This is a genomic window from Brevibacillus sp. BD137 (assembly GCF_041644655.1).
Taxonomy (GTDB): domain Bacteria; phylum Bacillota; class Bacilli; order Brevibacillales; family Brevibacillaceae; genus Brevibacillus; species Brevibacillus brevis_D.
Map to the genome: position 1 here is coordinate 1 of NZ_JAOTNO010000003.1, position 57,671 is coordinate 57,671.

Genomic DNA, 57,671 nt, shown 5'->3' on the forward strand with positions numbered 1-57,671 from the left:
TTTTACATCTTATCACGTTCATTATTAGCGAGTCAAGAAGTTTTTTATCGAATCTCGTTTTCTTTTCTCGTATTTTGTCGTCGTTCTTGGCGACAAGGAATAATCTATCACATATAAAATTCTAAATCAAGAGTAATTTTAAAAGTTTTTTTATCAAAAAACGAGAAACAGCTAAAATATCGCGATACGAAAGGAAAAAGAGCGAGAAAAACATCCCGCTCTTTCTATCAAATATCTCTACTATATTCATGCTTAGGCTATCTTTTAACGACGCCTCTGAAGCTCCGTCAGTACATCTTCCAGTGGCAGCTTTTGCTCGCGTAACAAAACCATCAAGTGGAAGATCAGATCAGATGCCTCGTACCGCAGTTCCTCACGACTTCGATTTTTTGCTGCAATAATGACCTCGGCAGCCTCTTCCCCGACCTTTTTCAGGATTTTATCTACGCCTTTTTCGAACAAGTAGGTGGTGTAAGAGCCTTCCGGGCGCTCTGCCTCCCGCGCGGCAATTAGTTCCTCCAGCTCACTTAAGATGGCAAACGGATCTACTTGTACTGGCTCTTCATCTGTATCGCTGAGAACCTCCTGCGAGAAACAGCTATACGCTCCCGTATGACATGCAGGCCCATTCGGTTCGACCATCACAACCAGTGCATCTCCGTCGCAATCATACCGCATAGAGACGATCCGCTGTGTATGACCCGAGGTCTCGCCCTTGTGCCACAATTGTTGTCGGGAACGGCTCCAAAACCATGTTTCTTTGGTCGCCAATGACTTTTGTAACGATTCTTCATTCATATAGGCAAGCGTCAAGACCGTCTTGCTTCCGGCATCCTGCACGATGACAGGGATCAAACCCTTTTCGTCAAAACGCAATTTTTCCACGGCAAACGCTTCTGCTCCTGTCATGGTCGTACGACAACTCCTTTGGTTTGCAAATACTCTTTGACTGATTGAATCGAGGTCTCGTCATAGTGAAAAATGGAAGCGGCGAGGGCGGCATCTGCCTTTCCTTGCGTCAGCACATCGTAAAAATGCTCCCTCGAGCCCGCTCCACCAGAAGCAATGACCGGAATCCCGACCGCTGCTGATACCCGCTTGGTCAATTCGAGTCCAAAGCCTTTCTTTTCCCCATCGTCATCCATGCTGGTCAAAAGGATTTCGCCCGCTCCCAGCGCTTCTGCCTCCTGCGCCCAACGGATGACATCCCTACCCGTCGCATTCCGTCCACCGTGGGTATACACTTCCCAGCGATCTTCCCCGACACTTCTCGCATCAATCGCCACGACGATACATTGTGAGCCAAAGACTGTCGCTCCCTCGCGGATCAATTCTGGACGCAAAACAGCCGCTGTATTCAACGAGATTTTGTCCGCACCAGCACGCAAAATCCTTTTCATATCGTCGACGCTGTTAATGCCACCGCCAACCGTGAAAGGAATCGTAATGTTTGCGGCTGTTTTTTCGATGACATCCACCATCGTCTTGCGTCCTTCATGGGACGCAGAAATATCGAGAAAGATGAGCTCGTCTGCTCTTTCCTCGCTATACTTTTTTGCCAGTTCAACCGGGTCTCCTGCATCGCGTAGTCCGACGAACTGCACGCCTTTTACCACCCGTCCGTCTTTTACATCGAGACACGGGATGATTCGTTTAGCCAGCATGTGATTCACGCCCCTCCATACGCTGGAGCGCTTCTTCCAATGTAAAAGCGTCCGTGTAGAGTGCTTTGCCAACAATGGCACCAGAGACTCCGTCCGAAGCATGGGCAGCCAGCGTCAACAAGTCGTCCAGTTGGCTGACACCTCCCGAAGCTATCACCGATTTTCCTGTAGCCATCGCCAAGGCTGCAATTTCTTCTACATTCGGTCCTGTCATCGTGCCATCACGGGCGATATCGGTATAAATAAACGTCTCCGCGCCATACGTAACCAACCGCTTGGCAAGCTCTGTCGCTTGCACATCTGTCGTGGTCAACCAACCTCTGGTAGCCACCAGCCCATTCCGGCAGTCCAGACCAATCGCAATCTTGTCTCCATCGTTTTGAAGAATTCGCTTCGTAAAAGGCTCGTCTTCGATAGCTGCAGTCCCGACAATCACTCGCGAAACACCCGCTTCCAAATAGTCCGCGATCTGCTCTTCTGTTCGAATGCCGCCTCCAACCTGCACGGGTACAGGGATCGAGCGCGCTATCTCCTTGATGAGCGCTGCATTTGCAGGCTTGCCTTCCTTTGCTCCGTCCAAATCTACGAGATGAACCCAGGACGCACCTTGCTCTACCCAGCGTTTCGCCATCGTGAGCGGTGAATCGGCGTACACTGTCTCTTGCCCGTAATCTCCTTGGAAAAGTCGAACACACTTGCCCCCGCGAATATCGATCGCCGGATAAACAATAAAGCTCATGTCAAAACCCCCTCGCATTGAACGGCAAAGTTGCGCAGCAGCAGCATTCCTGTCTCTCCGCTCTTTTCCGGGTGAAACTGCATACCGTATACGTTGTCACGATTTACAATGGCTGTGACCTCCTGGTGATAGTCACTCGTCGTGAGCAAGACATCAGGCTCGCACAAGACATGATACGAGTGGACAAAATAGACGTAATCGTCATCCTGCACACCGTTTAGTAACGGTTGCCTTTGCTTTATTATCAGTTGGTTCCAGCCCATGTGCGGTACCTTGTAATCCCCGCGAAAACGAACGACCTCTCCACCGAGCAGTCCCAAACCCGTATGCTCGCCATGCTCCGCACTTTTCTCGAATAAAAGCTGCATACCGAGACAAATGCCCAAGATCGGACGACCTGTTGCTGCGTATCCTTTGATTGCTTGCTCTAATCCGAGCTCACGTATGTTCGCGATAGCATCTCCGAACGCCCCCACTCCCGGCAAAATCAACCCGCTATATTCTTGCAGACGCTCTGCTTGAGAGACGAACTCATACGAATAGCCCAGCCTTTCCAACGCCTTGCTCAAGCTATACAGATTTCCCATGCCGTAATCGATGATGCCGATCATGTTACAAAACCCCTTTTGTTGACGGGACCCCTTTTACACGCGGATCGATCGTCGTCGCTTCATCCAGTGCACGGCCCAGCGCTTTAAAAATCGCCTCGATCATGTGGTGCGTATTGTGACCGTAGTGCAGGATCACATGCAGATTGATCCGCGCCTCCAGTGCGAGTTTCCATAAAAATTCGTGCACCAGCTCCGTCGGAAACTGACCAACCATATTCGTAGGGTAAATAGCGCGATATTCCAGATGAGGACGGTTGCTGATATCAATGACGACCTGCGCGAGCGCGTCATCCATCGGGACAAACGCATTTCCATAACGCTTGATGCCTTTCTTGTCTCCCAACGCTTCCCGCAGAGCATGCCCAAGACAAATCCCGATATCCTCTACCGTGTGGTGATAGTCGATTTCGATATCTCCCTTTGCCTTGACAGTCAGGTCAAAATGTCCGTGTCGGGTAAACAGGTCTAGCATATGATCCAGAAATGGAACACCCGAATTTTGCTTGCTTTCACCCGCACCGTCTACAGCAAAGGAAAGCGCGATTTGCGTCTCATTCGTATTGCGTTCGATCTGTGCTGCACGTTGTTTCCCTTCACTCATCTCTTTTCACTCTCCTGCTCTTCGGTCTCAAAATCTCGCAAACGCGCAAGGATCGCTCGACCGTGCCCAGACAATCCTTCCTGCTCTGCCAGCGCCACAATTTTATGTCCATTTTCCCGCAAATCTCGCTTGCTGTAGGAAACAACACTCGACTTCTTGATAAAATCATCGACGGATAATGGCGAGGAAAAACGCGCCGTTCCATTCGTAGGAATCACATGATTGGTACCAGCAAAATAATCGCCAACTGGCTCTGAGCTGTATGGGCCGAGGAAAATCGCACCTGCATTTTCCACTTTTCCGAGATGCTCAACCGGCTCCGCTATCATGACTTCCAAATGCTCGGGTGCGATGCGGTTAATGATAGCAAAACCTTCTTCCAAATCGGCGACGAGTAAAATAGCCCCGTAGTCGCGTATCGCCGCTTCTGCAATCGATTTGCGCGGAAGATCGGCAAGCTGTCGCTCTACTTCCTGTGACACCTGCTCCGCCAACGCTTGCGATGTCGTAACCAATATAGCGGCTGACATCGGATCATGCTCGGCTTGAGACAGCAGGTCTGCCGCGACGTAACGCGGGTTGGCTGTCTCATCTGCGATCACCGCAATTTCGCTAGGCCCTGCCACCATGTCGATACTGACCAATCCGAATACTTCTCGCTTTGCCAGTGCTACGAAAATATTACCGGGGCCAACGATTTTATCGACTGACTTGATTTGTTCCGTCCCGTAGGTCAATGCTGCAATCGCCTGAGCCCCGCCTACCTTGTATATCTCAGTCACACCTGCAATTTGAGCTGCAACGAGTATCGCCGGATTGATTTTCCCATCCGCTCCTGGGGGCGTCGTAATAACGACTTCTGGAACACCTGCAATTTTGGCAGGGATGGCATTCATCAATACGCTGGATGGATAAGCTGCCGTTCCGCCTGGAACATACAACCCTACGCGCTGCAATGGACGTATTAGTTGGCCCAGCAATGTGCCGCTTTCTTTGGTAGTAAACCAGGACTGGCGCACTTGTCGCTCATGGAACGTCCGAATGTTTTCGGCTGCTTCTTCCAATGCCGCTTTGACTTGTGAAGAAACGAGCTCACTTGCTTCTGCAAATTCTCCTTCGCTCACACGGAAGTTTTGTAGAAGCACACGATCAAATCGCTCTGTGTAATAGCGCAACGCCTCGTCGCCTTGCTGGCGAACAGAGGTGAGGATCGCCTTCACTGCTTCTTGCTGTTCTCTCGTCCCAGCGTCTACCGATCGTTTCCCGTCATACTGGCTGGCTGACATGATACGCATAGCTGTCTCCCCTTCTTCTTTAGTTCCCACAAGGAATGACCTCTAAAAATTTTGCGGCGATCTCATCCACCGCTTCACTTTTCATCCGATAGCTGGCTCGATTGGCAATGAGCCTCGTCGTAATTTCACAAATGCTCTCCAGCTCGACCAAGCCATTCTCCCGCAATGTCCTCCCTGTCGAAACAATATCCACTATACGATCAGCCAGCCCAATCATTGGTGCAAGCTCCACTGAACCATTCAGCTTGATGACCTCAACCTGCTGTCCCTGCTCACGAAAATAACGTGACGCAATCTTCGGATATTTCGTCGCAACGCGCAGGGCTTCCGTCGGTTTCCAGTCTGGCAGACCCGCTACCATCATGCGACAATAGCCAATATGCAAATCCAACAGCTCGTAAACATCTCGTTCTTCTTCCAATAAAACATCCTTGCCGACCACGCCAACGTCAGCCACCCCATACTCGACATAAGTAGGAACATCGGTAGGCTTCGCCATAATGAATTCGAGCTTGGCATTTTCCACAGGGATGATCAGTTTGCGCGAATCTTGTAGATCCGCAGTGACCTGCAATCCAGCCTGTTGGAGAAAGTGGACGGCCTCTTCAAAAATCCGCCCTTTTGGCATGGCGATCGTCAGTTTTTGGTCGTTTTTCGTGAGTGCCATCTCCTACTCCTCCTGTTGTGTCATGCAAATGACCTTGGTAAATCCCGCTTCTTGTCCAACCTGTTTCTCATCTATCTTGGAGACGAGACGTGTCACTACTACGAGCCCGTCTTCACGTAATAGCTGTGCCTCTGCCAAAGCGGCGCTGCGGCAATCCTCCGTGTAAACAAGCAAAACGCGCGCAGGTGCTTGCCTTTTTACCGAAGGAGTGACCTGAAGCAGCCGATCCATTTTGATCGCAAAGCCTGTAGCGGATGCAGCTCGCCCAAATTGGGAGAGCAATTGATCGTAGCGTCCTCCGCCCAATAGCGGGGAGCCCAAGTCAGCAGCGTATCCTTCAAAAACGACGCCTGTATAGTAGTTCAAATTAATGATCAGATTGAAATCGATCAACAAATCTTCTGTCACCCCGTAGGCTTCTAACGACTCCCACAAGGAAGCAATCGTCTCGACTGCCCTCCCTGCCTTTCCGTTGCCTGCCAGTTTGCGGGCGACCTCGATTTTTCCTTTTCCCCCTTGCAACCGTAGCAAGGCTTCCAATCGGCTTTTTGCCTCTGTCGAAATGTCTACTGTCGCGAGTAGCTGCCGGAAGCCAACGAAGTCCCGCTCGTACAAAAACTGGCGGAATTGATTGCGAATAGGCTCATCCTCAATCTCTTCCTCCAAAAGACCGTCTACAAAATCGACATGCCCAATGGCAATCCGAAACGTTTCCACACCAGCTGCCCGCAAGCAAACCACCGCAAGCGCAATGGCTTCCGCATCCGCATCGACAGACGCATCTCCGATCAGCTCGATCCCGGTTTGAGAAAACTCCGCATTCCGTCCCGCTTCCTTTTCTTGTGCCCGAAACACATTTGCCTGATAATACAACCGAATCGGCATTGGAACATCTTTATAAAGGGAGGAAACAACCCGTGCAATCGGCGTCGTCATGTCCGGCCGCAGGACTACGGTGTGACCTTGTTTATCCAGGAGGCGAAACATCCGATCTGTCAGCGTCGCACTTGCGGCTCCTACCGTATCGAAATATTCCAGAGAGGGTGTGGATATTTCGTCATAGCCCCATCTCTCGATACACTGCCGCAGTTCCCGCTCCAAGTGCCGTTGCTTCGCCAGCGATTCCGGCAGTATGTCCCGCATCCCGAGCGGCTTTTCAAATCCCAACGGCTTTGCCATCTTTGTTCCCTCCATCACATTCGCTTTACTCTGCTAATATGGTAACAAACTAAAGTGTTATGAAGAAGATTACCACGTCGAGAATCATAGGTCAACCAAGATAAGAATAGTCGGAAAATTTAACACAAAACAAAAAACCGCCAGGATAAGCACCTGACGGCTGATCATAATGGAAGTGACACTACAAGACTTCTTCCTCTGAAGCTTTCATTCGAATGAGCTGCATGGGATTCCCACCTACAAAGGCACCAGGCGGGACATCTTTATGAACAACCGTTCCCGCTGCGACAATGGCCCCTTTTCCAATCGTTACCCCAGGCAAAATGGTAGTGTTGGCCCCCACCAGGACAGCATCCTCAATAATCACTTCTCCCAAACGGTATTCATCTATTAAATATTCATGGGCAAGTATGGTCGTATTGTAACCGATCACGCAATTACGACCGATCTTGATTTTCTCGGGAAACATGATATCCATCATCACCATCAACGCAACCGCACTATGCTTCCCTACTTCCATACGCAAAAATGTGCGAAACATCCAGTTCTTCCATGAAACAATCGGCGTATATCTGGAAAGTTGGATGACGATAAAATTTTTCATGACTTTCCAGAAGCTTACCGTTCGATACATGTGCCAAAGCGGGTTTACCCCATTTACGGGATAACGTGTTGTCTTCCTCATATGCGTCTCTTTCTCCTACAAGTCAGAATCGGCATCCTCTAAAATGGCATTCGACTGTTTCCGTGTGAAGTGCATCGCTGCGTTGTAACCCATCCGTTTCAAACGGAAGTTCATCGCTGCAACCTCAATGATGACTGCCAAGTTTCGTCCTGGTCGAACAGGAACGGTAATAATCGGAATTTCCGTATCCATGATCTTCAATGTTTCCTCATCGAGCCCCAACCGCTCGTACATTTTATGTGGCTCCCACAGCTCTAGCTGGACAACCATCTCGATGTTTTTCACATTGCGCACAGCACCTGCACCAAACATCGTCATAATGTTGATAATCCCTACACCACGGATTTCCAAGAGATGCTGAATCAGCTCAGGAGCGCTACCGCTTAGCTGCCCCCCCTGTGTCTGCTTAATCTCCACTGCGTCATCAGCTACGAGTCGATGTCCGCGCTTTACAAGCTCAAGTGCAGCTTCACTCTTCCCGATTCCGCTCGATCCCATAATCAAAACTCCGACGCCGTAAATGTCTGTCAGTACCCCATGAATCGTCGTCGTTGGTGCAAGACGATTCTCCAGAAAGTTGGTTACTTTCCCGACCAACGTCGTCGTTGCCAGAGGGGACTGAAGTACAGGTACCCCCAACCGATTGGAAACGTCAATCATCTCTTCGGGCACCATCTGATTACGGGTCACACAGAAACAAGGAACCTGACTCTGCATGAGAAAATTCATCCGTTCCAGCCGTTCCTCTGGAGTCAGCGTTTGAAAAAAGTTGATTTCCGTCAAACCGAACAATTGAATTCGCTCTTCCGCAAAGTACGAATAGTAACCGGCTAACTGCAGTCCCGGACGACTCAAATCCGTTACGGTAATCTCACGACCCAAGCCCTCTTCCCCGCTCAAGATCGTCATATTGAAATGATCCACTAAATGGCTCACATTCGTCTTACGCATGAAGCTTCCCCCTCACATGGGATTTTCCGTCCCTATGGTTGTGTCTCTATTGTATCGAAACCTTTGGGCTTACGACAACCTAATAAGGCCAAGCATCCTGATTAGCCAAAAACCCCGCTACTCGTTTGAGAGAATACGGGGCTTTTTCGAACATACTACCTCTTTTCTTTTCTCGTCCCTACCACAACTTCAATGAGGTAGCCAAAAATACTCATCAGTGCTGCTGCCACGATGACCGTGCCAATGTTATCAGGCCATGGTCCCACTTCAAATCCATCAATAAAGTAGGCAGTCAATGCAAACGTCACGGCATTAATGACAAACCAGAACAAACCGATCGTCAATACTTGCAAGGGAAAAGTAAAAAACAGCAGAATCGGCCGAATCACTGTGTTGACCATCCCCAGAATCAATATAGCCCATAGTGCTACTGTGAAATTCGCGACATAAATGGAATGGAACCAATTGCTGATCAAAAGCAGCGCGGCCCCATTTAAAAGCATTTTGATTATCCAGCGGCTCATGGTGTATTCCCCCTATACAGTCTGGCCTTCGCGCAACAATTAGCGAATCCCTTTTACTTCCCATTCCCATTGTTCAAAAAACGTTGTCATGAATCGATGTCTGTCTTCGGCGATTTTCTGGGCAGTCTTGGTGAAAAGCATGTCTTTGATGCGCTGCAGCTTCCACGTGTATTCCTTATAAGGCGTATGCTGATTGGGGTCATACGATTGTATGGGTTGCCCAATAACCCCAGTATAAGCAAAAACCCGCGCTACTCCAATAGCCCCAATCGAATCCAGCTTATCGGCATCAAACAAGACCTTTTCTTCCAGGGTATGTGGAGGTCGTTCTTTGCGAAAACGATGGGCGAGAATCGCAGACTGCACACGTGAGATGAAGGCCTCCGTCATACTGCGTTCGGCGAGCCATTCCCCTGCTAGTCTTGCGCTGATTTCGGCATGGCACTCTCCTGTTTGCCGTTCTTCTGCTCTCCCAATGTCATGCAGCAAAGCAGCGAGGCGCAGCACTTCCATATCTGCCCCTTCCTCTCGGCCAATCCGCTCACACATTGCCATCACCCGCAAATTATGCTGCCAATCGTGTGCAGGATCTTGTCCATCAAAACGCTTCTGTGCTTCTGCCACCAGCTCGGCAGGTAGTGCGGCAATAGAATCCTTCACGTAATCCATCTTTTCTCCCCCTTTGCGCTCACGTAGAAAAGATGCCCCCCTGAATCAGGGAGGCAGTCTCTCGATTACTTTGAAACGAATTGCTCTAGCTTGGCATTCGTCCGTTCTTTATCACGTTCCAAAATTGGCTTCAAATAGATACCCGTGTAGGAGCCGTCCATTTTTGCCACTTCCTCTGGTGTACCCGTTCCGACAATTTCTCCGCCACGGGTACCACCCTCTGGTCCCAAATCCACGATGTAATCCACCGTTTTGATGACATCCAGATTGTGCTCGATGACCAGCACCGTGTCTCCGTTTTCCACCAATCGCTGCAGTACTTTTAGCAAACGATCGATATCGTCTGTATGCAGACCGGTTGTCGGCTCATCCAAAATGTACAGAGTACGTCCTGTGCTGCGTCGATACAGCTCAGAGGCTAGCTTGACGCGTTGTGCTTCCCCGCCAGAGAGGGTGGTAGCAGGCTGCCCCAGCTTCATATATCCCAATCCTACGTCTACGATGGTCTGCAGCTTGCGCTCAATCTTCGGCAGATTGCGGAAAAACTCTACACCATCCTCGATCGTCATTTCCAAAACATCAGCAATGCTCTTGCCTTTGTACTTCACATCGAGCGTCTCGCGGTTGTAGCGCTTGCCATGGCAAACTTCGCAAGGCACGTACACATCCGGTAAAAAGTGCATCTCAATTTTAATGATCCCGTCACCACTGCACGCTTCACAACGGCCACCCTTGACGTTAAAGCTAAAGCGACCTTTTTTATAGCCGCGCACTTTGGCTTCGTTGGTGGAAGCAAACAGGTCGCGAATATCATCAAAGACACCTGTATATGTCGCAGGATTGGAACGTGGTGTACGTCCAATTGGAGATTGGTCGATGTTGATCACCTTGTCCAAATGCTCCAGTCCCAGGATACGACGATGCTCACCTGGCTTCACCTTTGCCTTATTCAAATCGCGAGCCAGTGTCTTTTGCAAAATTTCATTGATCAGTGTACTTTTTCCTGAGCCAGATACACCTGTTACGGCAACAAAAACGCCTAAAGGAAGCTTCGCAGTGACGTTTTTCAGGTTGTTTTCCTTCGCGCCCTCAATCTTGATCCATTTGTCTGAAGGCTTGCGACGCTCCATCGGAACAGGGATGAATTTGCGCCCACTCAAATAGGCACCCGTCAAGGAGTTAGGGTCCTCCATGACTTCATTCGGAGTTCCTGCCGCTACGATTTGACCGCCATGTATGCCAGCGCCCGGGCCAATATCGATAATGTAATCGCAGGCCATCATCGTATCTTCGTCATGCTCTACGACGATCAATGTATTCCCCAGCTTGGTCATATGCTCCAACGTCTTGATCAGACGCGCGTTATCCCGCTGATGCAGTCCGATACTCGGCTCATCCAAAATGTAGAGAACACCCATCAGACTAGAACCGATCTGCGTAGCCAGTCGAATCCGCTGCGCTTCTCCCCCGGATAGTGTTCCCGCCGCACGGCTCAGCGTCAAGTAATCCAGTCCGACATCAATCAAGAAGTTTAGTCGTGCCTTGATTTCTTTTACGATCAGGTTCGCGATCTTTGTTTCCCGCTCTGTCAGTTCCAGACCATCAACAAACCGATGCGCATCGAGAATCGACAGCGTAGTCAGCTCGGATATGCTACGCTCCCCGACCTTAACCGCCAAGCTCTCCTGTCGCAAACGTTGGCCTTTACAGACCGGACACGCCTTTTGGCTCATAAATCCTTCGATTTGCTCGCGGATGTAATCCGAGCTGGTCTCCAGATGACGTCGTTGCAGGTTAATGACGACACCTTCAAAAGGTACGACTGCCTCGCGTACTTGTCCAAACTCGTTCTCATAGCGGAAGTGAATTTTTTCGCCTTCACTACCGTACATCAAGATTTGTCGGTGCGCTGCCGTAAGCTCCTCATATGGCACATCCATTCGAATGTTAAAGTGGCGGCAAGCTGATTCCAACAATTGTTGATAGTACGTCGAAGTCTTCGGCTCCCATGCGCCAATCGCCCCGTCATCGAGCGTCTTCGTCGCATCCGGAACGACCATATCCGGGTCGACCTCCAGTTTGACACCTAATCCGTCGCACTCTGAGCAAGCACCAAATGGGCTATTAAAGGAGAAAATCCGCGGCTCCAGGTCTCCAATGGAGAATCCGCATACCGGACAAGCATGCTTTTCACTGAACAGCAGCTCTTCTTGCTCCATCACATCAACGATGACCTTGCCGTCTGCTAAACGAAGTGCCGTTTCCAAGGAATCTGCGAGACGCGCCTGTACATCCGGCTTCACGACGATCCGGTCAACGACAACCTCAATGTTATGCTTCTTGTTCTTTTCCAGCTTGATGTCTTCGGACAAATCGGTAATTTCACCATTGACCCGCACACGGACGAAGCCTTGCTTGCGGATGTCCTCCAGTAGCTTGACATGCTCTCCCTTGCGTCCTTGCACCATAGGAGCTAGAATCTGCATTTTCGTGCGCTCAGGATACTCCAATAGTCGATCGACCATTTGTTCAATAGTTTGGGATTGGATCTCGATGCCATGCTCCGGGCAAACCGCTCTACCGACACGCGCATACAAAAGGCGCAAATAGTCGTAGATTTCCGTAACCGTTCCTACTGTAGAGCGAGGGTTGCGGCTCGTCGTTTTCTGGTCAATCGAGATTGCAGGGGAAAGTCCCTCAATCGAATCCACATCCGGCTTGTCCATTTGCCCGAGAAATTGACGGGCGTATGCAGACAGAGACTCGACATAGCGTCGTTGTCCCTCTGCGTAAATTGTGTCAAAAGCAAGCGATGATTTACCCGAGCCGGACAAACCCGTCAAAACGACGAATTTGTCCCTCGGAATGACTACATCAACATTTTTCAAATTGTGGGCACGTGCACCCTTTACGACAATATGTTCTAATGGCATGAAAAAAACCTCTCCTTAGAGTTCCGCCTTCAGCTCAAGAATCAAATCACGCAATTCGGCCGCACGCTCGAACATGAGGTTGCGTGCCGCTTCTTTCATTTCTTCTTCCATACGTTCTATGACAGCCACGCGATCCTTCTTCGGCATTTTTTTGAAGTCCGCATGTGGCAAGTAATCCGCTTTTTCCTCCGCTACCTTAGTAGCCTCGATTACTTCGCGGACGGACTTTTTCACGGTTTGCGGCGTGATGCCGTGCTCCTCATTGTAAGCCATCTGAATGGAACGACGACGTTCTGTCTCTCGAATCGCAGAGGCCATCGAATCTGTCATTTTGTCCGCGTACATGATAACGCGTCCCTCAGCGTTCCGCGCAGCCCGACCGATTGTCTGAATCAACGAGCGCTCATTGCGAAGGAAGCCTTCCTTGTCTGCATCCAAAATCGCCACGAGTGATACTTCCGGCAAGTCCAGACCTTCCCGCAAGAGGTTGATTCCGACCAGCACATCAAACTCACCTAAACGCAATGAGCGTAAAATCTGCATCCGCTCAATCGTTTTAATATCCGAGTGAAGATAGCGGACCTTGATTCCGATTTCTTTCAGATAGTCCGTCAAATCCTCAGACATTTTCTTCGTCAGAGTCGTGACGAGAACTCGCTCATTTTTCGCAATCGTGGCTTGAATTTCGCCAATCAAATCGTCAATCTGTCCTTTGATCGGACGTACCGTAACCGTTGGATCAATCAAGCCTGTCGGACGAATCACCTGTTGCACCATTTCCGGGCAGTGTTCCAGCTCATAAAGACCAGGTGTAGCCGAAATGTATATCGCTTGTTTTAGCTTTGCTTCAAACTCCTCGAACTTGAGTGGGCGGTTATCGCGTGCAGAGGGCAGACGGAATCCGTGTTCGACCAGTACATCCTTCCGTGCGCGGTCACCGTTATACATCCCTCGCACCTGTGGCAAGGTCATATGCGACTCATCCATCATGACGATAAAATCTTCTGGGAAGTAATCCAGCAAGGTATACGGAGCATGCCCGGCAGGCAGTCCCGTCAGATGGCGCGAGTAGTTTTCGATCCCGGAGCAAAAGCCCATCTCCATCATCATCTCAATATCGTACCGTGTGCGTTGCTCTAGTCGCTGTGCTTCCAGGAGCTTGCCCGCATCACGGAATTCTTTCAGTCTTTCTTCCAGCTCGGCCTCAATGCTTTGGACAGCTAGCTTCATTTTCTCCTCGCGCGTCACATAGTGAGATTTAGGGAAGATGGCAATGTGATCACGCTGTCCCAAAATTTCGCCGGTCAGCACGTCAATCGAAGTAATCCGCTCAATTTCATCTCCAAAAAACTCAACGCGAATCGCCTGCTCACTCTCTGAGGCAGGGAAAATCTCCACGACGTCACCCCGCACACGGAACGTACCGCGCGTGAAGTTGATGTCGTTGCGTGTGTACTGGATATCGACCAAACGATGCAATATCTCGTCCCGTCCTGTTTCCATACCAACACGCAAAGACAAGAGCAGCTCCCGATACTCCTCGGGCGAACCCAACCCGTAAATGCAGGAGACGGAGGCAACGATGATCACATCTCGGCGTTCAAACAGCGCACTGGTAGCCGAGTGACGGAGCTTGTCGATCTCGTCGTTAATGCTCGAGTCTTTTTCAATAAACGTATCCGATTGGGGAATGTATGCTTCGGGTTGATAGTAATCGTAGTAGCTGACGAAGTATTCCACCGCGTTGTTCGGGAAAAACTCCTTAAACTCTGCACAAAGCTGCGCGGCCAGAGTTTTGTTGTGTGCCATCACGAGTGTTGGCCTGTTCACCTGAGCAATTACCTGGGCAGCCGTATAAGTCTTTCCCGTTCCCGTCGCACCCAGCAATGTCTGGTGTCGCTTGCCAGCCTGTAACCCTGCCACCAGCTCGGCAATGGCGGTTGGCTGGTCACCGGACGGTTGAAACTCCGATACCAATTCAAAACGCTCCATTCCCTCGTTCATCTCCTCATAGCATGACTGTTTCTACTTCCATTATAACACAATTTCGGCTAGTTTAAGCCCAAAATTCGAACAAACGTTTGTCTTCATCTTTCCACCGATTTTTCCGATATAAGATGAAGGAAGTACAATCATACGCAGATAGACTCGCCACCTTCAGGGAGGATTGACATGTCAGATAACGGAACAACCGTCAAAAATAACCCTTATATACAACCGCATATGAGCTATAAAGGCAAAAAGGAATTCAGCACGGAGCTCGACCAAAATGCCTTTATGAAGCTCATGCTGGAGCAGTTAAAGCATCAGGATCCTATGTCCCCCATGGACAACTCTCAATTCATCCAGCAAACAAGTATGCTGACCATGGTAGAAAAAATCACAAAAATGACCACGCTGATGGAGCAATCGAACAACAGCATGGTCACTTTGGAGAAATATGAAAAGCTGGTAGGTCGTACTGCTTCGTATTCCCTTACTACAAAAGACGAGATGACGGGAGAAACTAAGACGGAGAAGAAAGAGGGCGTACTTGATGCCGTCTACATGGATCAAGGCAAAATCTACTTCCGTATCGCAGGCGAATCGACACCGATTCCGCTGGCAGACGTCTCCGGATTGGAATCGCAAGGTCTGGCCGGCAATACGCTCGACAACAGCGTGAAGTACATGGAAATGATCGGTCGTGAGATTTCCTATAAAGTAACAAAGGAAGTCGACCGGGATGGCAATCCAGATACCAAAAACGACGTTTCCAAGGTTGATGAAATCTTGAATGGCGTCATCACTGGCTTTACCACCAAAAACGGTACCGCACAATTCCAACTGGATAATGGATCAACCGTAAAAGCCGAAGAAATCGTAGGCATGACGGTGAAACCTGAAAACAGAACAATGGGCAACTCCCTTGCCTATGCGCAAATGATCGGCTACAACATCACGTACAACCTGTCTCAGACAAACCCGGACGGCACCACTACCAATACTCCTCTTTCCGGAGTGGTCAAAGCTGTCAGCATGAAAAACGGAGTCGTCGAATTCATCCTTAAGGATGATAAGAAAGTCGCTCTCAATCAAATCACAGGATTCGAAGCAACTGCCTAGAATCCTATCCAAAAAGCCGCACATCTTCGAAATCGGAGAAGGCGGCTTTTTCTTTTACAAGTTCCTATTCGTTTACGATCACTTTTCCGGTTATCGCATCCACATAAAATGTATCATCTACTTTAGATTCTCCCCCGCAGAAGCAATGCGAGCGAGTTTGACGAAACGAAAGGTCATAGCCGAGCTTCCAGGTAATCGTGTTTTTCTTATAATCTGGCTGGTGGATATAGGTCAGCTCAAGTGGATAGGTTTGCAGTAATCGGGTCATGGCTACTTGTTCTTTAAGGGCTTGAGAACGGGCCGGGTATTTGACACTGGCCGGTTTGTTTATGCTCACCTGATCCCATGTACCCGTCCATGAATCGATCCGAATCGTATACATCCCGTTCTCCACACTCTGATTGACCCCATAAACTGGAATGCCGTTTACAAGGGGATCAGCTATGATCGAGGTGTACCTTTCATCTCCATCCTCCGTTATTTGGATCTGATTGTTTCCAGACGGAGTCAGTCTTTTCAAAAGCTTATCCGCTTCCATCCGATCCCGCTTCTTATCCGTTTTCACATTAGACCATTGCGGATTATTTACCTTTGTGGAAAATGCAAGCAGTTCACCAGTCTTTGCATCCGTCACGAGGAGATGATGCTGCTCACCGTTAGTGCTTCCCTCAGGAAAGGTAGCCATTCGAGATATCTTGTCAGCATTGGAAACCCCCTCACCAAAATTCCCCCATATGAAATAGCGAAGGGCTGGGCCATCATCGTAACTCGCTTCGTAGACGGACAGCGGCAGCTTTTCTGTTTCGAGTCTAAACAATATGCGTAACAAATCACGCGCTTGTGTCTCTGTTTGCGCTACCCACTTCTCACCTGTTCCAGTCACATTGATGGTCTGAGCCGGGTTGGTTGTCGATCGGGAATTCGCTGTTACCAATCGTTTGCCACTGAAGGCATCCAATGCACTACCTGTATGTTGTTGCGTTATGATTCCATTTTTCAGGACATAAGCGAGCTTTGCTTCTACCTGTTCGCTATGATTATGAATGGGCAATAAATATACAAGCTCTAATGGCCGGCTTTCTTGCCACTTTCGTACAGCTTGTTCGGAGGAGATGACACGCTGCGGAGATGGGAGGGAAGAGGGACTTACTTTTTCGTATAGCCTGCCATCAAACGTGGAAAACCAAACGATTCTTCCCGATGCATCAAAACTGACGAGACAATCATAATCGTCATCGAGCAACACATTATTCAGGACTCGCACCAGTCGAACCGTCAATAAATCCTTATTTTTATAAACCTCTCTCGCTTGATAGTTGTTTCCTGTGCCAGTCCCCTGCAATCCAGCGACAAAAGCCAGCGCACGTGCTTTGGCTTGCTGCTCAGTCGGGTAGGCAGGCTTTGTTGCTGCTTTCGGGGTAAAATTCAGTCTGAGCAACTCACCTGTCTGTCCGTCAAAAATCGCATCATCCATGGCCGACTCAGCCCCAGCAGCAGACTGTGCAAACGTGACCACTACCCCGCTAACACCAGGTCCATCTACATCGCCACCGTAAACGACAAAGCGCGAAGACAGCTCCGGCAAAAGCTTGACTAGCTTTTGGACACCTTTCGTCACATGCATCGGTACAGCTACAACCGATTGGGCCTGTGCTACGGTCACAGTTGTCGTTGCGCCTGCTCCTGATAAGGGGGCGGCAAAAACTGTGGCGGCAGCTAATGTACCCGACAAAAACCACGAGACCGTTCTTTTCCCTTTGAACACCGGACCCACTCCCTCTTTTTTCCTCCTACATTGAGACGCAACTGCCACCAGTAAGTTACCGAATGGACAAGCTTTTCTCGAAAAAAAGAAGGTATGCACGTTTGTCTGCATACCTTCTCCCTAACTCTCCTTATGCCCCTACATTCAGCTTCTCCAGCTTTTGCTTGATCAGCTCGACTACACTGGCGCGCTTCAAATCAACAAATGCACGGGTATTTGCATCTGGAACCACAATGATCCCCAGTTGGTGATGATTACCCGCATAGACCGCACACTGTACGAACTTCAGCTCACCTTCATGCGTGAGTACTTCCATTTTACAAAAGGCAGGATTGACTTGTAGTGCTGGATATAAATCTTCCTTTTCCCGCACCGAAATGCCATTTACTTTCACGATAATCTCACCGGGCGTAATGCCGATTTCCTCTGCTCTCGTTCCCGGAATGACACCCATTACTTTTACACCGCGCGAAGACTGGATGAAATAAGGCGTACGCTTTCTTTCTTGATACTGACTCCAGAAAAACAGCGCCTCATGACCGAATAGTGCAAAGAGCGCGGTCAGCATGATCAACAGATAAAACCATACAGTCAGAGCACACAATCCCAACAAAATGAGCGCATACAGCGTCAAATTTTTTGCAACCTGCGTTGCTTTTCTATACGGAGTCATCGTTTGCGTCATATCAGAGAATCCGGTCACTGTGGGCAGAAGCATCAGTCCGAATGAAGCGGCTTCTGGCGAAAAGAACGGCCACCCCGGATACAACGCACCACTGATAGCACCTGGCTCCATCTGTACGAACAGCACGGCTGGGGTCAGCCAAAAAGAATGAAGCAAATAGGCACCGACAATCCGACCACGCTGCCCTTCCACGAACAGTGGAGAAGCGTCCCGCCCGCCATTCCAGCGTACGAGCATCGCTTCAATTAGATGCATGATCGCAACTAACGCAAGCAATGGCAATGGTTTCGCCTGACGAATCATTTCCCAGATATAGCTCAATCCTGGAACGTCCGTAACCGGTGGAATAACCAGTGTGATCGCGTGTAAAATCGCCAAAATCCCGGCAGCATATGCGAAACAGAGAAATCGTAAACGAATCAGCGCCAAGATGAGCGCCAATCCCCATAGTATCCACAAATCCTGTGCTTGCACGACCACGCCAAGTCCTGCACTAAGAAGAGAAATCAGCAAGCCTCCCACCAAGCCCATCCCTACAGCCCGTATCGTTGAGAGCAAGGGGGACTGAATGCGTGCAGAAAAAAGCTGTCTTTCCAGATTCATCTGTCTGCGATAATGCAAATAAATAAAAACCAGAAAGAGATAGAAGACAGGATTGATAAAAAATGCGGCAAAGCCATATGCAATGGTAAGCATATCTGCCTGTATCGCCAATTGCCTCACCTCAACTAAAGGAAAGAAAAACCACGGCATTTGATTTGCCGTGGTTATCATTTCTACGGGTAGCAGGGAATTACCTGCTTCCATTTTCTTGATTATTCATTACTTGCCCGTGACTACATCCAGAGCTTTTTGCAATTGCAGATCATTCTCTGGCTTCGTCATCGTTTTACGGAGACTTTCTTCCAGCGAAGAGCGTGTCTTCGCGTCTACTTTGCCAGTTACCTCAAGTTTGCTGGAGGTTTGGAACTGCTTGATTGCTTCCTCTGTCTTTTCATCAAAATAGCCATCTTCTCGCCCTGGGGACAGATTCAAGCCTTTCAGGATGAGTTGCAGGTTTTTCACGTCAGTACCAGCCATGTCGCGCTGCAATACTTTATCTGCCGGCAGCAGAGTTGCGTTGAAATAGTCAGGTTGCTTGACTTCAAAGTCTGGCTTAATGCCTTTTTTATGGACCCAATCCCCACTCGGTGTGATCCACTTGGCAATCGTCAGCTTCAATTGGCTCTTGTCGTTCATTTCCATGGTACTCTGAACGGTTCCTTTACCAAAGGTCTTCTCACCGACCAGCTTGTAGCTGCCGCTATCGCGCAGAGCACCCGCGAGAATCTCCGATGCACTGGCGCTTCCGCCATTAATCAGTACCGAGATTGGATAAGGCTTGGCAGCTTCTGTAGTCGAGAAATACTCTTCTTTTTGCTGTCCGCCATTTCCATACTCGATTTGTACGATCTTGCCTTTATTCGGTACGAGGATTTCGCCGATTTCCTTCACAGCCAGCAAATACCCGCCCGGATTGCCTCGAACGTCAATTACCAGACCGCCAATCCCCTTCTGCTCAAGAGCAGCCAGCTGTTCTTTGAAGTGCTTAGCTGTGTCTGTAGAGAATTGGGTAAGGTTAATTACCCCTACTTTAACACCATTCTTCTCGATAATCTGACTGTTTACCGTCTCAATCGGAATATCGTCACGTACACACACAATGGTAAGAGGCTCTGGTACTCCGGCTCTCACTACTTTGAGAACCGCCTTCGTTCCTTTTGGACCACGAATCTTCGTCACTGCCTGATGCAGGTCCAATCCTTCAAGGGTTTCATCATTTACGCTCAAAATTTGGTCGTTTGGACGTAGCCCCGCACGCTCCGCTGGGGAGTTTTTGAATGGGGAAACAACCGTTACCCGACCATTTTGCATCGTTACCTCTGTCCCGATCCCTTGGAAAGTCGAGTGTAGGGTAGATGTGAACTCCTCAGCAGAGCGAGGGTCCATGTAATCACTATACGGATCTTCAAGCGACCCGACCATTCCGCCAATTGCACCCTCTACTAACTGCTCAGTGGTGACATTTTGGATGTAATCTTTCTTGATTGCTGAAAACGCCTCGTACAGCTTCTGGAACTCTTTCGGATAATCTCCGCTTCCAGAAAACAGCGCCATGCTGGATGCTGTTAAAGCCCCACCTTGACTCGAACTGGCGCTAGCCGATGTCTTCATGATCGCCATCGTAACAAAACTACTGGCTACCATGGAGATGAGTACAAGCGCGATTACGGTACGTCCTTTCCATCTCACTGTTACGTCACCATCCTTTGTGCTACCGGAAAAAGATATGCTGCTAGTGTATGCATGTTCCGTTCACAATATTTGTCTGGTCGCACGAGGGTCTACTTCAAGTACGGCATTGGGTTAACTGCTACGTCGTTTTTATAGACGGTAAAGTGTACGTGATTTCCGGTTGAGCGACCTGTTGATCCTACCTCTGCGATCTTTTGACCTCTCGATACGGATTGCCCAACAGAAACCTTGATACCTCCCTCGCGAATATGACCGTACAGAGTGGTATATTCTGCGTTATGCTTGATCATTACTGTATTCCCGAAGCCGCCGTTATATCCTGCAAAGAGAACAATTCCGTCAGCCGCAGCCAAAATTGGCGTTCCCTTCCGTGCTGCCATATCTACACCATTATGCCCAGCTGAACGGCCTGTAAACGGGTCTGACCGCACTCCGAAGCCTGAAGTGAAGCGGAATTGCCCATTTGCGACAGGCAAACCAAACTTTCCACCCTTGTAGCCTGTACTGGATGCGCTCAGCGCACGTACTCGCTCCGAATATTTGGCTGCTTCTTGTTTGGTGATAGCCAAAAGCTCCTGCCCATACTGCTCCAAATCCACTTCAAGAGCAGATTCTTTTTTATCCAGTTCAGCCTTGACCACTAAACTTTGCTTGTACTGCTTGTCCAATTCGACTTTGAGCTCCTCAGCCTCATCGAACATCCCAGCGTACACAGTCAGTTGATGATCAATTTCTTTCATTTTGGTCTCGATGGTTTCCTTATCGCGAATGTTATCCTCTAAAATACGCGTGTCCTGCTCCAAAATAAGCTGCAAGGCCTGCATACGCGTCAAAAAGTCCCCAAAGTCAGAGGAACCGAGAAGGACATCCAAATAGGAGACCGTACCACGTTCGTACATGGAAGTCACACGTGTTCTGAGCAAGGCATCCCTTTTCGCCACGCGATCCTTTGCCTCATCCAGCTTATCCTGCGCATTTGCTGCTTTTTCCTTGGTATCATCCATTTGCTGCTCAAGCTTGTCCAGCTTATTCTGTGTATCGTTGCGACGCAAATCGATTTGCATCAATTGCGTTTCCAAACCCTTTTTCTCTTTTTGCACGACATTGATCTGTTCTTCTGTCTTCTTCATTTGCTGCTGCTGGCTTTTCTTCTTCTTTTGGATCTCTTTTAGCTCTCGATTAATCTTGTCCAAAGAGGCCTTACTAGGCGCAGCCAAGCTCACATTCGTCGGAAGCACCGTACCGACTACAAGCCCAGTGATTACGAGTGCTAGCAGGATTCTCTTTCTCATGATACTCCTCCCACGCTCTTCAAATTATTAAACTCGCAAGAAGCGACGTACGGACACCAAACTTCCCCAAATCCCGATGAATGCACCAATCGCCAGCAAAGCCAACGCCACTTGATACACGAGCGGGAATAGCGGTAACAGTTTAAATAGTTGGGAAGCTTCAAAACTGGAGTGAATGGCATCCAGGAGGTAGTAGTACCCAACCATTAACATAATGGTCGGAATCAATGCCCCTGCCACACCCATCATGAGCCCTTCCACAAAGAATGGCCAACGGATAAACCAGTTCGTGGCACCAACCAGCTTCATGATTTCAATCTCTCTGCGACGTGCCACAATTGTCAGCTTAATCGTGTTGGCAATCAAGAACATCGCGGTAAAACCAAGTCCAATAATAAAGGCAATCCCGACATTACGAACTGCTCCTGTCAAGGAAAACAGCTTTTCCACAGTGCCTTCTCCATAGGTCAGGCTTTTGACATACTGGATATTTTTAATTTGAGCAGCAACAGCAGCAGTGTCTTGCGGTTGCTTCGTTTTTACGGTAAACGCATCTGGCAGAGGATTGCTTTCCTCCAATCCTTCAAACAAATACGCTTTTTCACCAAGGCTCTCTTTAAATTTCTTTAGTCCTTCGTCTTTCGGAACAAATGACACAGACTCGACTTGCGGAAGCTTCTTGATGTTGTTCTCAACCTGTGTGATGTTTTCTTTTGTCGCCAGCAAGTCCATGAAGACGCGGATTTCTACCTGCTTTTCCACGGTTTGCGCAAAGTAATTGACGTTCATCGCCAGAATGAGGAAAACTCCCAAGATAAAGAGAGTAATGGTCACGGCACTAATAGAAGCGAACGACATCCAGCCGTTCCGCCCGAGGTTTTTGACCCCTTCACGGACATGGCGCCCCAGCGTCCTAATCTTCATAACCGTATTCCCCTCTCTGCTCATCACGGGCAATTTGGCCTGCTTCGATCGCAACCACCCGTTTTCTCATGGTGTTTACAATTTCTCTATTGTGGGTAGCCATAACGACTGTCGTTCCACGCTGATTAATTTCTTCAAAAAGCTTCATGATTTCCCAAGAGGTCTCTGGGTCCAGATTCCCCGTTGGCTCGTCCGCGATAATAATTCCCGGACTATTCACCAATGCGCGCGCCAAGGCAACCCGTTGCTGCTCACCACCGGACAGCTCGTTTGGTAGCATTTTGGCTTTATGCTTGAGCTTTACGAGACCCAAAACATCCATCACGCGCGGCTTGATTTGTTTCGGATTGCTCTCGATTACTTCCATCGCAAATGCGACATTTTCGAAAACGGTTAACGTCGGCAGCAGCTTGAAGTCTTGGAACACGACACCGATACTGCGGCGGACTAATGGTATTTGACGCTCTTTGATTCTGCTGACATTGAAGCCACCCAAAAAGATTTGTCCTTTCGTCGGCTTCTCTTCACGGTACATCAATTTGATAAACGTAGATTTACCCGCACCACTGGGGCCTACTACGTACACAAATTCACCTTTCTCAATCCGAATATTGATTCCTTTCAAAGCATTGGTTCCATTCGGGTATGTTTTCCATACATCGAACATTTCGATCAAGCCAATCACATCCTACTTCGTCAGATCCTTGTCTATGTATCTTGATCCTGATTTTTTGTTAACGGTAAAATCGACAAAACCCCTCTACCCACTAGCAACCGCTGCCATACCTTGCTGAAAAACAGCGGGATTTCCCATCTTATCCATTATACCACCACGATTCACGGATGGTATCCACTAAATCTCTCATTTCTTGTCGAAACAGCTTCGATTGTTAACAACTGCCACGAATTAGGGAGATAATAAGATTGCACATTCCCGCCTAGCATCATGGAAAACAGTTGGCTACAATGAGTGTGACAAGAGGTCATCATAAAAAAGGAGCTGGTTATCAACGTGGAAAATTTTGTTTACCATAACCCGACACAGCTGATTTTTGGACGGGGTCAATTGGCCCAGCTCGAGGAAAAAGCAAGACTGCTAGGTCCCTCCGTTCTTTTGGTATATGGTGGTGGCAGTATAAAGCGAACTGGTCTCTACGACAAAGTGATTTTTCTCCTCCAGTCTGCGGGCTGCCGCGTGCATGAGTTGCCCGGAGTGGAGCCAAATCCACGTCTGAGTACCGTTAAGAAAGGAATTGAGTTATGCCGCCAAGAGAGTGTCAATTGGATACTCGCTATAGGTGGTGGTAGTGTAATCGACGCGGCCAAAGCAGTCGCGATTGGTGTGCCTTACGAGGGAGATGTTTGGGATTTTTATACGCGCAAAGCGGTCGCACAAGAGGCGCTGCCCCTCGGTACCGTACTGACACTTGCCGCTACTGGTTCTGAAATGAATCGGGGAAGTGTCATCACCAACTGGGAGACACAAGAAAAGCATGGAGCTGGCACGACATTTCCGGCGTTTTCGATTCTGGATCCTGAGCATACGTTTAGCGTACCTCGCGACCAAACGATCTACGGAATCAGCGACATTTTGTCCCATGTATTCGAGCAGTATTTCACGCATACAGCCGAAATTCCACTGCAAACACGTTTTGCAGAGTCGATCATGAAGACCGTCATCGAAAATGCAGAACGCGTCCTCACCAATCCGGAAGACTACGATGCCCGCGCCAACATCCTGTACTGCGGAACAATGGCATTGAACGGCACTCTCCCGGTTGGCGTCACAACAGACTGGGCAACCCACTCCATTGAGCATGCTGTCAGTGCTGTTTACGACATCCCGCACGGTGGCGGTCTGGCAATCATCTTCCCGAAATGGATGCGCTATGTGTACCGTGAAAACGTCGCTCGCTTCGTGCGCTTCGCAACAGAGGTATGGAATGTCGATCCTTCCGGCAAGACAGACGATGAGATCGCCTTGGAAGGGATCGCCGCTACGGAAGCTTTCTTTGCGCGTATCGGTGCCCCTACCCGATTGGCTGATTACGACATCACCGACGAGCACTTGCAGCTCATGGCCGAAAAAGCTACTCCGTTTGGACCGATCGGTCAGTTTAAAACATTGACGAGTGACGATGTGGCACAGATTCTTCGCATGTCTTTGTAAACACAAACAAACGCCGTATTCCAGAATGGGAGTACGGCGTTTGTTACCTTTTTTTCCGAATAACATTTCCGCATAATAGCACCAACGGTACACCGATGCTATAGGTAACATCATAGAATGGCCAGTACTTCGCAATGATGTCGCCATAGACAACCATATTGGGCGAGAAAATCATAGACATTACCATGAGCAAAACGATGTATGGAAGGATGAGAACCCTGAAGTTCTCGATTCGAAAGACGTGACGGATGCCCAAATGAAAAAACAGGCAATATAATGTAATTTTGACGCTCACCGCGATAAACCAAATCACCGCGATAATCGCCTCTAGCCGCTGGATGAAATCCCCGAGTTTTAGCTGTTTGATAAGAACATAGGTTGGATAAAAATGCCGCGAAGTCTGTTCTGCCCCCAAAACAAGGATGCACATCAGCATGATGATGAACAACACAATGCCTCCAAGCAACGTCCCCAGAAAAAAAGATCTCATACGTTTTTGGATAGGCGAGACAAACGGAAGAACCGCCATAAAAATGCCCAGCTCTGAAAAAGGGAAGGCGAATGCCGCAGTAGATCCCTGCAAAATAGGCTTCCACCCATTTTCAAATACAGGTTGAATTCTCGACATGTCCGCCTGTGGCAGCAGGGTAATCATGAGTAACCCAAAAAAGAAAAAGAACCAGACAAAATAGATTTCTGCCGATTCTGCAACTGTTTGCAGTCCCAAACGAACACCAAACATAATCACAATGACAAACAATAGCTGTATCGCGAATCTTGGAGTCGAGACTAATAGATGCGTGCCAACAAAGTCGCCGATTTCCATCACATGCGCCCCTGCTGAAAACAGCGTATAACAAATAAACGAGAGGGTAATGATCGTTCCTAATACTCTCCCAACGGTTTGATCAACGAAGGTAAAGAAGCTCTGATTCCGATAAAGCTTCCCCACAGCTATGAGTAAGACAATATTGAGCAGTCCCACCACAAGCCCGATCAGGACGGATATCCACGCATCCTGTTTAGCGAGTGTAGCCGTCATTCCAGGCAGAACGAGAACGGAATCCCCAATGGTAACAAGGGTGACGAGCATCAATAGTTGCCGGGGACTGATCTTGTAGCTCTCTTGCATGATTGCTCCCTGCTCTCTTTAGGCCTTCGATCCCTTTATACAATTATTTCCTCCATGAATCGGCGCTAAACACGTAGGCATTTCATGCTATGATAAAGAAATATATGTAAAATGGATAGGAGGACTGCAACCATGTACAGAGTAAAAAAGCAGGACGTAATTTATGCCATGTCTCCTGAGAATCGGCCGGTCTTGAAGGTAGAAGCAGGCAGTATCGTAACGTTTGAAACTTGCGATTGCTTCGAGGACCAAATTCAATCGGCTGACACGGTGTTTCAAGAGCTTGATTGGAATCGGATCAACCCTGCTTCCGGCCCTATTTATATAGAAGGAACAGAACCAGGTGATATTTTGGTTGTTAATATTCAGAAAATTAAGATTAAAAATCAAGGCGTAATGGTTACAGGGCCGGAACTGGGTGTAATGGGTTTCGACCTGCAAGAAAATGTGATCAAAATGATTCCGATACAAGATGGAAAAGCTGTCTTGTCAGACAAGCTTCAGGTTCCGATCAGTCCTATGATTGGCGTAATTGGAACAGCTCCTGCCAAAGAAGCCATTTCATGCGGTACGCCAGGCGATCACGGCGGTAACATGGACTGCAAGCAAATGCGCGAAGGTACTACATTGCTTTTACCCGTAAATGTTCCCGGCGCATTGTTTGCCCTGGGTGACCTTCATGCTGCAATGGCAGACGGTGAAGTTGCTGTATGTGGTGTGGAAATCGCAGGGGAAGTAACCGTAAAGCTCGATGTGATAAAAGGAAAACAGTGGCCGTTACCGATGGCAGTCAACCAGGAGCATTTGATCACAATTGCGTCGGAAAAAGCGCTGGACAAGGCTGCGGATCGAGCGGTCATCAACATGGTACAATTTCTACACGAAGAGCTCGGCATAGAAAAGGCCGAAGCCACCTTCCTGCTCTCCGCTGCGGGAGATTTGCGCATCTGTCAGGTCGTGGATCCTTTAAAGACAGCCCGTATGGAGTTGCCTCTCGCGTACGCAACCGCAGTTGGCTTTGATTTGAAAATAGTCGGTAGATAAGAATAGAACGCAAAAAAACCCCAAAGCTATGGGGTTTTTCCTTGTATACATGTACGTTTTTATGCAGGTGAACCAACATCGATCAGGGATTCAATCATGACCTTTTGGCTGTTTTTATCCACCCAAGCATGTGTTTCTACCAGTTGCTTGCGATACCAATCGATTTGGACTTCTACCTGATTACGAGCGGTCCCACCCAGCACGTTGCGCGCATTGACGACGGTCTCAACAGCTAGCGCTTCATACACATCTGCTCCAATAGCCTCTGAGAAGCTCTGGAATTCTTCCAAGGTCAGATCCAGAAGATATTTTTGCTGCTCGATGCAGTACAAAACGGTTCTCCCTACGACTTCATGCGCCTGACGGAACGGCATGTCTTTGCGAACCAGGTAATCTGCCAAATCTGTCGCATTGGAAAAGTCATTGGTAACTGCTTGACGCATACGATCTGTTTTGACTTGCATCGTTTTAATCATCGGCGTGAGCAACGCTAGCGCACCATGAATGGTAGCTACCGTATCAAACATGCCCTCTTTATCTTCTTGCATATCCTTGTTGTACGCCAGCGGCAAACCTTTCAATACGGTCAACAATCCAAACAGATTGCCGTAAACACGCCCTGTTTTTCCGCGAACCAGCTCTGCCACATCAGGATTTTTCTTTTGCGGCATGATACTGGACCCCGTGCAAAAAGCATCGTCTAGCTCTACAAAAGAGAATTCCTGACTGCTCCAGATGACGAGCTCTTCGCACAGACGGGAGAGATGAGTCATGACCAAAGAAGCGTCTGCCAAAAATTCGACAATGAAATCACGATCACTCACGGCATCCATGCTGTTTTGATAGATACCGTCAAATTGCAGCAATTCCGCTACAAATGTGCGGTCGATTGGGAATGTCGTACCTGCGAGAGCACCTGCTCCAAGCGGCAACACATTCACACGCTTCCACGTCTCGGTCATCCGTTCGATATCGCGTTGCAGCATGGACACATACGCCATCAGGTGATAGCCAAACAATACCGGTTGCGCACGTTGCAAATGTGTATAGCCTGGCATGACGGTATCGAGATGCTGGCCTGCTTGTTCTAACAATGCCTCTTGCAAATACATCGCCAATTGGATAATCTCCATCAGCTTTTCTCTGAGGTACAGGTGCATATCCAAAGCAACCTGATCATTGCGGCTGCGTCCAGTGTGGAGTTTGCCCCCCACTGGACCGATCTCTTCAATCAGCATCTTTTCAATATTCATGTGCACATCTTCGTGCGCAACGAGAAACTCAGCTTGCCCGCGCTCAATTTTCTCTTTTACTTTTTTCAAGCCAGCAATGATCTGTCTTACTTCCTCCATCGGCAGGATGCCACACTTGCCCAACATGGCAACATGAGCCAGGCTTCCAACGATGTCCTGTCGCCACATTTTCTGGTCGAAAGAAATAGAAGCGGTATACTCTTCTACGAGTTGATTTGTCGGCTTCGTGAAGCGTCCTCCCCAGAGTTTCATTGCTTGATCGCATCCTTTTCATCCAAAATCTTAATGGCCGTGTTTTTATTCTCGTGCAGTACACCCTCGTTTACCTGTGCGTATACCTTTGTTGGCAGACCCCACAGCTTGATGAAACCGAGTGCTGCTTTGTGGTCGAATTGGTCACCTGCATTGTAAGTCGCCAGCTCATGGCTGTAGAGAGACGATGCAGAGGTACGGCCTACAACGATTGCATGTCCTTTGTGCAGCTTCACGCGTACGACACCCGTTACGTGTTTTTGCGTTTCTTCAATGAATGCCTGGACAGCATTGCGAATTGGCGAAAACCAAAGACCCTCGTAAATCACTTGCGCCAGTTTTTGCTCGACAATCGGTTTGAATTGAGCGACCTCACGTGGTTGGGTCAAGAATTCCAGCTCACGGTGCGCCAAAATTAAAGTAGTCGCAGCCGGTGTCTCGTAAACTTCGCGAGATTTGATGCCCACCAAACGGTTTTCTACATGGTCGATACGGCCTACACCATGGTTACCAGCGATCTTGTTCAGCTTGAGGATCAGCTCAGCCAATGGGAGCTCTTCGCCGTTCAATGCAGTTGGCTTCCCTTGCACGAAAGTGATTTCGATTTCTTCTGCTTCGTCTGGAGCATCCATGATCGACTTCGTCAGATCGTATGCACCTTCTGGAGGAGCAGCCCATGGATCCTCCAGAACACCGCATTCGCAGCTTCTGCCCCACAGGTTTTGGTCAATGCTGTATGGATTGTCCAGATCGATTGGGATCGGAATATTGTTCTTTTTCGCATATTCGATCTCTTCGTCACGCGTCCAGCCCCATTCACGAACCGGCGCCACGATTTTGATATCCGGGTTCAGCGCTGTAAAGGAAACATCGAAACGTACCTGGTCGTTTCCTTTTCCTGTGCAACCGTGTGCGACAGCTACTGCGCCTTCTTTTTCCGCGATTTCAACCAGCACGCGCGAAATCAGGTAACGCGACAGTGCGGACACTAGCGGATATTTCCCTTCGTACATCGCGTTCGCCTTCAGAGCTGGCAATACGAATTCCTCTGCGAATGCATCTTTAGCATCCACTACGATTGATTTCAATGCCCCTACCTGCAATGCTTTTTTCTGTACGAAATCGAGGTCTTTCCCTTCCCCTACATCCAATGCAACTGCAATGACATCGTAGTTATACGTATCTTGTAGCCATTTAATTGCTACCGATGTATCTAAACCGCCTGAATAGGCCAACACAATTTTTTCTTTTGCCATCATTCTCTCTCCCCGTTTCGAAGTTTCTCTTATGCGAGTAATTATACAAACGAACTAATAAAAATACAACTATTTTTCTTGTGAATTTCTTGTTAATTCATATTCAAAGACGAATACGCAATGAAAATATACACTTCTCGTATAAAGAGTGTCTTGTTTTTATGCATACTCATCATCTGTTTATGCATAAACGTTTTCGTGATCAAAAGGGAAACTTATCCAGGGCAACGAATGAGTGAATGGAGGAATTCCATAGGAGAAGTCTGTTGGAGGGATTATGAAAACAATTTATTTGGTACGTCATTGTCAGTCTGTTGGCCAAGAACCCGAAGCCTTGCTCACGGAAAAGGGAGAAGTACAAGCTCGGGAGCTTGCCACCTTCTTCGCTGGTGCCCCCATTGATCGAATCATTTCGAGTCCGTATTATCGGGCGGTTGCTACCATCCAGCCACTTGCACAGGAACGCGGAATCGTGGTTGAAGAAGACACGCGCTTGATCGAGCGTGTCCTTAGCGGAGTACCACGTGAGGATTGGTTCGAGCGACTCCGCGATACGTTCGATGACTTGACTCTTAATTTTGAAGGAGGCGAATCCAGTCTTACTGCTATCAACCGGGCAAATTCGCTGCTCACTGAGATTTTGGCAGACGTGCATAAAAACATTGTGCTTGTTAGTCACGGATGCCTACTGGCCTTGCTCATGAAATCAATAGATAATCGCTTTGGCTTTCACGATTGGGAGAAATTAAGCAATCCAGATGTCTTCAAGCTTACCTGCCATTTAGAAACCAGAGAGCTCGTCCGCATATGGTCGTAAACGAATAAAAACAGTTACAAGGGGCAGCTCATCTGATTGCCTCCTGTAACTGTTTTTGTGGGATGGACTCTATTCCGATAATGCTCTGTAACTCATCGCACGGCAGTCGCTGAACGATTCTGATAAAATGCTCCGCCAATATCGGATCAAATTGGGTACCGGAGCCCCTTTTGATTTCTTGAAGCGCTTCCTCCACAGGCAAGCCTTTTCGATAAGGCCTGTCCGCGACCATCGCATCGAAAGCATCTGAAATCGCTAAAATTCTCGCCATCAGCGGAATCTCATCCCCGGCTAAACCATCCGGATAGCCCCTTCCATCTATACGCTCATGATGGGAGCGGATCGCAGGAAGCAATTCATTGAACATCCCTGCTTGCAAAATGATCTCGTAACCAATGACGGTGTGCTGCTTGATCTTGTCATACTCTTCTGGAGTGAGCTTTCCTTTTTTATTGAGAATTTCGTCTTCGATGCCAATTTTTCCAATGTCGTGCAGGATTCCCCCGATATAAACATCCTCCACTTTTCGTTCGGCCAAACCAATATCTCTCGCAATTTCTCTTCCCCAGTAAGCTACACGCTGAGAATGTCCACTTGTGTATCGATCTCGTGCGTCAATGGAAGCAGCCATCGTCGTTAAGAAGTTGTGATTGAATGATTTGACCTCTTCCACTTTTTGCTGAAGCCTTTGAAGATTGTCATAGTAATGATGAAAAACGTAGCTGATCGTAATAAACGCAATCATCATAGGAATTAGTGTTAACGGACCATATAACTCTACTAATCGTGAACCTACCCCGGCAAGAATTAAAAGCAACAAGTAAGTCGAGGTAAAGCCTTTTGCCATCATCTTTACGGTTCGCGCCCAGGTCATTTGATGAAAATAAGAGATACCCAATCCACATAAAATCAGGTTCACAAACCAATACACAACAGCCAAAAACAAATCGCTAATAATGGGAGAAACAGTTCCGAAGCCCTCGATCCAATCCTTCAAAAACGCTACTGTCCATATAGTCATTAACAATTGCCCAATGTTAATAATAGCTTTTAGCGGATTAAACCTTCCCAGAAAAGCAATGATTAAAGATTCAATAACAGCAGCCCATACTCCGACCCAGACTCCGTACAACAAGATACCCGAAAAGATTACAGCATTGTTCACTGTTAAAATCGTATTAGATATACGCACGGGAGCAAAACAGGAAAAAATGGTCAGGAGGGTGTAGGTAGATAATACCCCCCAATGCTCACGAGCAGCCCATTCAGATGAAGATGTGTAAAAAATATAGATTGCTGCAATGACAAATCCAACCTGGACAACAATCCCTTTTATCCAAACCGCAAAATTAGTTTTTTGTCGCATAGCTTTTACCTTCGCGAAGTTGTAGTAATGAAATCGGTTTATTCATCAATCGCTGAACAAGTAAAAAGGCACCTAACATAATAAAAATATCGCCGATGCTAATAATCCGAGGAATGAAAGATGGCATGTAAATGACATCCGTCAAAAACGGAAAATTCGAACTTTCCGTCAATACACTATGCTTGAAATTCGTTCCGTTTATAACTGGCTCTAAATCATAAGGAAGCTTTGCTGCTTGAACTAAATCGATTGGCATTTTTCCATTGTTAGACCAAATTGCAATCGCATTCAGCAACCAGCCGATTAAAAAAATCCGCATATCTTCAAATTCTCGATTAAAAACGAGGAAGGCCAATATAAACACATACGCGATCGATATGAAAATGCCACCGATCGTAGGGAAGAAGACTGCACAAGCCTGCAGCAATATGGTAACGAAAAGAAGTTTCATTTGGTTGAACTTAGGTAATTCTTTGATTCTTCCCCCTCGCAGCAATGCTACGAGAAAAGATAGGGCAATTACATCCAATAGCATGTTGTTTCCTCCAAGCTTGAAGAAAAAACACCACTCAGCCAAGCGGTGTTTGTTTCTCCGATACGCTTATTTATCCAATATGGAAGTTTGCAGAAGTAGCTGCTACGATTGCTACCACCATCATAATTGCCGCGAACCATTTTTTCATTTTCTTTTCCCCTCCTTCAAGCATAGTGGAGAAAGCTGGCTTCGCTACTGTCCGTGATGCAGAGGCCAAGCGACCAAGTACAGCCCCTGCTCCCCTTTCCTTTTCCATTAAGAAAAAGGTTGGATTCGCTACTGGCTCCATACGGACCAAGCGACCAGATACAGTCCGTACTTCTTCGCTTCTTTCCTACCTTTATTTTACACATAAGTGACAAAATTCGGCAATCATAGATTCATAGTCTATTCGATTTAATTGCAGATAGTTCTATTTAACTAGAACTATGTTCACACCAGCGCCGCCAAGATCGCTTTTTGTGCGTGCAATCTATTTTCAGCCTGATCAAAAATGACAGAGCGCGATCCGTCGATGACCCCGGTTGTCACTTCCTCCCCACGATGTGCTGGCAAGCAGTGCAAGAAGAGATAATTACGGTCTGCCGCTGCTACCAATTTTTCGTTCACTTGATAGTCGGCAAATGCTTTCAATCGCACCTCATTTTCTTCTTCAAAACCCATACTAGTCCAAACGTCCGTGTATACAGCATCTGCCCCCATGACAGCCTCTATCGGATCAGTGGTCACCATCATTTTTCCACCGCTTTGTTTCGCGTACCCTGTAGCTTTTGCGACAATGGTTGTATCCATTTCGTAGCCTACCGGAGTCGCCACCCGCACATCAAGACCAAGCAGAGCTGCGCCCAGCACCAGTGAGTTCGCCACGTTATTGCCGTCTCCTACATAGGCGAGCTTGATTCCTTTTAGCTTGCCCTTATGCTCCCAGATCGTCAGCAGATCAGCCAAAGCCTGACAAGGATGGTACAGATCGGTCAAACCATTGATAATGGGGATCGACGCGTGCAGAGCAAGCTCTTCTACATAGGAGTGGGAAAAGGTGCGAATCATGATGGCATCCACGTACCGAGAGAGAACTTTTGCTGTGTCGCTGATCGGCTCCCCACGTCCGAGCTGAAGCTCTTTTCCGCTCATGAACATCCCCAGGCCGCCCAACTGGTGCATCCCTACTTCAAAGGAGACGCGCGTGCGGGTCGAAGCCTTGTCAAAGATCATTCCCAACGTCTTGCCTTGCAAAGGCTGAAATGGCTGACCCAGCTTTTGCAATTGCTTGACGTGAGCAGACAGATGGAGCAGCTCCATCAATTCTTCCCCGTTGAATTCATCGACGCGTAGAAAGTCTTTTCCTTTATGCTTTTGTAACGGCAAGTTTTGAAAGTGTTCCAATATCTTCACTGGCTGCATGCGAGCCACCTCTTTTCTTCAAAATAGACTTCACGTATAACTCGAACGTATCGACAGCGGAGAACAATGGCACACCTTGTTGTACCATCCTGCTTCGCAGGGCAAATCCTGTCCGGCCCTGACGATTGCCTTTCGTCGCAGTAACGAGAGCGAAAGCCGCTTCTTCCTTTTGCAACAGCTCGATCCACGCCGCTTCATCTGCCACGATATGCTTCACGACAATTTCTTTGGCTGCCAGCCACTCGGCCGTTCCCGGAGTCGCCGCCAGTTCCGCGCCGTCAGCTTGGAGTCGCCCCAGCAGCTCTCTTACTGCTTCCTGCTTATCTCCATCTGCCAGAGAAATCATGACCAACTGACCCTTTTGCCAGTCGCCGTACAAATTGTCCTTGAAAGCAAAGGCTTTGCCTGCTGCCTCTTCGAAAGAATGCCCCAAGCCGAGAACTTCGCCCGTCGATTTCATCTCTGGACCCAGTACCGGGTCTACACCGTTCAGCTTGATCGTGGAGAAAACCGGTGCCTTGACGACTGCAAACGGAATCTCTGGCAAAAGCCCTGTACCGTAGCCCATCTCCGACAGCTTTTCACCCAATTGTGCGCGAACCGCCAGTTGAACCATCGGGACGCCAGTCACTTTGCTTGTAATCGGTACGGTCCGTGATGCACGAGGATTTACCTCCAGTACATAAACCGTTTCGCCATCAATGACGAACTGGATATTGATTAACCCGGCCGCTTCCATTTCCTTCGCGATTGCTTCGGTATAGCTCGCGATTTTGTGCTTGATGTCATCCGTCAGATGAGGAGCCGGGAACAAGGCTACACTGTCGCCTGAGTGGATGCCCGCCCTCTCCACATGCTGGAAAATCCCTGGGATGATAACAGATTGTCCGTCGCATACCGCGTCTACTTCTGCTTCCTTGCCTGGAACGTATTTATCCACGAGGAGCGGGAAGAACATGCTCATGTCCGGATGGTTCAACCAGTCGTGAAGGGTAGCTTGTAGCTCGTCGATATTGTGGACAACTACCATACCTTGCCCGCCGATGACGTACGAAGGTCGCATCAAAACAGGGAAGCCGATTTCCTCCGCTATCGCTGTCGCATCCTCCAAGGACGATACTCCTTTACCGGGGATATGCGGAATGTCCAGCTTGCGCAGCATGGCGTAGAACAGCTCGCGATCCTCCGCGCGTTCGATTGCGGTAAGCGACGTACCCATTACTTTCAGCCCCGCGTTCTCCAGCTTGGCTGCCAAATTGATCGCAGTTTGACCACCGAACTGAACCATGACGCCCTCAACCTGTTCGCGCTCTGCGATATGCAGCACGTCTTCTACGTGAAGTGGTTCAAAATATAGATGGTCGGCAGTTTCGTAGTCAGTGCTGACCGTCTCTGGGTTGTTGTTCACAACGACTGCCGCAATACCACTTGCCTGAAGTGCTTTGGCTGCATGCACAGAACAGTAGTCAAATTCGATTCCCTGACCAATGCGTATAGGACCTGAGCCAAGTACCAAGACTTTGCGGCCAGACAGTGTCTCGACCTCATCTATTCCTTGCCAATCCGAATAGTAGTAAGGGGTTTGGGCATCAAATTCTGCCGCACAAGTGTCCACGATTTTATAAGTAGGCGTAATGCCTGATTCTTGACGAAGTGATTTGATTTCGGCAGGTGTAGCACCAACCAGTGTAGCGATGGTTTCATCGGCAAACCCGCGACGCTTGGCTTCCAACAACAGCTCTGGGGTCAGTGTTTTGCTGTCGTGACAAGACAGCTCTACTTCCAAGTCCACGATTTTACGCAAGCTCCGCAAGAAAAACGGATCGACACCAGTCAGATTGTGTAGCTCACTTTCTGTAAAGCCTTTGCGAATCGCCTCGGCAAAAACAAACAGCCTGATATCCGTCGCGTCCTGCAAGGATTGGGCAAGCTCCTCACGCGTCCATGATGCCAGCTCTGGTCGAGTCAAATGTGTGCAACCCTGTTCCAAAGAACGAACTGCCTTCAAAAGTCCTGCTTCCAGATTGCGGGCGATCGACATGACCTCGCCAGTCGCTTTCATTTGCGTCCCCAGCTTGCGGTCTGCCAGTGGAAATTTATCAAACGGGAAGCGTGGGATTTTGACAACGATGTAGTCCAACGCTGGTTCAAAGCTAGCGTACGTGTAGCCCGTGATTGGATTGAGTACTTCATCCAGCCCGTAGCCCAATGCGAGCTTGGCTGCGATCCGCGCGATTGGATAGCCTGTTGCTTTGGACGCCAACGCACTGGACCGACTGACACGAGGATTTACTTCGATCAGCACATACCGATCAGAATGCGGATCGAGCGCAAATTGAATATTGCAACCGCCAACTACCCCAAGCGAACGAATCACTTTCGTTGATACGCTGCGCAGCATTTGGTACTGACGATCTGTCAGCGTCTGCGAAGGCGCAACGACAATACTGTCTCCCGTATGAATACCTACCGGGTCCAAATTTTCCATATTGCACACGATTATGCAGGTATCATTTGCGTCCCGCATGACCTCGTATTCGATTTCCTTCCAGCCTTTTACGCTGCGCTCAATCAGTACCTGACCGATTGGGCTAGCTGCAATCCCACCGGCTGCAACCTTTCGCAAGGATGCTTCATCCCCCGCGATCCCGCCACCTGCTCCTCCGAGTGTATAAGCAGGACGGACAATCACTGGATAGCCGATAGCGTTCGCAAACTCGATTGCTGCCTCTACAGATTCGACTGTATCACTCTCTGGAACAGGCTCTCCGATTTGTTGCATCAATTGCTTGAACAGCTCACGGTCTTCCCCGTTTTGAATGGCAGCCAGCGGCGTACCTAGCAGCTCCACGCTATACTTTTTCAGCACGCCCGCTTCTGCCAGCGAAACAGCAAGATTAAGTCCCGTTTGGCCGCCTAACGTAGGCAAGAGACCATCGGGACGCTCTTTTGCGATAATAGCTGTTACGGATTCCACCGTGAGCGGCTCCAGATATACTTTGTCCGCTACTTGTTCATCTGTCATGATCGTTGCCGGATTGTTATTCACCAGCACGACCTGCACACCAGCTTCTTTTAGGGAAAGGCAAGCCTGTGCGCCTGCATAATCAAACTCCGCTGCCTGCCCAATGACGATCGGGCCAGAACCAATGACCAATACTTTATGAATGTGTGGCAATTTAGGCATATCTCTTCGCTCCTACTACGCGCATCGACTGCAAGAATTGGTGGAAAATGTGGGATGTATCACTCGGACCCGGATGTGCCTCCGGATGAAACTGCACACTGAAAACAGGCAGACTGATGTGACGCAATCCTTCGACTGAACCGTCATTGACATTACGGTAGGAAACCGTTAACTGGCGTTTATCCAGAGACTCTTCCTTGACCACGTACCCGTGATTTTGTGAACTCATATATACTTTGCCAGTCATCAGATCCTTGACCGGATGATTGCTACCGCGGTGACCGTATGCGAGCTTCTCTGTCTTGCCGCCGTACATTAGCGCCAATACTTGGTGCCCCAAACAAATACCCAATGTCGGGTACTGCTCCACAGCTTTGCGCCATTCGCTGCAATACGCCAGCAAGTGCTCCGGATCGCCTGGCCCATTGGAAAACAACAAGCCGTCTGGTGCGAGAGCATTGATTTGAGCAAAACTCGTATCAAAAGGAACGACCGTAACACGGCAGCCTTGCTGGAGAAGGGCATCCAAAATCGATTGCTTCATGCCGAGGTCAATCAAGACGACATGCTCCCCTGTTCCGGGATAACGCTCCACCTGTTGTCTGGATACGTTGGCAACTAATGATTTCTTGGCGTGCTTGTAGCGCAGGGACACCACTTCCTCTACCTGCATAGGCTGATCGGAAATGACACCGAATACGGTACCGTCTTGACGGACGCGCTTGGTAATCGTTCGCGTATCAATCCCCGCAAGGATCGGGAATCCAAATGCTTCTGCGGCTTGGGCCAAAGTCATGTTTGATTCGTAATGGCTTGGCTCCGTGCATAGCTCGCTGACAATCATCCCTGTCAATGCTGGCTTGGCGGCTTCATAATCCTTTTCGTTGATCCCGTAGTTTCCGATCAAGGGATACGTGAAGGTAACGATTTGCCCTGCAAAGGAAGGGTCGGTCATTACCTCCTGATATCCCGTCATTCCTGTATGAAAAACCACTTCTCCGAATCCGTTAATAGGTGCGCCATACAGCTTTCCTGTAAAAACCTCGCCGCTCTCCAGTGTTAAATACCCTGTTCCTAACGATTGTTTCTCTCTATCCATCTATGAAGCCACTCCTCTCCAATGGGCGTCGGCCTGATCACTCTTACCGAAAATTTATGCAACCTTTTGTATTAATATACATTTGAGATTATAAAAATGCAACGAGTTTTTTGATCACTTCCACTCGTTGCATTCTTTGCTTTTTCATCTAAACCTGCGACAGTGCCTCGCTTAATACAGTAATGGCCTGCTTTACTTCCTCGTCTGTCGTTACAAACGAAGGCAAGAGTCTCACTACTTGTGGGCCAGCCATCAGCAGAATGACTCCTTTTTCCCGTGCATACGCAACCAGCTCACCAGCAGGAATCGTTAGCTCCACACCGAGAAGCAGCCCTTTTCCCCGAACCGTAACCACTTTGTCTGGATGCTCCGCCTTGAGCTTCTCCAGCTCTTTGATCAATACGTCATGGATATGAGCTACCCGCTCCAAGATCTGCTCCTCTTCCATCGTCGCAAGCGTCGCGATCCCAGCAGTTGCTGCCAATGGATTCCCGCCAAAAGTGGTACCATGCGTACCCGGAGCAAATGCTTCTGCTACTTCCTTGGTCGCGACGACCGCTCCAATCGGGAAACCACTTCCCAAGCCTTTTGCCAATGAAATCGCATCTGGCTTCACGTCATAGTGCTGGAAGGCAAACCATGTACCCGTGCGGCCAATCCCAGTCTGAATCTCATCGATTAACAGGAGCAATCCGTGCGCATCGCACAATTCACGCAGCGCCTTCACCCACGCCTCTTCTGCCGGATGCACGCCGCCCTCTCCCTGTACCAGCTCCAGCATGATCGCGCATGTCTTGTCTGTAATGGCTGACTTGACCGCATCAAGGTCGTTGTAAGGAACCGTGACAAATCCTTGCGGCAGTGGTGCGAAGCCGTCCTTCACCTTTTCCTGCCCAGTAGCCGTCAGGGTGGCCAATGTCCGCCCATGAAAAGATTGTTCAAAGCTGATGATTTCGTAACGATCGGTCCCTATTATTTTCTGTGCATAGCGACGGGCGAGCTTGATCAAGCCCTCATTCGCCTCTGCTCCACTGTTGCAGAAAAAAGCCTGATCCAGTCCAGACAGACGACTCAGCTTTTCCGCCAAAATCTCTTGCTGAGGAACATGCACCAAATTCGAGCAATGCCACAACGTATCGAGCTGCTCGTGCAGCTTTGCCGTTACTTTTGGCGGGACATGCCCTAACGAGGTCACGGCAATTCCCGAGGTAAAATCGAGATATTGCCTGCCTTGATCATCCCACACCTGGTTTCCTTGTCCTTTTACCAAACTGATTGGCCATCTCGCATAGTTATTCATGAGATGCACAGGCGCTGTTGTTGTATGCATATTCATTTCCCTCCTCATCCTAAGCGTAATTGACATTCATACGGACTGTTGTCCCAACTGCCTGCCCCGCACAAACACCGAGCAGATCTTCAGCGGTTCCCCGGCAGATGACAACCTGCTCCACGCCTTGTCCGAGAGCGTCGAGAGCTGCCTGAACCTTCGGAATCATTCCGCCAGTAATAATTTCTTCCCGAATCATTTCCTGTATCTCTTCTGCACTTGTGGCTGACACTACTGCCTTGGTTCCGTCTGGCTGTGGCTGCATAATGCCCGGAACGTCTGTCACCATGATCAGTTTTTCGGCGCTAAGTGCTGCTGCAATCGCCCCTGCGGCTACATCCGCATTGACGTTATATGTCTCTGTGCCATCTTCACTAACAGAAAGGGGAGCAATCACCGGGACGAAGCCCTGTTCAAGAATCGCCTTCGGAATAGTCATATCCGCCTTCTTGATTTCTCCTACCCACCCGAGTGGCTTCGGCGTTTTTGTTGCCAAAAGGGTCTGACCATCGATTCCACTAACTCCCCAAGCCTTGGCTCCTGCCTGCGTCAGTCTCTTTACTAGCGCCTTGTTGATACTGCCGCATAAGACCATCTCTACAACACGCAGCGTGTCCTCGCAGGTAACACGCAGCCCATCCACAAATTGCGGAGTGATCTGAACTCGATCGAGCATACTGTTAATGGCAGGTCCGCCCCCATGGACGATGACGATCTCTAGTCCTTGCTCCTGCAGTTCGGCAATCGCCTGAAAGAAGGAGTCAGGCAGCTGATCCATGGTGCTTCCGCCACATTTGATCACAACAATTCCTTGCATCTGCTCTCCTCCTCTACGGGTACACAGGTACGAGCGGCAAGCCCGTTTTCTCAGGCAAATCAAACATGACATTCATGTTTTGTACAGCTTGACCGGCTGCGCCCTTCATCATGTTATCGATTACCGACAGCAAGATAACACGCTTCGTGCGCTGATCAACATGAATGGCGATATCGCAGTAATTGGAGCCATAAACTTCTTTCGTACGTGGGTGACTGCCTGCGGGACGTACACGCACAAAAGGCTTATCCGCATAAGTAGCTTCATATAGCTCCTGGATTTGCGCTTGAGTGACATCAGCCGTTAGCTGTCCGTAAGCCGTGACTAAAATCCCGCGCGTCATCGGCACCAGATGCGGCGTAAATTGAACAAGCGTCTCTTCCCCGCTCTGTTTTTGCAGCTCCTGTTCTATCTCTGGTGTATGCTGATGACTCGCAACTTTATAAGCATGGATGCTTTCATTAATCTCGCTGTAATGAACCCCTAGCGATACTCCACGTCCAGCGCCGGACACACCTGATTTGGCATCGACAATCCAACTGTTAGACTGTACCCACCCTGTCTTCATCAGCGGAAGCAAGGCGAGGAGCGTAGCAGTGGGATAGCAGCCAGGATTCGCTATGAGACTGGCACCCGCCACTTGCTCTTGATTCCACTCGGTTAAACCGTAAACCGCTTCTTCTATCCATTGGGATGGGGCCGGCTCATGTTTGTACCAGGTTTTGTAGACCGCACCATTTTCGAGACGAAAATCCCCAGATAAATCAATAACCTTTACACCTTTTTCGACCAACTTGGGGGACAGCGTGCTACTTACCCCCGCAGGTGTAGCAAGGAAGATCAAATCGTTCACACCGCTCATGCTGTCTGCATCAATTGGTGACAATGTGGGCAACCCGAGCCCAGCTACATGTGGAAACGATTTTTCCAAGCCATCTCCTTCAGATGAACTTGAATATAAATTGGCAATCTCAACATGCGGATGCCCAGCCAAAAGACGGATCAACTCCGCGCCACCATACCCCGTTGCTCCAACAATCCCGACCCGAACCATGCTCTCTCCCCTTTATTCCTATCTGTATTTTTATACATGAATAATAATAAAAATCCATATAGAATACAACAGAAAAACTTTTTTACGTCCAAAGAAAAAAGCGCCCGATTGCTCGAGCGCTGGTTTGTTGCCCTGTTTACTTTTTGTCCGCTAACCATGCAGCGATGTTTTCTGCATCTTTTCCTTTGACGAGACCCGGGGGCATTGCTCCTTTTCCTTTTTCCAAAATGGCCAGGATCTGTTCCTTGTTCAACTCGCTACCGATCTTTTGCAAGTTCGGTCCAACTGCCCCTTCCAACGTCTGTCCGTGGCAGCCTGAACAAGTATTTTTGAACGTGGATTCTGCAGTTGCCGCATCATAGCTGCCGGATGGCGTCGTCGAAGGTGTTTCTGTTGCTGGTGTTTCTGTTGCTGGTTTTTCACCTGCCGGCGTTTCTGTCGCAGGTTGTTGCGCTGGTTGTTGTGCTGGCGGCTGTGTTTGCTTGCTGGTACCACAGGCACTTAGCGAGAATGCGAGTACAGCCGCTGTCAAAACGAGTGGAATACGTTTCAAGGCTGTTCCCTCCTTTATTCGGATTTCTTCGCTAAGTATGCCTCCAACTACCACTTCTCATTCTTACTACAGCCATTTAGGACAAAGGAAATTCCAATGGACTCCATTCACGTAACTCCAACGTCCGCGCACCTTCCACAACAACTGGATCAGCCTCAGCTAATTTGCGGGCTTCTTCCAGAGAATCCGCTTTGTAAATGACCAATCCGCCAAGCTTATCTGTAAAGGGTCCTGCCATGACCACTTTTCCCTGCTTGTACAAATCATTGATATACGAAAGATGGGCAGGTCTTACTTGAGCATTCAACTCTTGATTCACGATTGGCAAAAATGCGACATATAACATGACGGTTTCTCTCCTTTTTCATGACCTTGTTCTTTTCTGAAGTATAACATAATTATGAATACGGACTTTGGTCTAGTAGGATTTTTCCTTTCTACAGCGAACGATTCAAAGGTAGCAAGTAGCAACAGAGAGGCGGATAGGTATGGACACGCAGATACAGTTATATACATCTCTCTTCCACAACAATCCTGACGCTGTTTTCATGTTCGACATGCAGGGCAGATTCACAGGCGTAAACGCTGCTGGTGAAGCATTGGTAGGATTCACCTCTCAAGAATTGCTGCGTATGCAAATTTGGGAAATCCTCGCTTCTACTGAGGGTCTTGATAGTAAGAAACAACAACAACAAATCCTCTCCACAGGAATCAGAAAAAATAAGCAATATCAGTTGCTCCATAAAAACGGGCAGGTTGTGGATATTATCGCTTCCAGCTTTCCCATTTTTCAAAACGGCGAAATCATCAGCCGTTATTCCATTGCCAGAGACATCACGCAGCAAAAGAAAATGGAAGAGGTTCTTCATCAGATGCAAGAGAACTTTCGGTTAATATCCGAAAACATTATGGATTTGATTTTTATTGTAAATGTGGACGGAATGATTACCTACGCTTCCCCTTCTGTTCAGGCGGTAACTGGTCTCACGATTGATCAAGTGATCAACCAGCATTTTTCGATCTTGATTCATCCTGAACAAGTAACCAACGCCAAGAGCGATTTTGCTCAAATGTTGAAGCAGAAGACCACGCTCGACGCCGAGTACCATTACCTGCACCCAGACGGTAGAATGTTGCTTTTCGATGTGAAAGGGACACCTGACGTTTGTTCAAACGGTCATATTCTCAGCACGGTTTTTGTGGCACGTGATATTACAGAGCGTCGGCAATCAGAAGAATTGCTTCGTTACTCTGACAAGCTTTCCGTTCTAGGAGAGCTTGCCGCAGGTATCGCCCATGAAATTCGCAATCCGCTTACGGCCTTGAAAGGGTTTATTCAACTCATGGAAGGGGACGAGTTCGCCAATCAGCAATACCTGCAAATTATGCGATCCGAAATCGACCGGATTACTTCGATTACCAGTGAGCTTTTAATAATGGCCAAGCCGCAGACGTTGCGATTTGCTCCCAACGGCCTTTTGCCATTGCTTTCGTCTGTCATTAAGCTTTTGGAGCCGCAGGCACTTCTTAAAAATGTATCCATTCTTACTGATTTTCCGCAGGTCACGTCCCTCATATTGTGTGAGGAATATCAAATCAAGCAAGTTTTCATAAACATCATAAAAAACGGCATGGAAGCCATGCCGTTAGGTGGAAATCTCACAATCAAGGTTGTAGAGCGCCCTTCTGATGTGATCATCCGAATCAGCGATCAAGGACAGGGCATCCCTGCCGAGCTACTTCCCCGATTAGGAGAGCTTTTTTATAGTACAAAAGAAACAGGAACTGGCCTGGGGTTAATGGTAAGCACAAAAATCATTCGCGATCACGGCGGTACCATCAACATCGCCAGCGATGTCGGCAAAGGAACCACCGTATCGATCTCCATACCAAAAGCCTTGAAGCCTACTGTTTCGTTTAACGATTAATCTGCGCGCGCAGATAAGCATCGATAAACGAATCAATTTCACCATCCATGACTGCTTGAACGTTCCCTACCTCCATATTCGTCCGGTGGTCTTTTACCAGACTGTATGGGTGGAAGACATAGGAACGAATTTGGCTGCCCCATGCAATATCTTTTTGTTCACCTTGAATCGCGGCCAACGTTTTCTCTTGTTCTTCCCGTTTCTTCTCAAACAGTCGTGCCGTCAGCATCTTCATCGCACGCTCTCGGTTTTTAATCTGGGAGCGTTCTGTTTGACACGTCACCACAATTCCAGAAGGCAAGTGAGTAATCCTTACAGCGGAGTCAGTCGTGTTGATATGCTGACCACCCGCACCACTGGAACGATACGTATCGACTTTCAGGTCCTCAGTACGTATGTCTACCACGTTATCGTCTTCGATCTCCGGCAGGACGTTGCAAGACACAAACGATGTGTGACGACGTCCAGAGGCATCAAACGGAGATATCCGCACAAGACGATGAACCCCTTTTTCTGATTTGAGGTAGCCATACGCATTGTAGCCCTTAATCAGGAGAGTGACACTTTTTACACCGGCTTCATCGCCAGGCAAATAGTCCAATGTTTCGACCTTGAAGCCCTTGGCATCCCCCCAACGTGTATACATACGCAGAAGCATGGACGCCCAATCCTGGGACTCCGTACCACCCGCTCCCGGATGCAGCTCCAGAATGGCGTTGTTTTTGTCGTATTCATCACTCAAAAGCAATTCCAGCTCAAAGCTCTCAAATGACTTGCGCAGCTCCTGCGTACTGTCATACAGATCTGGAATGAGGGAGGAATCCCCTTCTTCGATGACGAGTTCCAACATTACCTGGAGATCCTCGTACTGGGAATCCAGCTTGGCCATCGTCTCCACGAGGCTTTTGATTGCATTCAGTTCACTGATTGTCTTCTGCGCTGCATCGTTGTCATCCCAAAAATCGGGTGCCAGCATGCGCTCTTCCAGTTCACCGATTCGTTCCTGTTTTACTGGGAGGTCAAAGAGACCCCCTGATATCCGCTAAACGCTTAGCCATGCTAGACATCTCTTGTTTGATGTCCGCAATATCGATTAATGCCATGTTGCGAATCACCTTCTCTTTACGTAAGCTATGTTTTATTGTAACGTAATTTGCCGGATGCGCAAATACGGCAGCTTGTCACGTTTAGAAAAGGGACTTCGCCGCTACCTTTTTTACGTTACCACAGGTGGTGATGGCGAGGATCTCAGGTCTCGGATTTCATGTGGTTGTTTATTTTCCGTCTGTGGGGCAGCAACCAGATTGAGATGGGTACGCCGAGCTTCGCTTGCTTTTTGCTGGTATGCTTGCTTGATGATAGCTTGTCGCTTCCAGTTGTGTGTTTTTCGATAGGTTTTGGCTAGCGGACTTTCACGCGTTCGATCCACCATTCCACTCGGCGGTGCGATCAAGGCCTCATTCCAATTCGGCTCCGGAATTTCCTCCATCAATCGCTTGTCCTCAAAGACTGGGTCTTGCGCTGAGATGACTCTCGGTAATTCGATTCCCTCCTCCTTTTCAATGAGCTGTACTTTTTTATTTTCTTTTCCTGTCTTTAGGACTGCTTTTAAAGTAACGGAAATGCGCTCCATCGTATTCTTCGTTTGTATCCCCATCACGTTCACTGACGTTCTCATTTGTTCATTCCCCCGTCTTCGTGAATTTTTGGTAAAAGTGTTGTACTTACGATTCTATTTATTTTTCAGATAATTACCACCTGAATCGTTCGATCACATTTACCAGTGTTAGACAAATAGATCGTTAATATCAGACGAGGAAGAATAGATGAGGACGAATACTGTCAAGGCATTAGGAATGGGCAAGAAAAAAACATTCCCCTCGTACCGAATTTGCCGATACGAGAAGAATGTTCTGTTATTGCTTATTGTTTCTTATTTTGGCGTTTGCGTTCCTGCTCCCGAGCGCGACGCTGTGCACGGTTTTTCGGATCAGCATCACCGGAGGTCTCCGGATCTGGACGATCGGATGGTCCGGAGGTTTGCAAGTTGTCCATATCGATTCCTTGACCGCGAATGACATCTTGACGCTCCAGGTTTTGGCTAACTTCGGCCTTCATGATATACATAGCGACTTCTTCCTGAACAGCAGCCAGCATACCTTGATACATTTCGTATCCTTCGAACTGGTACTCACGAAGCGGATCGTTTTGTGCGTAGGCGCGCAGGTGAATCCCTTGACGCAACTGATCCATTGCATCGATGTGATCCATCCACTTGCTGTCGACAGCACGCAGAATAACGACTTTTTCAAACTCGCGAATCGATTCGCCGATTTCTTCTTCACGCTGTTTGTACTGCTTATCGACTTCTGCTTTCAACAGCTCGAGAATTTCCTCTGCTTCCATGCCTTTCAGCATTTTAGCCGTAATCGTTTCTTCATAGAGGAATCCATTGTTGGCAGCATCGGCCAATGCTTGCAGATCCCAATCCTCTGGTACCTCTTCTTTTGGGCAATGCAGAGACACTGCGCGCTCCATCACTGCGTAGATCATATTCAAAGCAACATCGCTGAGGTTTTCGTGTTCCAGGATGTCCTTACGCTGTTTGTAGACAACCAGACGCTGCTGATTCATCACGTCGTCGTACTGGAGAACGCCTTTACGTGCATCGAAGTTCGATCCCTCTACACGCTTCTGCGCGGATTCTACCGCACGAGTAACCAGTCGGCTCTCGATCGGCATATCCTCTTCCATACCCAAACGATCCATCATATTCATGATATTGTCCGCACCGAAACGACGCATGAGCTCATCTTGCATCGAGAGGAAGAACTGGGATGAACCCGGGTCCCCCTGACGACCGGCACGACCGCGTAGCTGATTGTCAATCCGGCGGCTCTCGTGACGTTCTGTACCGATAATATGAAGACCGCCTAGGTCCGCAACACCTTCGCCAAGCTGAATATCCGTACCACGACCCGCCATGTTTGTGGCAATGGTAACCGCTCCGTACACACCTGCGCGTGCAACAATTTCTGCCTCGCGCTCATGCTGCTTCGCGTTCAATACATTATGCGGTACGCCTTTTTGCTTCAGCATTTGGGACAAGCGCTCCGAGTTTTCGATGGAAATGGTACCTACCAGGATCGGTTGGCCCTTTTTGTGACGCTCAACAATGTCGTTTACAACCGCACGATATTTGGCCGCCTCTGTTTTGAAAACAAGGTCAGGTGAATCGACACGCTGTACTGGCTTATTCGTTGGAATAACCACAACATCGAGACCGTAAATCTTTTTGAACTCTTCTTCTTCCGTCTTCGCTGTACCTGTCATACCCGCCAGCTTCTGATACATACGGAAGTAGTTTTGCAAGGTAATGGTCGCCAGTGTCATGCTCTCGCTCTGAACACGCAGACCTTCTTTGGCTTCAATCGCTTGATGCAAGCCATCGCTGTAACGACGTCCAACCATCAGACGGCCGGTGAACTCATCGACGATCACCACTTCGCCTTCCTGCACCACATAATCGACATCGCGCTTGAACAGCACTTGTGCTTTCAACGCAGCCGTAATGTGGTGGTTCAACGTGATATGTGCCGTATCGTACAGGTTGTCGATGTTGAATGCCTGTTCGACTTTGCTTACACCATCATCTGTAAGGTTGACGATTTTCAGCTTCTCATCGATTGTAAAATCTTTTTCTTCTTCCAAGCGCTTCACAAAATGCGAGCAGATGTAGTACAGCTCTGTCGATTTGTTAGCAGAACCGGAGATGATCAACGGCGTACGTGCTTCGTCAATCAAAATGCTGTCCACCTCGTCGATGATAGCGAAGAAGAGTGGACGTTGCACCATTTGTTCCTTGTACAGAACCATATTGTCACGCAAGTAATCGAAGCCAAACTCATTGTTCGTACCATACGTAATATCACATGCGTATGCTTCCCGCTTTTCTTCTGGATTCAGTCCATTCTTGTTCAAACCGACTGTCAGCCCGAGGAAGTTATACAGTTTACCCATGATGCTCGAGTCACGCTCAGCCAAGTATTCGTTCACGGTAACGACGTGGACGCCTTTTCCCATCAGGGCATTCAGGTATGTCGCCAGCGTCGCAACCAGCGTTTTACCTTCCCCCGTCTTCATCTCGGAGATACGGCCTTCCTGAAGCACCATACCACCAATCATCTGGACGTCGAAGTGACGCATGCCCAGTACACGGATCGACGCTTCACGTACGACGGCAAACGCTTCATTCAAAATTTTGTCCAGCTCTTCTCCATTTGCCAAGCGAGCCTTAAACTCAGCTGTCTTCTCCCGCAATTGGTCATCCGAGAGTGCCTTAATCGTTGGTTCCAGCGCGTTGATACTTTCTACACGCTTAAACATTTTCTTTACTTCGCGTTCATTGCTATCGCCGAATATCTTTTTAACGAGTCCTAGCATGAGGACACCCCTTCCATATACTGCCAAACAAAATGCACAAGCCGGCATGAGTCCAATAATAAAAAAGGATACCGATTCTACGAAAATAATACTTTCTAAAAAGATATTTTATCAAATAGAGCATCCTCTACACAAGTAAAGGGAGTTGCCAATAGCAACTCCCTAGTCTTATACGAATGAGAATGTGTAAAGTTTCGTTATTTTGGTTCAATCAATCCATAACGCCCATCATTGCGGCGATACACCACACTGACGTCATTGGTGTCACTGTTTTGGAAAACGAAGAAGCTGTGTCCCAGCATATCCATCTGCATGACCGCTTCCTGTGCATCCATCGGCTTCAGATCGAAGCGTTTGGTTCGAACGATATCGATGTCTATGTCGATATCATCCTCATCCACATCCGGGATCATGACTGCTACTGGTTGACTCTCACGCTGTGCGATTCTTCCAGTCGAATCCACTCGAAGTTTCCTCATCAGCTTCGTTTTGTGTTTGCGAATCTGACGTTCCAGCTTTTCTACTACCAGATCGATAGCAGCATACATATCTTCGTGCGTTTCCTCCGCTCGGATAATCACCCCACTCAATGGGATCGTTACCTCGATCGTGCCTTCTCCTCTGTGTACATGCATGGTGACTTGTACTTCTGTAGGCTGTGGAGTTTCAAAATATTTTTCCAGACGGCCGACTTTCTTTTCGACATATTCTCTAAGTGCAGCGGTGACTTGAATGTTTTCTCCACGAATGTTAAATTTCATGGTTCCAACCTCCTTCCGTCTATACATACGTATTCGCCACCTCTGTAAATAATCCTTCCACTCAGCTTAAAAAAATCTTTGCAAATCTTTTACAAACCATCAATATCCGACATTATTTTACCAATACTTACTAGATTCCCTATGCTATAATAGGACACGTAATCATCCCATCCTATATCGCGGTCGTACATCGCACTGGAGGAGTCCTCATGGCCGAGGTAAAACCTTCCCATTCACTTATCGGAACAACGCTCGCTCAAGACGTCTACAATGAATACGGACTGCTTTTACTACCCGCTGGTGCAATCCTTCATCTTAGTGATATTCGACTACTAGAGGCCCACCAGGTAGAAGCCGTACACGTTACTACAGACTCGGAAGCACCCGAAATGCCCTTCCCTCTCCTTCATTGGAGTGAGTCGGAGGCTGCAAAGGCCTATATGGTGGCCGTACGAAAAACCGAGTATTTATTTAACCAGCTCGCAAATGGGGATACTCCCAAACTTCAACAATTTAGCGACGCTGTTCACCCTATGCTCGATCAAGTTCTTCATCACATGAGATTTCTGCGCTTCATTTATTTGAATGAAGGAACAGAAAGCTATACGTATCGCCACTCCCTGCATGTAGGTATCGTAGCAGCTTTAATCGGAAAAATCATAGGATTGCCGCAACGTGATGTTCATTTTTTGGGCCTTGCAGGTCTTCTTCATGACATCGGCAAGATGAAAATTCCCGATGAGCTACTGTCCAAGCCAGAGCGTTTGACAGACCAAGAATATACGATAATGAAAAAGCATACCGTATACGGTTACGAGCTTCTGCGCACCATGGACGATGCCGACAACTTGCTGGCACAGTGTGCCCTGATGCACCACGAACGTTGGGATGGAAGTGGATATCCTCTCGGACAAAAAAAAGATGGCATCCCTTTTGAATGCCAAATCATCAGTGTCGCAGACACATTTGATGCGATATGCACAGATCGCGTGTATCGGAAGGGAACCTCTCCCTTTGAAGCCGCGAATGTTCTGTGGGAGTCAGCTTGTACAGGCCAATTAAATCCGATGATTGTGTCTCGTTTTATCCATTACATTATCTTACTTTACGTCGGCTCCCATGCGCTTTTGAACAATGGCGACCACGTCGAAATCATTATGATTCATACTGATGAGCCGATGCGCCCTCTCGTTCGTAGAGGGGATGAGTTTATAGACCTGAGACTCCAGCGTTCGCTACGCATTCAAAGAATGATCAGTTAAACACGTGGAAAAAACGAATCCCCCTGTCCGTTTAAGGAATCAGGGGGATTTTGCTATTGTTTCGTCTTCACAGGCTCACTCACTACCGCGTGGAATATTTTTTCTCTAGTCCTCTCACGACTACACGGGACAAGAATAACGTAAGCACCAGGTAAACAGCCGCCTCCGTTAGATACGGGGGGTAGCGCTCAAATGTACTTTTCGCCACGTTCATGGCTGCGTAGTTTAATTCCGGTGTCGCGATTACTGCCAGAAGAGATGAATCTTTCAAAAGTGCAATAAACTCATTTCCGATCGCAGGCAGCATTCGTGTAAACGCTTGTGGGAGTATAATTTGGCGCATCGCAAGGCCCTTGTTCATGCCAAGTGATCGTGCTGCTTCCATTTGCCCCGGATCAATTGATTGGATGCCGGCCCGAAAGATTTCCGCCATATAGGCAGCCGCATTGAGTGAAAGCGCAACGAAGCCTGAATAAATCGCTTCCGGGCTGCTCGCTCCCGGATACAGAATACCCCAAATCGACGGAATCACTGCAAAATGAATCAGCAAAATTTGGACCAGCATCGGAGTTCCCCGAAACAGCTCTACGTAAATCGAACAGGTCCAACGCAAGATTCGCTTGGAGGACATTTTGCCCAAGCTGATGAACAACCCCAAAAATGTTCCGCAAACCGTAGCCACTGCCGTTAGTAAAATCGTATTCATAATGCCTCGGATAAACAGTTCACGGTAGTCGTAGATGACACTCCAGTCCAATGGCTCATCCTCCCTTCTTCCTGTCAGCAAGCCAAGCTGCGAACAAACGCCGGCTACGTCGAAAGACGCACCCGGCCATTTTGCTGCCTACTTATTGCCAAAGTACTGGGTGTAAATTTCCTGCAGCTTTCCATTTTCTTTTATCTTTTTCAATCCCTCGTTGATTTTGTTAATCGCATCGGCATTGCCCTTTTTCACGATAATTCCGTAAAATTCCTTTTCAAAGGAATCATCTTTTATCAGCTTAAACTTCTTATCTTTTACTTTATTCACGTAGTATGACAAAACGCCATTGTCGCCAATCACTGCATCGACTCGACCATTAAAGAAGTCATCGACGGAAGATGGCATATCATCATAGCCCTTCAAGCCTTCATACGTATCTCCAAACGCTTTTTTGACCACTTCTTCACCCGTGGTCGCAGCTTGAACCCCGATCTTCTTGCCTTTCAAATCTGCCAGCTTCGTCACTGGAGAATCTTCCGCTACCAGTATGAGTTGATTCGCTTCAAAGTATGAGTCCGAAAAATCGTATTTCTCCTTGCGCTTCTCCGTAATCGTGATAGACGAGATCCCAATATCAACCGTCCCTTTGTCCAGTCCATCAAAAAGCGGGTCCCACCCGGTGTTTTTCCACTCGATCTTGAATCCGCCAGCTTCTGCGACCGCGTTCATTACATCGATGTCATGGCCACTAATCTTGTCAGCCTCAAGCATTTGGAACGGTGGATATGCCGCATCTGTACCCACTACGTACACCTTGTCACCCGAACCACCACTCGCTCCGCCACTACCGGACGTTTGCTGACCACCCGATCCACAGCCTGCGAGGAGCATCCCCACACCGACGACCAACGCGAGCGATTTGAACCAATTTGTCCCGATACGCATCTCGAAATCCCCCTTGTGTCTCTCTATCTGCCCATTTTGTCCCCAGCAATGTCCACATGGAAATTACGGATTTTTTGCGTTCTCCACAGAGTTATCCACATTATCCACATACCATTGTGCACAAGCTGGGCATAACTATTTCCTGTATATTCTGCCACTTTAGTACGAAAGTAAGGGGAACGAAATGGGAGAATAAGTATATCTAGCAGCAAAAAAACAGGATTCATATATACGGGATATAGTTCTATCCTGCATATAAAAATCCTGCTATTATCTGAAAATAATGAATTATTCTTTTTCCCCCAAAATCACGATCTCTACCCGGCGATTCTTCGCACGGTTCTCCGCGTTGGAGTTATCCACAAGCGGTTTGTACTCGCCCAAGCCAGCCACTGTAAAGCGAGACGCTGGTAAGGAGTTAGCATCCACCATTTCACGCATGACAGAGATCGCGCGCGCCGAGGATAACTCCCAGTTGGATTGGAAGGAGCTGCGAGATATCGGCACATCATCTGTATAGCCCTCGATTCGCACCTTGTGCTCAAAACGCTTCAAAACCCCCGCTACCGTCCCGACGACTTGCTTCCCTTGGGCCTGTAGGTCTGCCGAACCACTCGTAAACAAGATCGTTTCCGGCAAACGGATACGCAAGCCTTCTTCGGTCTCCTCGTAGTCCAGATTCAGCTCAGCCAAAGCGGAGGATAGCTGGTTGCGTACCGTCTCCATATCGCGCTCACTCGAGTCAGACATGCCCATTGGCCGCTTCGGCACGTTTACGGTGTCTTCAGAGCCTTCTTTTCCTTTTTCGCCCTTGAGCTCCTTCTGGCGAGCCTCCAATTGGTAGACCTCGCGCTGCAGCTCCAGCTTTTGCAGGTTGAGCAGGTCGAGACTCTCATGCACCTTCTCCAAGCTCGCTTTTTCCTTTTGGACATCTTCCTTTTGTGACTGAATGCTCTTCGTCTGTGTCGCCGCAATAATAATCACGATCACGAACAACAGTGTAATCAGGTCACTGTAGCTAAGCAGCCAGCTTTTTTCTAGCTCTTTTTCGTCGTATAACCGTTCGTCATGCATAGCGGTCCTGCCTTTCAATCGTGCCCTTCATGCTGCCTGCTTCTTTAATCAGCACCAGCTTTTGGTCACCTGGCAAGAAGGAGTTCAGCTTTTCAAACAACAAGCGTGGTGTCTCCATGCGTTGGAGACCGACACAGCCTTCGATGAAAAGACGCTTTTCAAACATTTCCCGGTCGTACAGATCCATCAAGCGGTAGTAGCATGGCAAAGCGAACAAGTTCGCCAAGAGCGCGCCATATAACGTCGCCACGACCGCTGCGCTCAGGCTGTGTCCGGTCAAGGCCATGTCTTCGAGCGACTTCAGTACACCCGTCATCCCCAAGAGCGTACCGACCAGCCCCATCCCCGGTGCCAGCAAGCTGATGAGACGGAAGAATCCTGCTGATTGTTGGTAGCGATACTGCTCGCCCTTGAGCTCGTTCTCTAGGATCAGACGCAGTTCTTCTTCAGGAACACCCTCGACCGCCAGTAAGCATCCTCGCTGGATAAACGAATCGGGTTCTTGTTGCAGTTCCTTTTCGAGCGCGATATAGCCCTGTTCCTTCTGGACGAGCGCGTAGTAGTAGAAGCGCTTGATCGTTTCTTCGACGTTGCTTTGTCGACCATGGATGAGCAGGCGCCAGATTTTTTTCAAGTCGAGATGCTTTCGTTTGACAGCGTAGGACATGACTACGGAGAGCGCGACTAGCTCGACGGCGGTTACGTTGAGGAGATCCGCTAAGGTTCCGTTTAGGTAGACCGCGTGTATGAAGATGAGGAGGACGGCTCCGATTAAGACGAGTGAGCGGCGTTTTGTGGACACAAATGTTTCACCTTCCTAGTTTTTCAGCAAGTTGTTCTTAAAGTATAGCAGATGGTGGAAAAAAGATGAGAGAATAGAGTCATGGTTATAGTGAAGCTTGGTATAAAAAATGTCGATAATGATAAAGAAAGTAATTCTAGCAAAAGAGGTGATCATCTGTGAATGCCGTACAATTAAAGCAAGCCGTTACTATTAGCTTGACGAAGCAAGTGCAGGAGACTTCGCAAGCGCAAGCTTCCATCATGTTGGAGGGTTTTGCTAAGACGCAACAAAATATTCAAGCGGCTCAGGCAAGTCATCCATCTCTTGGAAAAACAATCGATATTCGTGCATAAGTGGTGAAAAGAAAACGGCCGGTTCCCCGGCCGTTTTTACTTTTTGCGGTCGAAAAAGGCACCATAGCCGTTTGGACCTGCTTCGTTGTACGTATTCATTGCGAGCTTGCTGCGTTGGAGGTTGTTTAGTTGTTGTTGGACGCCTTGCATTCTTCCATCGATCAGGGGAATGAGGCGTTGGTTAATCTCGTAAATTTGCTCCAGCTGTTGCTTTTGTAAGGCAGATAGTGACTCATTATCTAAACCCTGATGCTGTATTTGAGAAATCATTTCTTCTCTTTCGTCCAATATGGACAACCATGCATCTGGTTCAGAATCCTTTACACTTACTACTTCCTCTACGCGCAATGTTGATTCTAGCAGACTATTTAGAAGAGCATCGACTGTCTTTTCCATATTGTATACCTTACCCTTGTTTCTTCGCCAAAAGCATGGCTTCTTTCCAAGTGTCTCGGAATTGAATGAACAGGTCTTCTACTTCTAAAAGAATATCCACGTCCTTACGCATGTTTGCTTCTATTGTCCGTTGAAGCATATATTCGTAGAGTCTGGAGAATTCTTTTGAAATATCATAGTCATTATTTAAAGTAGACATTAACTCGTAAAGGATGTTCTGTATTTTGATCGAGGCTTCATGAGCTTTTGTTACATCTTTGTCCTCAAGTGCTAGCTTTGCCTGTTTAATGAATTTGAGTGCCCCATTATATAGCATCAGTGTTAAATCAGCAGGAGTAGCCGTTGTTACTTGATTCGATTGGTACGTTTGAGCAGCATTTTGTAACATCTGCATCACTCCCTATTATCGTTGCCCTAACATTTGTGCAAACCAAGATCCCTGAGATTGAGATTTTGACATTGCTTTTTCCATTGCGGTGTATTGTTTCCAGTAACGATCTTCGATTAATTTTAAACGATCTTCCCAGCGATTGATTTCATCATCTGTTTGCTTTAATTTCTTACTCAAATTACTGTCGTCAAAGACGCTTCCTGAGGAACCAGCTTGCTCGGTTATTTTATCGATTACTTGTTTCACTTGCCCATACAGACGCTCGGCAACGCCACTTTCATTATACTTCGTAGCAGCGTTACTATTATCACTGTAATTTGTAAATAGCTTGAGGACATCTTCCCCGTTATTACGAATAGATTCCCGCAGCTTTGTTTCGTTAATATAAAGTTTTCCATTTTCTTGATAGGCATACTTACCATTTGGAGGTCCACCGATACCTATTTCCGACAAAGTATCCATTGATTTATTGACACCAGCAACCTGTAATGGTGTACTAACTGCTCTTCTTAGCTCATTTAATCCGCTGGTCAAAATTGGGTCACGCAGTAAAAGACCACTGCGAGCCATATTTTCCATTTTTTCGGCCGTCTTTTCAGGTAAGGCTTCTTTTTCTTCATCCAAAAGCGGTTGGTAGCCTTTGTATTTTGGTTCAGAAATCTTTTTGTTAATAGTTTCAATGATGGCATTGTACTTGTCTACAAAATCTTTAATCATGGTATATACAGCATCTTCGTCAGTCTTCGTATTAATAACTGCCGGAGCACCAACGTTAGCCTGCTTTAAATTAATTTCCATACCATCAAAAGTTAACGAATTTGTAGGAGAGGTGTACTCTACACCATTAATTTTAAATTTTGCCGGAGTCCCTACCGTCCCCGGGGTAGATGCTGTAGAACTTCCGATGTTCAAATTGTTCACGGTAGATGCTTCAATTTTAAACTGTTTGCCATCTTCTGAAGTAAGAACCAGTTTATTGTTAAAGAAACTTGCTTTCACACCTGTATTCGTATTGTTAATTTTAGTTATGACATTCTCTAAAGTATCTGTCGCAGATACTGATATTGGTATACCAGCAGCATCATTAGAATCTACCGTACCATCACCATTCGTATCTTTACCAACAGTGATTGTAAAATCTGTACCACCAATAGGACTTTTAGGGTCTGTTACTCCTGTGTTAAATTCCGTTCTTGAAGGAGTTCCTGCCTTTGCTAATTCCTGAACCTCTATTGTATAAGATGAAAGTGTTGGTTTACCTACAACCTTGGCAGTGGCAACACTATCATTTTCTGAGGCCGCCACTTTTTTGTTGAAGCTACTGCCCATCCGGAGATTCTTCAGTGAATTCTGCATGTCTGCAAAAAGTGTATTAATATCACGATAAGCATCGCGTTTCCACTCTGTTGAATATTTATTTCGTTGTAACCGATTAACTGGCTGACGTTGAGCTTTCATCAAATCTTTAATCATCTTCTCTGTATCCATTCCAGAAGCCATACCACTAAGCCGAATTCCCATTTCCTTTACCCCCTATCTTTTTTCGTCCACAAGTATACCAATCATTTCATGCATTTTTGCAACCATATCCATCATTTTCTTTGATGGTATTTCACGGATAACCTCATTCGTTTGATCGTTAATAACCTGTACATAGTACTCATTTAGATCTTCATGTAAGGTGAATTTAACATGGGTATTCGTAGATTGTAGCCATTTGTTTATGCCGGCAATCTCATTCTGTAAATCAGACTTTGTTTGTTGATTCAACTCCGCCTGTTTGTTCGAGGTGTTCTGCTCATTTGCAGCTGTTGTTCCCGGTCCCTGTTTCATGCTATTCTTCTGTCCTGGTAATGAATGAACAGAGGAAATCTCCATTTTATTCACTCCTCAAAAAACGATCTTATTCTATATATCGGTAAGAATACGATTGAGTTTTATTTTTTCTTTGGATTATTGTTATTGAACTTACTTTTTTGTCCGCTTTAGCCGATAAAACTATATATCCTTATTTAGGCGAGGAGAGATAACATGAGCAAGAAAAAGCACCAGGCCCTTGTACCCCAGTATATGAAAGACTTTCAGTGTATTGGTTCATTTTGTGAAGACACATGCTGTCAAGGCTGGACAGTTGTCATTGATAAAAAAACTTATAAACGCTATAAGAATATACGAGACAAGGAATTCGTCCCGATCATTAACGATCACATAACGCGCTTACGAAATGAATCAAGTGATCTTAACTATGCTAAAATTAAAATGGATAGTAAAAACGCATGCCCTTTTTTAAATACTGAAAAATTATGTTCCTTTCAATTGAATTTAGGGGAAAACTATTTATCTAGTGTTTGCTCAACATATCCTCGGACTCTTAATATGATTAATGGATCTTTAGAACAATCTGCTACACTTTCGTGCCCAGAAGCAGCGAGGCAAGCTTTGCTGAATCCAGAAGTTATGCAATTTGACGAAATAGAACTTGAACTAGATTCTAAGACCATTATTGGAAAAACGCTAGGAATAGAAGATGCTAATCTACCACAATACTACTTTTGGAATTTACGTATTTTTAGCATAGAGATACTGCAAAATAGAGATTACTCTATCCCTGAGCGTTTATTACTTCTAGGAACATTCTATGAAAAGGTTCAAACATTGATCGATCAGAATGAGCTTGCTCAACTCCCTCAATTCATCGAATCATATAAGACTATTGTAAAAAATGGAACTTTAAAAGAGACAATACAAGCCATACCAACCTCTTATGACATACAATTT

54 protein-coding genes and 1 riboswitch (1 of these 55 running past the window's edge) are annotated in these 57,671 nt (G+C 47.8%); of the genes, 8 read left to right on the plus strand and 46 right to left on the minus strand.

The genetic code is table 11. From position 1 onward, the window contains the following. Positions 1–264 precede the first annotated feature (264 nt). From hisIE to uvrB, 14 genes are all read right to left on the minus strand, one after another. A complete protein-coding gene (gene hisIE / locus ODZ53_RS06710) occupies positions 265–909 on the minus strand; it encodes a bifunctional phosphoribosyl-AMP cyclohydrolase/phosphoribosyl-ATP diphosphatase HisIE (protein ID WP_372676416.1) in 645 nt (214 codons plus the stop codon). After that, positions 906–1,664 carry an imidazole glycerol phosphate synthase subunit HisF gene (gene hisF, locus ODZ53_RS06715; protein WP_199926448.1) on the minus strand — a complete coding sequence of 253 codons (759 nt, stop codon included), beginning with the start codon at positions 1,662–1,664 and terminating at the stop codon, positions 906–908. Before hisF ends, hisIE begins: the two co-directional genes overlap by 4 nt. Beyond that, entirely contained in the window at positions 1,654–2,403 is a 750-nt protein-coding gene (gene hisA, locus ODZ53_RS06720; protein WP_372676417.1) for a 1-(5-phosphoribosyl)-5-[(5-phosphoribosylamino)methylideneamino]imidazole-4-carboxamide isomerase, read from the minus strand. Before hisA ends, hisF begins: the two co-directional genes overlap by 11 nt. Then, positions 2,400–3,014 carry an imidazole glycerol phosphate synthase subunit HisH gene (gene hisH / locus ODZ53_RS06725; protein WP_372676418.1) on the minus strand — a complete coding sequence of 205 codons (615 nt, stop codon included), beginning with the start codon at positions 3,012–3,014 and terminating at the stop codon, positions 2,400–2,402. The genes hisA and hisH overlap by 4 nt, the downstream gene beginning before the upstream one ends. Before the next feature lies 1 nt (position 3,015). Further along, on the minus strand, positions 3,016–3,615 hold the full coding sequence (gene hisB, locus ODZ53_RS06730) for an imidazoleglycerol-phosphate dehydratase HisB (protein ID WP_372676419.1): 600 nt from the start codon (positions 3,613–3,615) through the stop codon (positions 3,016–3,018). Further along, entirely contained in the window at positions 3,612–4,910 is a 1,299-nt protein-coding gene (gene hisD / locus ODZ53_RS06735; protein WP_372676420.1) for a histidinol dehydrogenase, read from the minus strand. Before hisD ends, hisB begins: the two co-directional genes overlap by 4 nt. A gap of 19 nt (positions 4,911–4,929) precedes the next feature. After that, a complete protein-coding gene (gene hisG / locus ODZ53_RS06740; RefSeq protein WP_372676421.1) occupies positions 4,930–5,577 on the minus strand; it encodes an ATP phosphoribosyltransferase in 648 nt (215 codons plus the stop codon). 3 nt (positions 5,578–5,580) lie between these two features. Beyond that, positions 5,581–6,756: an ATP phosphoribosyltransferase regulatory subunit gene (locus tag ODZ53_RS06745; RefSeq protein ID WP_372676422.1), complete on the minus strand. Its 1,176-nt coding sequence runs from the start codon at positions 6,754–6,756 to the stop codon at positions 5,581–5,583. A 181-nt stretch (positions 6,757–6,937) separates the two neighbouring features. Beyond that, positions 6,938–7,441: an acyltransferase gene (locus tag ODZ53_RS06750; RefSeq protein ID WP_372676423.1), complete on the minus strand. Its 504-nt coding sequence runs from the start codon at positions 7,439–7,441 to the stop codon at positions 6,938–6,940. Positions 7,442–7,456: 15 nt separating this feature from the next. Next, complete coding sequence (gene hprK / locus ODZ53_RS06755; protein ID WP_015893500.1) at positions 7,457–8,392, minus strand: HPr(Ser) kinase/phosphatase; 936 nt, start codon at positions 8,390–8,392, stop codon at positions 7,457–7,459. Positions 8,393–8,547: 155 nt separating this feature from the next. Then, positions 8,548–8,916, minus strand: coding sequence for a phage holin family protein (locus tag ODZ53_RS06760; protein WP_064200491.1), 369 nt, complete (start codon positions 8,914–8,916; stop codon positions 8,548–8,550). 39 nt (positions 8,917–8,955) lie between these two features. Further along, positions 8,956–9,585: an HD domain-containing protein gene (locus ODZ53_RS06765; protein WP_372676424.1), complete on the minus strand. Its 630-nt coding sequence runs from the start codon at positions 9,583–9,585 to the stop codon at positions 8,956–8,958. Positions 9,586–9,650: 65 nt separating this feature from the next. Continuing rightward, the gene (gene uvrA / locus ODZ53_RS06770; protein WP_372676425.1) at positions 9,651–12,518 is read right to left on the minus strand and encodes an excinuclease ABC subunit UvrA; all 2,868 of its coding nucleotides are present in this window, start codon (positions 12,516–12,518) and stop codon (positions 9,651–9,653) included. A 15-nt stretch (positions 12,519–12,533) separates the two neighbouring features. Then, positions 12,534–14,510 (minus strand): excinuclease ABC subunit UvrB, encoded by a 1,977-nt coding sequence (uvrB, locus tag ODZ53_RS06775; protein WP_372676426.1) that lies wholly within the window; start codon positions 14,508–14,510, stop codon positions 12,534–12,536. 180 nt (positions 14,511–14,690) lie between these two features. On the opposite strand from uvrB, the gene ODZ53_RS06780 reads away from it, so the two are divergent. Further along, positions 14,691–15,623, plus strand: coding sequence for a flagellar hook assembly protein FlgD (locus ODZ53_RS06780; protein WP_372676427.1), 933 nt, complete (start codon positions 14,691–14,693; stop codon positions 15,621–15,623). Positions 15,624–15,687: 64 nt separating this feature from the next. Here the strand turns inward: ODZ53_RS06780 and ODZ53_RS06785 are convergent, their stop codons facing one another. From ODZ53_RS06785 to ftsE, 6 genes are all read right to left on the minus strand, one after another. Then, entirely contained in the window at positions 15,688–17,397 is a 1,710-nt protein-coding gene (locus ODZ53_RS06785; RefSeq protein ID WP_372676428.1) for a hypothetical protein, read from the minus strand. 121 nt (positions 17,398–17,518) lie between these two features. Further along, complete coding sequence (locus ODZ53_RS06790; RefSeq protein WP_372676429.1) at positions 17,519–18,880, minus strand: PDZ domain-containing protein; 1,362 nt, start codon at positions 18,878–18,880, stop codon at positions 17,519–17,521. A 15-nt stretch (positions 18,881–18,895) separates the two neighbouring features. Then, the gene (locus ODZ53_RS06795) at positions 18,896–20,365 is read right to left on the minus strand and encodes a S41 family peptidase (protein WP_372676430.1); all 1,470 of its coding nucleotides are present in this window, start codon (positions 20,363–20,365) and stop codon (positions 18,896–18,898) included. A gap of 92 nt (positions 20,366–20,457) precedes the next feature. Then, a complete protein-coding gene (locus ODZ53_RS06800; protein WP_372676431.1) occupies positions 20,458–21,660 on the minus strand; it encodes a murein hydrolase activator EnvC family protein in 1,203 nt (400 codons plus the stop codon). A 27-nt stretch (positions 21,661–21,687) separates the two neighbouring features. Then, complete coding sequence (gene ftsX / locus ODZ53_RS06805) at positions 21,688–22,584, minus strand: permease-like cell division protein FtsX (protein WP_016742325.1); 897 nt, start codon at positions 22,582–22,584, stop codon at positions 21,688–21,690. Beyond that, a complete protein-coding gene (gene ftsE, locus ODZ53_RS06810; protein WP_173612226.1) occupies positions 22,574–23,260 on the minus strand; it encodes a cell division ATP-binding protein FtsE in 687 nt (228 codons plus the stop codon). Before ftsE ends, ftsX begins: the two co-directional genes overlap by 11 nt. A gap of 336 nt (positions 23,261–23,596) precedes the next feature. Here ftsE and ODZ53_RS06815 point away from each other — a divergent pair, with 336 nt between their 5' ends. Beyond that, a complete protein-coding gene (locus ODZ53_RS06815) occupies positions 23,597–24,754 on the plus strand; it encodes an iron-containing alcohol dehydrogenase (protein ID WP_372676432.1) in 1,158 nt (385 codons plus the stop codon). A gap of 43 nt (positions 24,755–24,797) precedes the next feature. On the opposite strand, the gene ODZ53_RS06820 is transcribed toward ODZ53_RS06815, so the two are convergent. After that, complete coding sequence (locus ODZ53_RS06820) at positions 24,798–25,886, minus strand: GerAB/ArcD/ProY family transporter (protein ID WP_372676433.1); 1,089 nt, start codon at positions 25,884–25,886, stop codon at positions 24,798–24,800. Positions 25,887–26,018: 132 nt separating this feature from the next. On the opposite strand from ODZ53_RS06820, the gene ODZ53_RS06825 reads away from it, so the two are divergent. Beyond that, complete coding sequence (locus ODZ53_RS06825; protein WP_372676434.1) at positions 26,019–26,930, plus strand: acetamidase/formamidase family protein; 912 nt, start codon at positions 26,019–26,021, stop codon at positions 26,928–26,930. A gap of 59 nt (positions 26,931–26,989) precedes the next feature. Here the strand turns inward: ODZ53_RS06825 and argH are convergent, their stop codons facing one another. Both argH and ODZ53_RS06835 read right to left on the minus strand, forming a co-directional pair. Further along, entirely contained in the window at positions 26,990–28,435 is a 1,446-nt protein-coding gene (gene argH, locus ODZ53_RS06830; RefSeq protein ID WP_015893517.1) for an argininosuccinate lyase, read from the minus strand. Continuing rightward, positions 28,432–29,691 (minus strand): argininosuccinate synthase, encoded by a 1,260-nt coding sequence (locus ODZ53_RS06835; RefSeq protein ID WP_087341596.1) that lies wholly within the window; start codon positions 29,689–29,691, stop codon positions 28,432–28,434. Before ODZ53_RS06835 ends, argH begins: the two co-directional genes overlap by 4 nt. Before the next feature lie 277 nt (positions 29,692–29,968). Between ODZ53_RS06835 and ODZ53_RS06840 the strand changes: the two genes are divergently transcribed. Beyond that, positions 29,969–30,508, plus strand: coding sequence for a histidine phosphatase family protein (locus tag ODZ53_RS06840; RefSeq protein ID WP_372676435.1), 540 nt, complete (start codon positions 29,969–29,971; stop codon positions 30,506–30,508). Between the two features lie 28 nt (positions 30,509–30,536). Here ODZ53_RS06840 and ODZ53_RS06845 read toward each other — a convergent pair whose 3' ends face one another. The 11 genes from ODZ53_RS06845 to ODZ53_RS06895 all read right to left on the minus strand — a co-directional run bounded on the left by ODZ53_RS06845 (position 30,537) and on the right by ODZ53_RS06895 (position 42,199). Next, positions 30,537–31,874 (minus strand): HD-GYP domain-containing protein, encoded by a 1,338-nt coding sequence (locus ODZ53_RS06845; protein ID WP_372676436.1) that lies wholly within the window; start codon positions 31,872–31,874, stop codon positions 30,537–30,539. Next, positions 31,858–32,409 (minus strand): DUF5317 domain-containing protein, encoded by a 552-nt coding sequence (locus tag ODZ53_RS06850; protein ID WP_372676437.1) that lies wholly within the window; start codon positions 32,407–32,409, stop codon positions 31,858–31,860. Before ODZ53_RS06850 ends, ODZ53_RS06845 begins: the two co-directional genes overlap by 17 nt. A 70-nt stretch (positions 32,410–32,479) precedes the next feature. Further along, positions 32,480–32,698: a hypothetical protein gene (locus ODZ53_RS06855; protein ID WP_372676438.1), complete on the minus strand. Its 219-nt coding sequence runs from the start codon at positions 32,696–32,698 to the stop codon at positions 32,480–32,482. Further along, positions 32,666–32,746: riboswitch (cyclic di-GMP riboswitch) on the minus strand. It overlaps the preceding gene by 33 nt. A 95-nt stretch (positions 32,747–32,841) precedes the next feature. Further along, positions 32,842–33,813 carry an ornithine carbamoyltransferase gene (gene argF / locus ODZ53_RS06860; RefSeq protein ID WP_188066237.1) on the minus strand — a complete coding sequence of 324 codons (972 nt, stop codon included), beginning with the start codon at positions 33,811–33,813 and terminating at the stop codon, positions 32,842–32,844. Continuing rightward, on the minus strand, positions 33,758–37,000 hold the full coding sequence (carB, locus tag ODZ53_RS06865) for a carbamoyl-phosphate synthase (glutamine-hydrolyzing) large subunit (protein WP_372676439.1): 3,243 nt from the start codon (positions 36,998–37,000) through the stop codon (positions 33,758–33,760). The genes argF and carB overlap by 56 nt, the downstream gene beginning before the upstream one ends. Continuing rightward, positions 36,993–38,099 carry a carbamoyl phosphate synthase small subunit gene (locus tag ODZ53_RS06870; protein WP_064200472.1) on the minus strand — a complete coding sequence of 369 codons (1,107 nt, stop codon included), beginning with the start codon at positions 38,097–38,099 and terminating at the stop codon, positions 36,993–36,995. Before ODZ53_RS06870 ends, carB begins: the two co-directional genes overlap by 8 nt. A 148-nt stretch (positions 38,100–38,247) precedes the next feature. Next, positions 38,248–39,429, minus strand: coding sequence for an aspartate aminotransferase family protein (locus ODZ53_RS06875; protein ID WP_372676440.1), 1,182 nt, complete (start codon positions 39,427–39,429; stop codon positions 38,248–38,250). Positions 39,430–39,448: 19 nt separating this feature from the next. Beyond that, positions 39,449–40,246 (minus strand): acetylglutamate kinase, encoded by a 798-nt coding sequence (gene argB, locus ODZ53_RS06880; RefSeq protein WP_372676441.1) that lies wholly within the window; start codon positions 40,244–40,246, stop codon positions 39,449–39,451. A 13-nt stretch (positions 40,247–40,259) separates the two neighbouring features. Continuing rightward, positions 40,260–41,300, minus strand: a complete 1,041-nt coding sequence (gene argC / locus ODZ53_RS06885; protein WP_372676442.1) for an N-acetyl-gamma-glutamyl-phosphate reductase — start codon at positions 41,298–41,300, stop codon at positions 40,260–40,262. A 136-nt stretch (positions 41,301–41,436) separates the two neighbouring features. Then, positions 41,437–41,853, minus strand: coding sequence for a c-type cytochrome (locus tag ODZ53_RS06890; protein ID WP_199926424.1), 417 nt, complete (start codon positions 41,851–41,853; stop codon positions 41,437–41,439). A 76-nt stretch (positions 41,854–41,929) separates the two neighbouring features. After that, entirely contained in the window at positions 41,930–42,199 is a 270-nt protein-coding gene (locus ODZ53_RS06895; RefSeq protein WP_015893531.1) for a YciI family protein, read from the minus strand. Between the two features lie 142 nt (positions 42,200–42,341). On the opposite strand from ODZ53_RS06895, the gene ODZ53_RS06900 reads away from it, so the two are divergent. Next, entirely contained in the window at positions 42,342–43,781 is a 1,440-nt protein-coding gene (locus tag ODZ53_RS06900) for a PAS domain-containing sensor histidine kinase (RefSeq protein ID WP_372676443.1), read from the plus strand. Here ODZ53_RS06900 and prfB read toward each other — a convergent pair. The 4 genes from prfB to hpf all read right to left on the minus strand — a co-directional run bounded on the left by prfB (position 43,771) and on the right by hpf (position 48,985). Beyond that, positions 43,771–44,884 (minus strand): peptide chain release factor 2 gene (gene prfB / locus ODZ53_RS06905; protein ID WP_015893533.1). Its coding sequence is split into 2 segments (ribosomal slippage): positions 43,771–44,802 and positions 44,804–44,884, totalling 1,113 coding nucleotides; the frame shifts between segments, so codons are not numbered across the junction. The two genes, ODZ53_RS06900 and prfB, sit on opposite strands and share 11 nt — an antisense overlap. Positions 44,885–44,997: 113 nt before the next feature. Beyond that, positions 44,998–45,459 (minus strand): hypothetical protein, encoded by a 462-nt coding sequence (locus ODZ53_RS06910; protein ID WP_372676444.1) that lies wholly within the window; start codon positions 45,457–45,459, stop codon positions 44,998–45,000. 245 nt (positions 45,460–45,704) lie between these two features. Beyond that, the gene (secA, locus tag ODZ53_RS06915) at positions 45,705–48,224 is read right to left on the minus strand and encodes a preprotein translocase subunit SecA (protein WP_372676445.1); all 2,520 of its coding nucleotides are present in this window, start codon (positions 48,222–48,224) and stop codon (positions 45,705–45,707) included. A gap of 197 nt (positions 48,225–48,421) precedes the next feature. Further along, positions 48,422–48,985, minus strand: a complete 564-nt coding sequence (hpf, locus tag ODZ53_RS06920) for a ribosome hibernation-promoting factor, HPF/YfiA family (RefSeq protein WP_007718201.1) — start codon at positions 48,983–48,985, stop codon at positions 48,422–48,424. Positions 48,986–49,194: 209 nt separating this feature from the next. Between hpf and ODZ53_RS06925 the strand changes: the two genes are divergently transcribed. Then, positions 49,195–50,247 carry an HD-GYP domain-containing protein gene (locus ODZ53_RS06925; RefSeq protein WP_372676446.1) on the plus strand — a complete coding sequence of 351 codons (1,053 nt, stop codon included), beginning with the start codon at positions 49,195–49,197 and terminating at the stop codon, positions 50,245–50,247. 82 nt (positions 50,248–50,329) lie between these two features. Here ODZ53_RS06925 and ODZ53_RS06930 read toward each other — a convergent pair whose 3' ends face one another. The 4 genes from ODZ53_RS06930 to ODZ53_RS06945 all read right to left on the minus strand — a co-directional run bounded on the left by ODZ53_RS06930 (position 50,330) and on the right by ODZ53_RS06945 (position 53,771). Continuing rightward, positions 50,330–51,004, minus strand: a complete 675-nt coding sequence (locus ODZ53_RS06930) for an amino acid ABC transporter permease (RefSeq protein ID WP_064200463.1) — start codon at positions 51,002–51,004, stop codon at positions 50,330–50,332. Positions 51,005–51,091: 87 nt separating this feature from the next. Then, on the minus strand, positions 51,092–51,895 hold the full coding sequence (locus ODZ53_RS06935) for a basic amino acid ABC transporter substrate-binding protein (RefSeq protein WP_372676447.1): 804 nt from the start codon (positions 51,893–51,895) through the stop codon (positions 51,092–51,094). A gap of 288 nt (positions 51,896–52,183) precedes the next feature. Continuing rightward, positions 52,184–52,969, minus strand: a complete 786-nt coding sequence (locus tag ODZ53_RS06940; RefSeq protein ID WP_016742347.1) for an OmpA/MotB family protein — start codon at positions 52,967–52,969, stop codon at positions 52,184–52,186. Next, positions 52,962–53,771, minus strand: a complete 810-nt coding sequence (locus tag ODZ53_RS06945; RefSeq protein WP_372676448.1) for a motility protein A — start codon at positions 53,769–53,771, stop codon at positions 52,962–52,964. Before ODZ53_RS06945 ends, ODZ53_RS06940 begins: the two co-directional genes overlap by 8 nt. A gap of 158 nt (positions 53,772–53,929) precedes the next feature. Here ODZ53_RS06945 and ODZ53_RS06950 point away from each other — a divergent pair, with 158 nt between their 5' ends. After that, a complete protein-coding gene (locus tag ODZ53_RS06950; protein ID WP_157448592.1) occupies positions 53,930–54,106 on the plus strand; it encodes a putative motility protein in 177 nt (58 codons plus the stop codon). A 36-nt stretch (positions 54,107–54,142) separates the two neighbouring features. On the opposite strand, the gene fliT is transcribed toward ODZ53_RS06950, so the two are convergent. The 4 genes from fliT to flaG are packed head-to-tail and all read right to left on the minus strand — an operon-like array spanning position 54,143 to position 56,771. Continuing rightward, positions 54,143–54,502: a flagellar protein FliT gene (gene fliT, locus ODZ53_RS06955; protein ID WP_372676449.1), complete on the minus strand. Its 360-nt coding sequence runs from the start codon at positions 54,500–54,502 to the stop codon at positions 54,143–54,145. A gap of 10 nt (positions 54,503–54,512) precedes the next feature. Then, positions 54,513–54,890, minus strand: coding sequence for a flagellar export chaperone FliS (fliS, locus tag ODZ53_RS06960; protein WP_372676450.1), 378 nt, complete (start codon positions 54,888–54,890; stop codon positions 54,513–54,515). A gap of 15 nt (positions 54,891–54,905) precedes the next feature. Further along, positions 54,906–56,414 (minus strand): flagellar filament capping protein FliD, encoded by a 1,509-nt coding sequence (gene fliD / locus ODZ53_RS06965; protein ID WP_372676451.1) that lies wholly within the window; start codon positions 56,412–56,414, stop codon positions 54,906–54,908. A gap of 12 nt (positions 56,415–56,426) precedes the next feature. Further along, positions 56,427–56,771 carry a flagellar protein FlaG gene (gene flaG / locus ODZ53_RS06970; RefSeq protein WP_372676452.1) on the minus strand — a complete coding sequence of 115 codons (345 nt, stop codon included), beginning with the start codon at positions 56,769–56,771 and terminating at the stop codon, positions 56,427–56,429. A gap of 153 nt (positions 56,772–56,924) precedes the next feature. On the opposite strand from flaG, the gene fliB reads away from it, so the two are divergent. After that, on the plus strand, positions 56,925–57,671 hold the 5' portion of the coding sequence (gene fliB, locus ODZ53_RS06975; RefSeq protein WP_372676453.1) for a flagellin lysine-N-methylase. It continues 495 nt past the right edge of the window; only the first 747 of its 1,242 coding nucleotides appear in the window; its start codon is at positions 56,925–56,927; its stop codon lies beyond the right edge, outside the window.

Excerpts from the sequence above, each read along its gene's own strand:
- ODZ53_RS06925 (WP_372676446.1), top strand. The coding sequence starts at position 49,195 with ATGGCCGAGGTAAAACCTTCCCATTCACTTATCGGAACAACGCTCGCT.
- ODZ53_RS06780 (WP_372676427.1), top strand. The coding sequence starts at position 14,691 with ATGTCAGATAACGGAACAACCGTCAAAAATAACCCTTATATACAACCG.
- hisG (WP_372676421.1), bottom strand. The coding sequence starts at position 5,577 with ATGGCACTCACGAAAAACGACCAAAAACTGACGATCGCCATGCCAAAA.
- ODZ53_RS06900 (WP_372676443.1), top strand. The coding sequence starts at position 42,342 with ATGGACACGCAGATACAGTTATATACATCTCTCTTCCACAACAATCCT.
- ODZ53_RS06825 (WP_372676434.1), top strand. The coding sequence starts at position 26,019 with ATGTACAGAGTAAAAAAGCAGGACGTAATTTATGCCATGTCTCCTGAG.
- ODZ53_RS06935 (WP_372676447.1), bottom strand. The coding sequence starts at position 51,895 with ATGCGTATCGGGACAAATTGGTTCAAATCGCTCGCGTTGGTCGTCGGT.
- argC (WP_372676442.1), bottom strand. The coding sequence starts at position 41,300 with ATGGTTCGGGTCGGGATTGTTGGAGCAACGGGGTATGGTGGCGCGGAG.
- ODZ53_RS06760 (WP_064200491.1), bottom strand. The coding sequence starts at position 8,916 with ATGAGCCGCTGGATAATCAAAATGCTTTTAAATGGGGCCGCGCTGCTT.
- ODZ53_RS06870 (WP_064200472.1), bottom strand. The coding sequence starts at position 38,099 with ATGGATAGAGAGAAACAATCGTTAGGAACAGGGTATTTAACACTGGAG.
- fliT (WP_372676449.1), bottom strand. The coding sequence starts at position 54,502 with ATGGAAAAGACAGTCGATGCTCTTCTAAATAGTCTGCTAGAATCAACA.
- hisIE (WP_372676416.1), bottom strand. The coding sequence starts at position 909 with ATGACAGGAGCAGAAGCGTTTGCCGTGGAAAAATTGCGTTTTGACGAA.
- ODZ53_RS06855 (WP_372676438.1), bottom strand. The coding sequence starts at position 32,698 with ATGGAGCCAGTAGCGAATCCAACCTTTTTCTTAATGGAAAAGGAAAGG.
- hpf (WP_007718201.1), bottom strand. The coding sequence starts at position 48,985 with ATGAAATTTAACATTCGTGGAGAAAACATTCAAGTCACCGCTGCACTT.
- argF (WP_188066237.1), bottom strand. The coding sequence starts at position 33,813 with ATGCAGCCAGTGAAGATATTGGAACACTTTCAAAACTTGCCGTTACAA.
- ODZ53_RS06800 (WP_372676431.1), bottom strand. The coding sequence starts at position 21,660 with ATGAGAAAGAGAATCCTGCTAGCACTCGTAATCACTGGGCTTGTAGTC.
- ODZ53_RS06875 (WP_372676440.1), bottom strand. The coding sequence starts at position 39,429 with ATGCATACAACAACAGCGCCTGTGCATCTCATGAATAACTATGCGAGA.
- argH (WP_015893517.1), bottom strand. The coding sequence starts at position 28,435 with ATGAAACTCTGGGGAGGACGCTTCACGAAGCCGACAAATCAACTCGTA.
- secA (WP_372676445.1), bottom strand. The coding sequence starts at position 48,224 with ATGCTAGGACTCGTTAAAAAGATATTCGGCGATAGCAATGAACGCGAA.
- hprK (WP_015893500.1), bottom strand. The coding sequence starts at position 8,392 with ATGCGTAAGACGAATGTGAGCCATTTAGTGGATCATTTCAATATGACG.
- fliS (WP_372676450.1), bottom strand. The coding sequence starts at position 54,890 with ATGTTACAAAATGCTGCTCAAACGTACCAATCGAATCAAGTAACAACG.
- ftsX (WP_016742325.1), bottom strand. The coding sequence starts at position 22,584 with ATGAAGATTAGGACGCTGGGGCGCCATGTCCGTGAAGGGGTCAAAAAC.
- ODZ53_RS06765 (WP_372676424.1), bottom strand. The coding sequence starts at position 9,585 with ATGGATTACGTGAAGGATTCTATTGCCGCACTACCTGCCGAGCTGGTG.
- ODZ53_RS06895 (WP_015893531.1), bottom strand. The coding sequence starts at position 42,199 with ATGTTATATGTCGCATTTTTGCCAATCGTGAATCAAGAGTTGAATGCT.
- argB (WP_372676441.1), bottom strand. The coding sequence starts at position 40,246 with ATGCAAGGAATTGTTGTGATCAAATGTGGCGGAAGCACCATGGATCAG.
- uvrA (WP_372676425.1), bottom strand. The coding sequence starts at position 12,518 with ATGCCATTAGAACATATTGTCGTAAAGGGTGCACGTGCCCACAATTTG.
- ODZ53_RS06845 (WP_372676436.1), bottom strand. The coding sequence starts at position 31,874 with ATGCGACAAAAAACTAATTTTGCGGTTTGGATAAAAGGGATTGTTGTC.
- uvrB (WP_372676426.1), bottom strand. The coding sequence starts at position 14,510 with ATGGAGCGTTTTGAATTGGTATCGGAGTTTCAACCGTCCGGTGACCAG.
- ODZ53_RS06840 (WP_372676435.1), top strand. The coding sequence starts at position 29,969 with ATGAAAACAATTTATTTGGTACGTCATTGTCAGTCTGTTGGCCAAGAA.
- ODZ53_RS06835 (WP_087341596.1), bottom strand. The coding sequence starts at position 29,691 with ATGGCAAAAGAAAAAATTGTGTTGGCCTATTCAGGCGGTTTAGATACA.
- hisA (WP_372676417.1), bottom strand. The coding sequence starts at position 2,403 with ATGAGCTTTATTGTTTATCCGGCGATCGATATTCGCGGGGGCAAGTGT.
- fliD (WP_372676451.1), bottom strand. The coding sequence starts at position 56,414 with ATGGGAATTCGGCTTAGTGGTATGGCTTCTGGAATGGATACAGAGAAG.
- flaG (WP_372676452.1), bottom strand. The coding sequence starts at position 56,771 with ATGGAGATTTCCTCTGTTCATTCATTACCAGGACAGAAGAATAGCATG.
- ODZ53_RS06910 (WP_372676444.1), bottom strand. The coding sequence starts at position 45,459 with ATGAGAACGTCAGTGAACGTGATGGGGATACAAACGAAGAATACGATG.
- ODZ53_RS06820 (WP_372676433.1), bottom strand. The coding sequence starts at position 25,886 with ATGCAAGAGAGCTACAAGATCAGTCCCCGGCAACTATTGATGCTCGTC.
- ODZ53_RS06850 (WP_372676437.1), bottom strand. The coding sequence starts at position 32,409 with ATGCTATTGGATGTAATTGCCCTATCTTTTCTCGTAGCATTGCTGCGA.
- ODZ53_RS06745 (WP_372676422.1), bottom strand. The coding sequence starts at position 6,756 with ATGGCAAAGCCGTTGGGATTTGAAAAGCCGCTCGGGATGCGGGACATA.
- hisH (WP_372676418.1), bottom strand. The coding sequence starts at position 3,014 with ATGATCGGCATCATCGATTACGGCATGGGAAATCTGTATAGCTTGAGC.
- ODZ53_RS06940 (WP_016742347.1), bottom strand. The coding sequence starts at position 52,969 with ATGCATGACGAACGGTTATACGACGAAAAAGAGCTAGAAAAAAGCTGG.
- hisD (WP_372676420.1), bottom strand. The coding sequence starts at position 4,910 with ATGCGTATCATGTCAGCCAGCCAGTATGACGGGAAACGATCGGTAGAC.
- ODZ53_RS06750 (WP_372676423.1), bottom strand. The coding sequence starts at position 7,441 with ATGAGGAAGACAACACGTTATCCCGTAAATGGGGTAAACCCGCTTTGG.
- ODZ53_RS06790 (WP_372676429.1), bottom strand. The coding sequence starts at position 18,880 with ATGGAAGCAGGTAATTCCCTGCTACCCGTAGAAATGATAACCACGGCA.
- carB (WP_372676439.1), bottom strand. The coding sequence starts at position 37,000 with ATGCCTAAATTGCCACACATTCATAAAGTATTGGTCATTGGTTCTGGC.
- hisF (WP_199926448.1), bottom strand. The coding sequence starts at position 1,664 with ATGCTGGCTAAACGAATCATCCCGTGTCTCGATGTAAAAGACGGACGG.
- hisB (WP_372676419.1), bottom strand. The coding sequence starts at position 3,615 with ATGAGTGAAGGGAAACAACGTGCAGCACAGATCGAACGCAATACGAAT.